The sequence below is a fragment of the Desulfobotulus pelophilus genome (assembly GCF_026155325.1).
Lineage (GTDB): Bacteria > Desulfobacterota > Desulfobacteria > Desulfobacterales > ASO4-4 > Desulfobotulus > Desulfobotulus pelophilus.
In genome coordinates this window covers 1-56618 of sequence record NZ_JAPFPW010000002.1, presented here as the reverse complement: position 1 = coordinate 56618, position 56618 = coordinate 1, and the positions used below count along the sequence as shown (strand labels likewise).

Sequence of the window (56618 nt, the reverse complement as noted above, 5' to 3'; positions counted from 1 at the left end):
AACACCCTGCTCCGGCTTCAGCAGATCCACAGGCCATGACGGTTTCAGACATATGGGATCCACACCGCAAAGGGCCGGAAACAATACCCTTTCCCTGTTACGGACATCTTTGTAACGATAACTTTTTTTTCTTCCCACAGCACCACTCTTTTCTCACATAAAAAATCCGTTATCCAATACACACAACACACCGCCTCCTTACCAAAATATCCTTTCAAAGGAAAGGTACCCCAACGATAAAAAGACCTTGAACCCGGCCTGTCTTTGTTGACAAGTACCCACCAAGATGATAGCCCCCTTTTTCCCAGGGAATAAGACAGGTACTGGTCAATTTTTAAAAAGGAAAGTTTTATATGAAAGGTGTTCCGGTTATCCGCATCCGTGGATACCACGCAGACATGTATGGACATGTCAATAATGCACGGTATCTTGAATTTCTTGAAGAAGGGCGATGGCGTCTGTTTGAAGATTATATGGATCTGAAAGGATGGTTTGAAAGAGGGCTGTCTTTTTTTGTGGTTAATATTAATATCAGCTACAAGCGCTCCATAGAAGTAAACGAAGTTATCGAAGTCCGCTCGGGTATTCTGAAATACGGAGCCAAATCCGCCGTGCTCCGCCAGCAAATTTTCCTTACAGACACGGATACACTCTGCGCGGAAGCGGATGTAACCTTTGTGGCCGTTTCCAGAGAACGGGGGCACAAAGCCCTTCCCATGGAAGGAGAAATCAGTGAACGCCTGCGGCTTCTCCCGGTCATCCATGAAAACCGATAACATGCGCTGCAAAATGGCGTATCATTGATACCATGGAGCAGCCAAAGAACACTGTTCCATGATTTATCATGATGCATCGGCAATCTCTGCGGTTCAACAGAAAAACCTAACGCACAACCCGAGCCCGGGCATCCAGTGTCATCACGCTTCCGTCTTTGAATATCCGCACAGGGTTCAGGTCCAGCTCAACAACTTCAGCATGGGCAGCCACAAGGAGGGACACCTTTGCAACCAACTGACAGAAAGCCCGGGTATCCACTTTCATCCCCCCCCTTGCGCCCTCAAGCAGGGCATAGGATTTCAGGGCGAAAAGACGGTCCTCCACCTTCTCCGGCGTCGTGGGACAGATCAGGCTGTCCACATCCTTGAAAATTTCCACAAATACCCCGCCATAACCAAAAAAAACAACCGGACCAAAGGAAGGATCCTGACTGGCACCCACAAACATATCATGCCCTTCCTGAGCCATGGCGACCACACGAACCCCTTCAAAACGGGCAAGAGGCAGATGCTTTTTAAGTGCATCCCGGATTTCTCCATGGGCCCTCGCAACGGCAGCACCATCCCGTAGCCCGACCTTCACCCCTCCCACATCGGATTTATGCAGGGCATCGGGGCTCACGACCTTCAGCACCACGGGATACCCCATGGCTTCAGCAACAGCCACGGCTTCATCCTCAGAAACGGCCATTCGACTCTCCGGCACGCGGATACCATGGGACGACAGCACATCCAGAAAATCTTCTCCCACATCGCCTGTGTGCTGCCCAATCAGTTTTTTCACCTCATTCGTACAGAAAGCAGAAGGTCGATTGCCTTCTCCTGCAAGGGCAAGTCTTTTTGCATAAAAATCTCGCTGCATGGCAAGCCCGTAAATCATACCTTCCGGAGTATTGAAAAGGGGATAGCCAAGGTTCTGTTTGATTGTATCCAAAGTAGAAGACCGTCCCCAGAGCACCGCCCCCAATGGCTTTCCCGATGATCGTACGGCGCCGATGGCCTCCCTTGAAACATCTGTCTGAAAGAGTTTTGTGAACACATCCTTTTCACCGGTTTTCGGCATATCCGGCCACTGGCTCAGGTACACCGCACCATCCACCCCATCACTGTGCATCACCCCATGAAAAATCGATGCATAATGATTCATATCGTATACGTCACCAAGATCCAGCGGATTAGAGAATTGAATAATTCCGGCATTGCCTTTTTTCTGCATGTCCTCATAAAAGGCAGTACCTGGATCGGCCATAACAAAACCGTTGTTTTCACAATTATCCGCCATCATCACGCATCCACCGCCAATGGGACTCATCACCATCAGCCTGTTTCCCCTCAGGGGCGGGAGCTCAAAAGCCTTACTTACATCAATAAAATCTTCAAACCTGTGCAAACGGATAATGCCAGCTTCCTTACAAGCCGAATCCATAACCCCTTCATCCGATGCCAGTGCTGCCGTGTGGCTCATGGCTGCCTGCTGACCTGCCTGAGTGACGCTGGCCTTATAGATCAGGATGGGCTTATCAATTTTTTTGGCAGCTTCCACCAACGCCCGACCTTCGGTTACGGATTCCAGATACATGCCTATGATACGGGTGTCCGGATCCTTTCCAAGGTATTCCAGAACCTCTACTTCAGATACATCAAGCTTGTTACCGATACTGGCAAACTTCGCCAGTCCTACATTCTCATTTTTCAAATGATTCCAATGAAAAATACCGAGTCCGCCACTCTGTGAAATCATGGAGAAGCCACCTGTCGGCGGCTTATGGATGGGAACAAAGGGTAAACAAAGCCCACTTCGCGTATTGGCAAGAGCCAGGCAGTTGGGACCAATGAAACGAACATCATATTCCTTTGCATGGGCCACCGCTCTGGATGCAAGAAGCTCCCCTTCTTCTCCCAGCTCATTAAATCCTCCGGAAAGCAAAGCCATACGGCGGATGCCAAAACGCCCACAGTTTTTTACCATATCCGGCACAAACCGTGCCGGAATCAGCAGCACAGCCAGATCCGGTACTATGGGCAACTCTTCAACATCCTGATACATCGTTATCCCGGCAACCTGAGTTTCCTTCCCCCCCGGATGCACACCCAAAATACGCCCACGGTATCCCCAGCGTAACAGGTTTTCCAGAATCAATCGCGGCACATTATCCTGTTTGGCAGAAAGACCGAAAATAACCAAAGATTGTGGGTTGAACATAGTTTCCATGCCAAAAACTCCCTTCCAGCTCTCTTAAGAAAAGCGTATGTTTTCAAAAGTAAGCAACACCCACCCTCATTCTCCGGCAAAGGAACCGGACCCATGCCCATGGTTTTTACAAAGCTGCACCCTATGCAGCAGCGCAACATAGCCCCCAAAAGGATCTCTTTTTACAAAAACAGGGATCAGGACCATACCTCCTTGCGGAGTGCCCCCGTTACTCGTCCCGCCCCCCTAAACAGAAGGAACAATGCCTTCCGAAACAAGCTGCATCAATTGTGCAGCCACATCCTGAACATCCATCTCCCTATGAAACAGAACTCCCCAGAGGCAGGTATGCTCAATGGCACCCAGAAGAGTGTCCCTTAGAAATCGCACGTCAAGATCTTTACGGATACAGCCATTTTTTACACCCTGTTCCAGAATATCCTGAAGCATGCCGCTGTAAACCCGCACACACTCATATGCCCGACTGTTGAAAAAATCCGGAAGACTTCGAACTTCAATCAGTATGATACGGGCAAACACACGCTGGCTGGCATAGACGAGAACCGTTTCATCCATAAAGGCATATAAGCGCTGAAATACCTTATCCTGCCGGTCTAAACGCGCACGGATCCGCAGAATCACTCCTTCAAACATTTCTTCAAGAACCTGATAAAGAAGATCTCTCTTATCTTTGAAGTACTTATAAATAAGACCTTCCGTAACACCCGCCACCCGGGCTATTTCGGCCGTTGTAATGGCATCAAAACCATGTTCTTCTAAAAGAAGACGAAGTGCGTGCATGATTTTAATTCTACCGGGTGGTAATTTTTTAACGGTCAGGGTCATGGAGCCTCGCAGTCAGAAGCCTTTATCAGATTCTTCCCGAACCTCTTTCTTCCGAACCAGCCACATTGTATAAAGTGAGTATTACCTACCCTTGACCGGAAATTTTTTCAAGCTATTTTTTTTTAAATCAAATCAATATATTATGCGAACACATCTTCTTTTTAATGAAGACTTATTCACAGAATATACCTACCCTGCACTCTCATACGGATACGCATATCAGAACGTCTCTAAATCCAATAAGACGCAAGCCTTATTTGTCAGAGTAGCGGAATCCTGATAGACTTTCAGGAGAAATCGGTATGGCTTTTACCAACCAAACATGGATTCGAGGATTGAATGCAGACCTTTTTACTAACCAATGATGATGGCATGGATGCTCCGGGGCTTCTGGCACTGGAAAAAGCTGTCCGTCCCCTGGGCCGCCTTGTTATCCTTGCTCCAGCAACGCCCCAGTCCGGCATCAGCCACAGGGTTTCCATATGGGATACGGTGGAAGTAAGGGAAGAAAAAAATAATCGCTTCCGTGTATACGGAACTCCTGCGGATTGTGTCCGCATCGGCCTGAACCAGATTGTTCCTGAAGCAGACTTCGTGCTTTCCGGAATCAATATCGGTGCCAATCTGGGGTATGACATTTACCTGTCCGGAACCGTTGCAGCGGCAAGGGAGGCTGCCTTTCAGGGAAAACCGGCCATGGCCTTTTCCCAGTATATTGCCGCCGGTCAGAAGCCGGACTGGGACGCGGCCTGTAAAATTCTGGCTGTTCTGCTGCCGGAATTTATGGATATTCCCTTCGGACCTCTGGACTTTTTTAATATCAACCTGCCCCAGGCACAGGCAGGTTCGGGAAAAATTCCGGAATGGGAACCAGCCTTTCCGGAGACCACGCCCTATGATACCTGCGTCCTCAGCGATCCAGGTCGCTACGCCTATACAGCAGACATGCACACAAGACCACGCCCAGCAGGCTCCGATGTGGATATCTGCTTCAGCGGTAAAGTCTCCTTCAGCCGTCTGAAACCTTAACAGCATCGTTATTTTGCAGATACCAATCCAAATTACCCAGACAACCCATTCTACCTGAGCCTGCAACCACTCTCAGCAAAAAGAGGTCTTCCGCCCTTCGGACGCAAGACCTCTTCCCAACCTGAAACCGGACTACCACTGTCAGGGAGTCCTCACGGGCGACACCATAATGCGATCCCGTATCGGCTCAATGGTTTTCGCCCCAATACCCTTCACCTGAATCAGATCATCCACTGCGGTGAAAGGCCCCACATTCTCACGGTGGGAAACAATACGTTCGGCATAGGTTTTCCCTATGCCCTTAAGCCCCATCAGCTCTTCTACGCTGGCCGTGTTAATGTCGATCCGGTCTGTCGTCTGTGCCAAAGCAGGCCCCGCCATCAGGACCACAAACAAACAGGCTCCCATCGCCAACAGCACTCTCATGTTCAAACCATTCATGAACAAACCTTTCCATTCAGAATATACAAAAAAGGACATCAGAATCATCTAACTGATGCCAAGCGTCCACCTGAATACATACTGGATACAATACACCATATTGATGGTCCAGGATCATGCGAAATGAATATAAACAGTACCGGCAAGTCAAATCATCAAATATCGCCATTTTTTATCCTTTAAAAAAATCAACAAATCAAGCTTTTTCATGCAAAGCAACAAAAAAACCTGCTGCAAAACAAGGAAAACCCTTGTTCAACAACAGGCAAAAAACAGGACCCATAAACCAAAAATAATCCGTGCCATACCACAGGAATGACACCCAACCAGTCACAGCCTTCCGGATTCCCAGCTCAGCAGCTCAGATCCTGAAAATCCCTAGTCCATATTGTATTTACGGAGTCTATAACGTACAGACCGAAAGGTTATACCCAAAAGATCCGCAGCTTTCTGTTTGCTCCCCCGGCTCAGCTCCATGGCCTTTTCAAGATAACGTTTCTCAAGTTTTTCTAAAATAGCATCCAGCTGAACCCCCGTGGCAACCTCATCCAGAGCATCCATTTCCGCCAGAAACGAATCTTCCTTCTGAATATTTCTCCTTTTATGAAAAGAAAGAGAAAGACTTTCCGGAAGGATAATATTGGTAGAGGAAAGGGCCACAGATCGTTCGATGAGATTTTCCAACTCTCTGACATTACCGGGAAAATCATAGCGCTGCAACAGATCAATGGCATAGGAAGAAAGTTTTGTAACGCTTTTACCCATCTCTTTGGCATATTTGTCCAGAAAATGCTGAGCCAGCATTCTCAGATCTTCTTTACGCTCCCTCAATGGAGGCAGGCGGATTTCCACCACATTAAGGCGATAAAAAAGGTCTTCCCGGAATTTCCCCATGATCACAGCTTCTTCAAGACTGCGGTTCGTTGCTGAAATAATGCGAAAATCCACGGGGATCTCCTGAGTACCACCCACAGGAAGAATTTTACGTTCCTGAAGTGCCCGCAGAAGCTTTACCTGAAGGGAAAGGGGCAGTTCTGAAATCTCATCCAAAAAAACAGTTCCGCCATCGGCCGCCTCAAAAAATCCTTTCTGATCTGCACTGGCACCGGTAAAAGCGCCTCGTTTATGACCAAAAAAAGCACTTTCCATCAAATTTTCAGGAATACTTCCACAGTTCACAACCACAAAAGCCTTGGCAGCCCTGGGAGATGAATCATGGATAGCCCTCGCTATCAGCTCCTTGCCCGTACCGGATTCACCGGAAATCAACACACTGGTTCGGGTTGCGGCAACCTGGGTTATACGTTCAAAAATTCGTTGCATTTCCGGACTATCTCCAATAATTCGTCCGAAACGCAGTGTTTTTTTCATCGTATCCGCCATAGCCCTGCGCTCTTCTTCAAGTGTCCGCATGGTCATGGCGTTACCGATGGTCAGAAGAAGTTCCTTATTGGCAAAGGGTTTGGGTAAGTAATCATAGGCACCGGCGTTCATGGCCTGCACAGCGGTTTCCGTTGTTGCATAGGCGGAAATCAGGATGACCGGAGCCTCCGATTTTTTCTCCTTGGCTGCCCGCAGCACATCCAAACCTGTCATATCGCCAAGCCGGATGTCACACAGGAGCAAATCATAGTCCGTTTTATCCAGGTATTTCAGTGCCGCTGCGCCATTCTCGGCGGTTGTTACCTCATACCCTTCGCGACTCAGCATCACTTCCAGAAACTCCCGCATGCTGAACTCATCGTCAACCACAAGAATATGCTTGCCACCGGCATTTCCAACACCCATAAACATCATCTCCCTTGCCAGCCTTTGAGGCAGCGACAGACTGCAAACCCGTTTTCCGGCAACAGCGAAAAAAAACAATCCGTTCCGATTTTTTCAACGTAAAGTGGATATCAGACAGCTATCATTTCCGAAAAACCACACGGCCTTCCACAATCGTTGCAACCGCCTGACCATGAAGCTGCCAACCTCCAAAGGGCGTATTTCGGCTTAAGGAGGCAAAAGCGGATGGATCCACTTCCCAGAATGCTGCCGTATCCATCAGGGTCAGATCCGCCAGTGCACCGGGAGTCAAATCATTAGTAAACCCCAAAATACGCGCTGGATTTTTACTCATCACCCGGATCAGGTCTTTCAGACTCAAAAAACCATCATGAACAAGCTTCAGAGAGAGCCCAAGGGAAGTTTCCAGCCCGATGATACCATTGGGGGCCTCATCAAAGGGGACATTTTTTTCCATGGATGCATGGGGTGCATGATCCGTAGCAATACAGTCAAGCGTTCCGTCCGCAAGTCCGTCAATGATGGCCCTTCGGTCCGCCTCGCTGCGTAGTGGGGGGTTCATTTTAGCAGCCGTATTATAGCGACCTACCGCTTCATCCGTCAGGGAAAAATAATGAGGTGCCGTCTCAGCCGTCACCTGAACCCCCCTTGCCTTGGCCTCCCGTATGGCCTGCACCGACTCACGGGTGCTGACGTGGGCAATATGAATGCGGCTACCGGTCCATTCCGCCAGCCCTATTTCCCGTTGTACCATAAGATACTCTGAAATATTGGGAATTCCCCCAAGCCCCAGCCTTGTGGCCGTTTCCCCCTCATTCATCACACCACCGGCCACCAGGCTCAGATCCTCGCAATGGGATATAAGGAAGAGATCAAAGGCCTTTGCATACTCCATGGCCCTTCGCATCATCTGCCCGCTGTTCACCGGCATGCCGTCATCACTCAAGGCTATGGCACCAGCCGATTTCAGATCGGCATACTCATTCAGCTGGCTGCCTTCCAGACCTCGGGAAATGGCCGCCACCGGATAAACGCGTGCAAGCCCTGCTTTTTTTGCCTGGGCAATGATCCATGCCGTAACACCGGCATGATCATTCACCGGCCTGGTATTGGGCATACAGCAAACAGCCGTAAACCCGCCCCGCACCGCAGCGCGACACCCCGTTTCGATGGTTTCCTTATATTCCTGACCCGGCTCCCGCAAATGAACATGCATATCAATCAGCCCCGGTGTTACCACAAGACCGGTGGCATCGAAAATCTCATCCGCCCTGTCCCGGCACTCACCAGGTTCCGTTACAGCAGCAATACGTCCGTCATGAATCCAGATATCACGAATGCCATCCATATTTCCCGGATCCAGCACATGACCATTTTCAATCTTCATCTGCATGCCGCATCCCTCCAGCCAAAAGATAAAATAAAGCCATACGCAGGGCTACACCATTCTCAACCTGATCCAAAATCACAGAATGATGACCATCGGCCACCTCGTCTGTAATTTCAACACCCCGGTTCATGGGACCAGGATGGAGTACCAGTGCGTCCGGATGGGCCAGGGCAAGGCGGCCTGTACTCAGGCCAAAAGTTCTTGCGTACTCCCTTTCCGATGCAAAAAGAATATTTTCCATACGCTCTTTCTGAATACGCAGCATCATCACCACATCCGCACCTTCCAAAGCCCCTTCCACAGCCGAAAAAACCTTTACCCCATACACCTCCTCAACACCCTTGGGGATCATGGTCGGCGGACCGGCAACACGAACTTCTGCGCCCATTCTGATCAGACCTTCCATATTGGAACGAGCCACACGGCTGTGGGCAATATCACCTATGATAGCAACCTTCAGACCGGCAAGACGGCCCTTCCTTTCACGGATGGTCATCATATCCAAAAGAGCCTGGGTAGGGTGGGCATGCTTTCCGTCACCTGCATTAATTACGGGTGATTTCAAATGACCCGCAATATACTGAGCTGCTCCGGAGGTTCCGTGTCGCATCACCACCACATCGGGATGCATGGCTTCAAGGGTTTTTACCGTATCCAGCAGACTCTCTCCCTTGGCCATACTCGAACCGCTTTTTGCCAGAGCAATGACATCTGCACTTAAGCGCTTACCCGCTATGTCAAAGGATGTTTTTGTGCGAGTGCTGGCTTCATGAAAAAACAGTATCAGGGTTTTTCCCCTCAGTGTTGGAACCTTCTTCACCGGACGCAGAGAAATTTCTTTCATGCCCTGCGCTGTGTCCAGAATATGGGTAATTTCCTCCGCAGAAAGGGAGGCCATATCCAGAATATCTTTTTGAGTAAAGTGCATACTCCTCCACACGGCCCTGAAAACGGCCCCTTTCACGAAATAAGACGGCCCATACGCCCCCAGCGGGGCCGCATCCGATCTCCATCCCATGACCAGTAAATAATAAAGGCCCTTCCCTTAACGGCACGGACATCCACATATCCCCAGAACCGGCTGTCACTGCTGCCATCCCGGTTATCCCCCATGGTGAAAAGCTTACCTTCCGGAACGCGGACCGGCCCCATGTTGTCTCTGGGGCTCATTTCCCTGCGATAGATCATACTGTCTTCAAAAACAGCATAGGTCTCATGGGGAACGGGGCTGTTATTTCTGTACAGCTGCTTGTCCCGAATCTCAATAAGATCACCCTCCACTCCCACAACCCGTTTAATAAAATCCTTACGTGGATCTTCAGGGTATGCAAAAACAATAATATCACCGTGGCCCGGCAACTTTTCGCCCAGAACGGGGCCGGTAAAAAAGGGAACATTCAACCCGTAAGACAGCTTATTCACAAGAATGTGATCACCGATCTGCAGGGTCTCCAGCATGGAACCCGAAGGGATTTTAAAAGCTTGAACACCGAAGGTACGGATTAGAAGGGCCAGTACAATGGCAATGATAATGGCTTCCACATTTTCACGCAGAACCGAAGGTTTTGGAGCTGAATGCATGGCCTCCGAAGTTGTCTTAGTTTTCACACGCATGCCTTATCGTAAATTTCCAGTGCTCCCGCTTTCAATCAAAAGGGCATAAAGCGCCATTTCTCAGCGGACCTTATACAGGGAACTCCAGCAGCCTTGGTCTGCAGCCAAAAAAATCCCCTCCCTGCAAAATCAGGAGGGGAGCTTGTTTCAGGCGGGACCGGGAAGAAGAAACTGAGGTTCTCCCAGAAAAAACTTCCCCCGTTCTATCCACTCCTTAAGAGTCAAGGCCACCTCTCTTCCTTTAACCATGCTGGATAAAGGGACGGTGGGGATGATTTTACCCTCAACGGTAATACTTCCACTCTTCAGGTCCGCGTAACTCACCTGCCCGTAGCTTCGGGAAACACCGTTGGGATAATCCATGGCATAATCCACCACCTGGGTGAATATCTCCGAATCTTTCACCCCTGTATACCTGGCCATTTCTTCATTCAGAACAGGAATAGGAATACCCAGACCAAGGGAAAGAGAGCATCCGTATCCCCGGATACTCGCCCCCCTGAGCCATTCAGATTTCATCTGTTTCATGTCTCCCATCACAAAAATAGTGCCGGAAGGCGTGGTCGGTATTCCGTTTTCCGTTCGCGGAGCTTGGGGCTTATGCTGGGTTCCCCACCAGGTGACATAGCCGACCCCACCTCCTAGAAAAATACGGGTTCCCAGCCCTATGGTGCGGTAACAGGGATCATTCATCAGCGGACTCAGGGCACCGGCACTGCAGTAATTGGCATTGGCCATCCTGGGCTTAAGCGTTCCCATATAGGTATAAATGGTTTTTTTAGTGGTATTGATGGCACAATTATAGTTCTGATAAGCATTTCTCGGATTGCATAAAAGTGCCTGGGGCAGATCCGCAAGCGTCAGGTCCTTTTCAAAAAAACGATTGGGGTAACAAGTTGTACCATACCCCTCTGAACGCATGTGTACCTTTTTCCCTGCCACAAGGTCCTCAATCACATGGCCGCCGCCGTAGTTAAAACTTCCGGGATAAACCTTATTCAGAGGATCTTCTTCCGTAGGTTCCGTTGCCCCGATATAGCAGTCCACGGCAGCCAGTCCTCCATAGGCAGGCACACCATTAAACCAGGTTTTTGACGCCTTAATGGTTGGCTGGGCGTGACCAAAGTTGAGAAAAGCCCCGGAAGAACACATGGGAGCAAAGGTACCCGTGGTCACAACATCCACTCTTCTGGCAGCCTTGACTGCACCTTCATTTTCTACAATATCAATCATTTCCTCTGCAGTTACCACCACAGCCTTGCCCGCAGCAATTTTCTCATTAATTTCCCGATAGGTTTTATTGACTTCAAATGCTCCCATAACTTCTCCCTGCTTCCACCCAACGGTGATGGAAGAAAAAACAGCCTGCTTTTCAGATTGTCATCCGGCCTGTTACAGCGGGATGGTACGAGGTAACGTTCTGTCACAGATCCTTTTTGCATCTCCTGCTCCGGAGAATTCCATCCTGCCAGTAGCAGAACCCGAAAAAAGAACTTCTTCCCTTCAGGTAAAACAACATCCGGCTGCACCGGAAAACTACATTCCGGTTTCTATATCACGGAGTTTCGATGCAATATTATTTTCAACCCAGTTGGGGTCCAACCACTCAATGGGATTCACAAAAGTGTTGTGCACGATCACCCCGAAGTGAAGATGATCCCCCCCAGCCATCCCGGTAAGACCGGTAAGGCCAAGGCTTTCACCCCTCTTAACCGTATCTCCCACACCAACGCCGATCTGGCTCATATGGGCATAATGGCTAAACAAACCGCACCCATGATCCAGAATAACATTTCCACCATAAATGCCAACGGTTTCTGCCATAACGACCTTGCCCGATGCCGCTGCGGGGATGGGCGACTGGGCTATGGAAGCCAGATCCACTCCCATGTGGAACTGCCGGTCAATCTCCTGCCCATTATAGTAATAAATTCTCCGATCCGCAAAACCGCCCCTGTTGGCGGCAGCAGGCAGGGGCAGAAAATGTCTGTCCCAGAGGATCTCCGGACTGGATTTCGCTGTGGCAGCAAAAATGGTTGCCTCATTTTTATCCCGGAGAACATTATTCACCTTAAGAAATTTCTCCAGAGGAGATTCCGGATCTCCTCCGGGGATCTGAAACTCGGGCATTTTCCAATTCAGAAAACGATCGCTTATGGTTATTTTATCTTCAGGGAAACGCCTGGCGTTAACATGGTGGGGGAAACCAGCCCGGCCGATATTACCGGCAAAATCTTCCGCGAGAATGAAAATTTCCTCGCCGGATCCCGGCTCATGTCCGAGACCGAAAAAAGAAAGATAAACATCCTTTTCCGGACCAAAGCCTCCGCAGCCAGGAAAAAAGTTTCCATCCACCGTTACACCACTGCGCACCACAGGCTCGGAAAGACGGTATCCCACAAGCCCGGCCCCTCCCTGCGCAAGATAGTGCCGACGTGTTACAACACGGATTTCCGGAGGCCTTGTATCCACACGCATTTCCCGTTCAAGATAGGATACATTACCCTTCAACCCCCCTCGCAAAGAGGCATCCCTCACACGTACCCTCAAGGTACCCGCGCCATCGGTGATCCCCAGCTGAGATGGAGTAAAGACAAAGGACAAGCGTACTTCATCAACACCGGTTGCACCGAGCAGGCTGCTTCCGGGAAAAAACTTTTGCTCCAGCACATGTTCCCTGCCATCCTTGAAGAAGGAAACCATCACTTCCTTCACACCCCGACCTTCATCTGTGATGTTCAGGCTAATTTCCTGATTATCCCCCACACTGGCATGCTCCATCAGCAGATGAATTTCCGGCTTTCGTCCTTCAAAACAGGTTATCAGCAACCAGACGAGCATACCAATCAGAACCCCCAGCATGGGCACAATTAACCAGCGCCTGCTGGTTCTTTCCCTTTTTTTCATCTTTACGCTTCCCCTCACGGATGGATTTTCTGCTGCATACATTCTGGTCGCAGACCATACCAGCTCGGCCATGGGGAATCAAGTAGAGAACCGGCCTGTCACAGTTTTTTTCGATGCCCCGGGATACATCGGCTTGACTTTTGCATAACAGAACGGTAGGAATAGAAAGATCCTTTCAAACCGCAGCAACGGACCACCCAACACAAGAGACAGACTATGAAAATTCAGCTACAGAATCAAACCATACCCTTGGGGCCAGCCTATCCTCTTCTCCTCATCGCAGGCCCCTGTGCCATAGAGAATCTTGATCTCTGCCTGTACATTGCCGACTTCATGAAAAAAGAAACCGAAAAAAGAAACATACCCTATATATTTAAAGCCTCCTTTGACAAGGCAAACCGGAGCAGCATCTCCTCTTTCAGGGGACCCGGCATAGAAGAGGGCCTGCGGATACTGGAAACCGTCCGAGACCGCACGGGAGTTCCAGTCATCTCAGATATTCACCTGCCCTCCCAGGCCGATGCGGCAGCAGAGGTTCTGGATATGATTCAGATACCTGCCTTTCTATGCCGACAGACGGACCTGCTCAGTGCCGCAGCCCGCACGGGCAAACCCGTCAATGTCAAAAAAGGACAGTTTCTTGCCCCATGGGATATGCAGAATGTCATCAGCAAGCTCACCCAGTCCGGCGCCCGGGAGATCCTGCTGACAGAACGAGGGGCAAGTTTCGGATACAACAACCTCGTGGTGGACTTCCGCAGCCTTCCCATTCTCAGCGGATTTGGCCATCCGGTTATTTTTGACGCCACCCACAGCGTACAGCTTCCTGGAGGTTCCGGCACCCAATCCTCCGGCCAGAGAGAGTTTGCTCCCGTGCTGGCCAGAAGTGCCGTAGCTGCCGGTGCGGACGGCATCTTTATCGAAACCCATCCGGAACCGGAAAAAGCCCTTTGTGACGGCGCCAACTCCCTGCATCTTGCCGCGCTACCCGCCCTTCTTGATCAGCTCTGCGCTATCAAAGAGATCCTCGGAGGGACCCGACCGTGAAAACCTCCTTCTCAGACATCTCCCTGCTGCTTCTGGATGTGGACGGCATTCTCACAACAGGAACGGTTATTTACAGTGACAGTGGCGAAGAAACCAAAATTTTCAACGTAAAGGACGGACTGGGGATACGGCTGCTCATGAATGCCGGAATCCAGGTCGGTATTGTTACGGGCAGGGCGGCACCTGCCCTGCGCCACCGGCTGGCCAATCTAGGCATAGAGCTGATCTGGGACGCCGTGCGGAACAAGGCTGCCATCCTTCCCGAAATCGTGAAGACCACCGGGCTGCAGCCCGAAGCCATGGCCTTTATGGGAGACGATCTTCCCGATCTTGGCCTGATGAAACGGGTAGGCCTTTCCATCACCGTACCTGACGCAGCTGCCGAGGTCCGAGACCGGGTACACTTCACCACCCGGAACTCCGGGGGCCATGGGGCTGTACGTGAAGTATGCGAAGCCATTCTGAAAGCCAAGGATCTCTGGCCTGCCATTGTGGAAAACGCTCTCCAATGAAGCCAGGGCGCCGTAAACGGATCTTTCTGATTTTGTTTGCCGCAGGGCTTATTACCACCACCCTTCTTCTTTTTCTGGTGGAGCGCCTGACCCTTCCGCTGCCTCCGGAATCCCTTCTTCAGCAATCGGATGTTTCCCTCTCCAATTTCCGTCATACGGCAACAGAAAACGGAAAAATTACCTGGATACTCACGGCAGACAGGGCTGACTATGACCGCAAGGGAGAGGCCGTGGGCCTGATCAATGTGCTCGTGACCTACATCACCGCAGAAGATATTCCCATCAGTGCCCGCGCCCGCTCTGGCCTTCTGCACATGACCTCTAAAGACATACTGCTCAAAGGATCCGTTACGGTGGAGCACCCGGAGTACACCCTTCTGAGCGAAGAACTCCATTACAAATCGGAAAATCAACAGCTCATATCTCCCGTTAAAACGGAAGTCCGGGGACAGGGACTCCAGGTTAAGTCCGATGCCGCCTCCTATGATATCCCCAAAAACCGGATCCGTTTTCAGGGGAATGTGAAAGGAATGGTCCATGATGCGCCGCCTTCTCCCTGACTTCCTGCGCTGCATACTGTCGCTTCTGTTTTTAGCGGCCCTGACCGGCCTCTTTCCAGCAGCTGCCCGCAGCACAGAACATCCAGGAGTTCTTCATTTTGAAAGCAGAGAGCAGGAATGGGAAACCCGGACCCGCCAGATCCATATGCAGGGAGAAGCCCGAATTTTCGGCAACGACGGTGATCTCCGGGCAGAAACCATCCGAATCCGATTCTTTCCCCAGTCCATGGATGCAACACCATCGCCGGACAAGCTGGAAAGCCTTACAGCCCAAGGCTTTGTGCGGGTAAGCTCTGAAGATCTGCAGGCCTTTGCTGACAAGGCCCGGTATGAGGGCCAGCCCCAGCATCTTTTTCTTGACGGAGCTCCTGCTGAAATCCTGCATCCGGATATCCACATTACCGGCAACAGCATCTTCTATGACCGCCTCAAGGAACGCATGGAGGTTCGGGGAACGAAACAAACCCCCACCACCCTGGAAGACCGTTCACCTGAAAGCAGGGAAACTGGACCCACAACGGCTTCGGCCCTCCTCCAGAAATGGGATTTTACGGAAAGAACCCTTACGCTAACCGGCAATGTCCATATTATTCAACCGGGAACGGATCTCAGGGCAGATACCATCACCATCCATTACAAAGAACAGGACAGCAACCCGGATCAGAAACCGGAAGCATCCTCCGCCCCCACCATCGAGAGGGCCATTGCGGAAGGAAAGGTTCAGCTGACCCAGCATGATGGCAATGCCTCCGGAGACAGGGCCATCTACACAGCTGAAGATGACACCGTTGTTCTGACGGGCAGTCCGGCCCGCATGGAACGCAGCGGAGGCAACATGCTGCAAGGTCCCATCATAGTGCTGGACAGAAAAACCGGAGAGGTCCAAATCTCCGGAGGGGCGTCAGGCACCCTGCACCCCGACAGCTCACCTTCTTTCTGATATTCCAAGGAGAGGACTCCATGCCCGTTTTACGACTGCAGGGACTAGAAAAGAAATACGGAAACCGCAAGGTGGTGGATGAGGTGTCCATTGACGTGGAAAGCCGTCAGGTCATTGGCCTTCTTGGCCCCAACGGTGCCGGTAAAACAACCACCTTCTATATGGCGGTAGGCCTCATCAGACCCGATGGCGGCAGGGTTTTCCTTGACGATAAGGATCTGACAGACTATCCCATGTACATGCGGGCGCGGTACGGAATCGGCTACCTGCCTCAGGAGGCATCCATATTCAGGAAGCTTTCTGTAAGGGATAATATTCTCATCATCCTTGAAAATCTTAACATGGGCCGATGGGAACGCAACCAGAAAGCAGATTCTCTGCTGGACGAACTCGGCATACGCCACCTGGCTACCCAGCCAGCAACGGTCCTTTCCGGCGGAGAACGCAGAAGGCTTGAAATTGCCCGGGTCCTCTCCACAGATCCGGCCTTTGTTCTTCTGGATGAGCCCTTTGCAGGCGTGGACCCCATGGCTGTCAGCGACATCCAGGGCATCATTGCCTATCTGACCCAGAGGGGTATTGGTGTACTTATATCTGATCACAATGTACGGGAAACTCTGGGGGTCTGCGATACAGCATTCATCCTGCATTCCGGTAAAGTTGTGGAGTCGGGCTCGCCCGAAGCCATTGCTTCCAGTCCCGTAGCCCGAAAAAACTACTTAGGAGACGGATTCCGGTTATAAAATGGCCATAGAACTCCGACAACAGCTTAAACTGACCCAGCAACTTGTCATGACACCCCAGCTGCAGCAGGCCATCAAACTGCTACAGCTTTCCCGGCTTGAACTTGTGGATGCCATCCAGCAGGAACTGGAACAAAACCCTGCCCTTGAGGAACGCATGGAAGCCCCTGAGCCGGAGACCCCGGAAACCCCGGAATCTCCTGCTACGGAAGAGGGTCTCAAGGAAGTGGAAATCGGGGAAACCGTCAGTCCTGAAACCGACTGGGACAGCTATCTGGATGAGTACAGCAGTGCCGGCAGGGTTCACTTTGAATCCGAGGAAAAAGACGGCCCACGCTACGAGAATTTTGTTTCCGGCAAGGAGAGCCTGCATGAACATCTGCTCTGGCAGCTTTCCATGGCGGAAACCGATATCCGTACCCAGCAGATTGCCAGCCTCATCATCGGAAACATCAACACAGACGGCTATCTCGATGCCACCCTGGAAGAAATCATTGAGGTATGCAACTGTCCCGAAGCAAAGGTCGGCAAAACCCTCTCCCTTGTCCAGTCCTTTGACCCTGCAGGCGTAGGAGCCCGTAACCTTAAGGAATGCCTGCTGCTGCAGACAGAACGACTCGGCATCCACTCAGAAATTGTTGAAAAAATCATCTCCCAACATCTCAAGCATCTTGAGAACAAAAATTTTAAAGCCATTGCCAAAAGCCTGAAGCTTCCCATAGAAACCATTATTGCTGCCGTCGCCGTCATTCGGTCGCTGGAACCCAAACCCGGCCGGGAGTATCATAATGAAGCCCCGGTTTATATTACACCGGATATCTATGTATACAGACAGAATGATGACTTCATTATAACCCTGAATGATGATGGTTTGCCAAGGCTGCATATCAACCCATATTATAAAAAAGCCATGCGCACCGGCGAAAAAATATCCGGGGAAACCAAAGATTATCTTCAGGAAAAAATGCGCTCCGCCTCGTGGCTGATCAAAAGTATCCAGCAGCGCCAGAAAACCATCTATAATGTAATGGAAAGCATTGTACGCTTTCAGAGGGACTTCTTTGAAAAAGGCATTACCCATTTAAAGCCCATGGTACTGAGGGATGTAGCCCAGGACATACAAATGCATGAATCCACCATCAGTCGGGTTACAACCAACAAATATGCCTACACACCACAGGGTCTTTTTGAGCTCAAGTATTTTTTCAACAGCTCCATAAACAGAGTTGAGGGAGAAGCCCTCGCATCGGCCAGCGTCCTTGAAAAAATCAAGCAGCTGGTGGAAAGCGAACATCCGCAAAATCCTTACAGCGATCTGAAACTAGCAGCCATTCTTGAAAAGGATCATAATATCCGCATTGCCAGAAGAACCATTGCCAAATACAGGGAAATTCTAAAAATTCTTCCCTCCAGCAAACGCAGACAGTACTGAGTCATATCAGTCGCAAACAGCATTGATCCTGCCGCAGAAACCATATCCGGCAGCGGCAGGACAGCCATAGAGGACTTCGAACCAAACCCACCAGGGAGGCCCATCATGAAGACAGCAGTGACCTTCAAAAACATCGAACCCTCGGAAGCACTCAAAGACTACGCCGCCAGCAAGCTTGCCCGGCTGGATAAACAATTTGACAGCCCGGCAGAGGCACAGGTAGTTTTATCCGTGGAAAAAATCCGTCACATTGCAGAAGTGCGCATAACCTGTGACCGTCTTAATCTTCAGGCTACGGAAGAAACGGAAAACATGTACGCAGCCCTTGACCTTGTGGTAGACAAACTCAAAAAACAGATCCGGCGAAGCAAAGAAAAGAAAAGAGAAAAACGCCCTGTCTCCAAAGGGGGAATTAAAGGCGCCGAGGCATCCATGGCAGAAGCTGCTGCCATCCGCCAGTCCGAAGAAGAGGAGCCAGCGGCCCCCTCTTCTCCACCGGGACTTGTGGTGGAATCCATGTATTTTAAACCCATGGACGCCGAGGAAGCAGCCATGCAACTTGCCATATCAGACAAAGACTTTATCGTATACACAGATGCACAAACCAACCAGGTAAATGTTCTCTACCTGCGAAAAGACGGGGATATGGGCCTGATTCAACCTACGGCCTGATTCCATCGCCCTGCCCTCTGGGAAGAAATCTTTCCAGAGGGCGCACGAAAAGGATCCTTTTCATGATTTTTCATGACAGCATACAAGGTTACACACGATGAAACTCCTGGATGTCCTGACCGACCAGACCATTCTCACGGATCTGCAGGCCCGGGATAAAATTACGGCATTGTCTGAACTGCTTGCGCCCCTATGCCACGCGAACACACCCCCCAGAGAAGCCCTGATAGAGGTGCTGCTGGAAAGGGAACGACTGGGCAGCACAGGCATTGGAAATGGGATTGCCATTCCCCATGGTAAACTGGAGGGCATCGGGGATCTTATCCTTATTTTTGGAAAAAGCCGCCGGGGAGTCTCCTTTGATGCCATGGACAACAAACCCGTGCATATCTTTTTCGTCATACTGACACCCGCTGCATCCACAGGCCTGCACCTTAAGGTTCTCGCCAGAATTTCCAGGCTTTTGAGGGATCCAGCCATAAGGGACGCGCTCCGTAGGGCATCCAGTGCCGACATGGTCCGTGCTGCCATCGCACCTATGGATGAAGATTTTTAGAAACAAACACCCACTACATGAAAACAAGCAGGCCCCATGGAAGCTAACGGAAAAATAATTGTAATTACAGGACTTTCCGGATCTGGGAAAAGCACGGCTGCAGCGGCTCTCGAAGACGCAGGCTTCTATTGCGTAGACAACCTGCCCGTTTCCCTTCTCCCTAAATTCCTTGAACTGCGTATCCACAGCGGCTCTACGGACTTCAATGGCCTCGGCTTTATCATGGACATCCGGGAAAAAAGCTTCATCGAAAGCCATGCCCGCATCTTTACAGAAATCCGCAACCAGGGCTGGAGTTTTCAGCTCATATTCCTCGACACGAGGGAAGATGTACTTCTGGATCGTTTCAGCCAGACCCGGCGTCAGCACCCCCTTGCCCAGAGCAGTTCCCTGCTGGACGGTATTCGGGAAGAAATTCTACGAATGTCCCCCTTGAAGGAAAATGCCGATCACGTCATTGACACCTCTGAAACAACAGTACACAGCCTCAAAGCACTGATCATGGGCATCGCCCAGCACTGCATCTCCACAGACACCCTCCGGATAGACCTGTTAAGTTTCGGCTTCAAATACGGACTACCCAGAAACATGGATCTTCTTATGGATGTGCGCTTTCTGGCTAACCCCTATTTCAATCCGGATCTCAGGGACCTCACAGGAGAAGATCCGGCTGTACGGGACTTCATCCTGTTCCAGGAGGAAACACAGCTCTTTCTACAAAAATACCTCGACCTTCTTGACTATTTGATCCCTTTGTATAAAAGAGAGGGCAAAGCTTATCTCACCCTGGGGATAGGCTGTACCGGTGGACGACACAGGTCCGTTGCCATAGCCCGTCGTATCTTTGAATACCTGCAGGGACGGGTCGGCCAGATTGGCATCAGTCACAGGGATATCCTGCGCCAGTCCGCCTTCGCCTGACACGAACCCTTAATCGGGAAATAAAAATTGATGATCGGAATTACCGTTGTAACCCACTGCCAGCTGGGTCAGGCACTGATTGATGCTGCAGAGTTCATTCTTGGCGAAAAACCTCAGCTTGTCAGTTCCGTATCCGTCAACATCCGTGAGGATGCAGACACGATCCGCAAAACCATTGCCGAGACCCTGAAAAAAATGGATCAGGGACAAGGCCTGCTGATTCTCACGGACATGTTCGGCGGCAGCCCTTCCAACTTAAGCTATTCTTTTCTGGAAGAAGGAAGGATAGAGGTAATCAGCGGTGTCAACCTGCCCCTCCTCATCCGCGCCATCAGCTTACGAAAGCGTGTTCCTATCCACGAGATAGGAACACAGCTGGAAGCCCATGGGAAACGCAGTATTACGCTAGCCAGTGGAGTACTGAAAGGAATGCCCCGCAGTGCCCAGAAGGGATAACACCCTCATCCGCCCCATGGTTTCCGAAGATCTCGCCTGTATCACAGAACTCGAGGGATCCCTTTTCCCCTTCCCATGGAAAAAACAGGATTTCATGGCAGAGCTTCTTTTTCCGGGAGCCCTGTGCAAGGTGGTCATTATGGGACAACGCCCCATAGCCTACCTGTGCAGCAGGGACGTGGCCGATGGCATTGAGATCTTAAAGATCGCCGTACATCCGGACTGCAGGCACAGGGGGATTGCACGCACCCTCATACAGGAAACTTTTATCAGGGCCGCTGCTTCCGACTGGCCCCTTATCTTTCTTGAAGTGGCTCAAAACAATACCGCAGCCCAGGCTTTCTACCGCAACCTGGGCTTTACCTCTACTGGTATCCGCAAACAATATTATCCCGATGGCACAGATGCCATCAATATGATCAAGACCCTGAAGGAGGAGTCATGACTGTTAAAGTCGCCATCAATGGCCTGGGACGTATCGGCCGCGTGGTATTCCGCTGTGCCATGGACCACCCGGATGTGGAAATTGCTGCCATCAATGATCTCACCACACCGGAAACCATGGCCCACCTGCTGGCCTATGATTCCGTGCATGGCAGACTCAATGCCTCGATAGAAGCACGGGAGGATGCCATTATTGTTAATGGGCGTACCATCCCATTCTTTTCCAAGAAAGATCCGTCCGAGCTGCCATGGAAGGAGCTTGGCATCAACATCGTGGCAGAATGCACAGGCATGTTCCGGGACAGGGAAAAAGCCGCCGCCCATCTAAAAGCAGGCGCTGAAAGAGTTATCATTTCAGCGCCGGGGCAAAATCCTGATGCCACCTTTGTCATGGGAGTCAACGAAGACACCTTCCGCCCCGAAAAACATTTCATTGTCTCCAACGCATCCTGCACCACCAACTGCCTGGCTCCCGTCGCCAAAATTCTCATGGAAAACTTCGGCATACGCCAGGGACTCATGACCACCATTCATTCCTACACAGGGGACCAGCGAATTCTGGATTTCCCCCATAAGGACCTTCGCCGGGCAAGGGCTGCAGGACTCTCTATGGTCCCCACCACCACCGGTGCCGCCAAAGCCGTGGGGCTTGTACTCCCATCCCTTCAGGGCCGACTCAATGGGCTCTCCATTCGCGTACCTACCCCCAATGTGTCCATGATCGATCTTGTAGTCAACACGGAAAGCAGGGGCCTCACAAAAGCCGTAGTGAATGCTGCCCTTAAAACCGCCAGCGAAGGCTCCCTGAAAGGAATTCTAGGGTTTGAGGAAAAACCGCTGGTTTCCATGGACTTCAACGGCTGCCACCTCTCCTCCATTGTGGACGCACCCACCACTGAAACCATTGGGGAAGACATGGTCAAGGTACTGGCATGGTACGACAATGAAACCGGCTATTCCCAGCGAATGGTGGACCTTGCCGCACATATCGGAAAGGCATCATAATCGGGAGAAAGGTAGATACCATGGATCGTAGAACATTCATTGTCGCCAACTGGAAAATGCATAAAACACCTGAAGAAGCGGCACAGACAGCAGAGTCCATCATTACCAGCCTCTCCAGCCTTCCGGCCACGGCGGATATTGCCCTTGCTCCATCTTTCCCTGCCCTCCTGACCGTAGCGGAGAAACTTAAGGATACACCTTTTCTCCTGGCAGCCCAAAACGTTCACACAGAACCGCAAGGGGCCTTTACGGGAGAAATTTCCGCACCCATGCTGAAGGCATGCGGCTGTCAGTTCGTCATAGTGGGCCACTCTGAGCGCCGCCAGTATTCTTCAGAAACGGATAGTCTTATCCAAAAAAAGATACGGGCATCAATTCTAAATAAAATCGGACCGATTCTCTGTGTCGGCGAAAGTGATGCTCAGAGAAATGAAGGACGTACTTTCAAAGTACTTGACAAACAGGTGCGCGAAGCGGTAAAAGGCCTCTCCGTGACGGACGCGGAATTTCTGATCCTAGCATATGAACCTATATGGGCCATTGGAACAGGAAAAACCGCCAGCGTGGATCAGGTTCAGGAGGTCCATGCTTTTTTGCGGGAAACCTTGGCAGACTGCTTTGAAAAAGACCTTGCCAAGCGCATACGGATTCTGTATGGTGGCAGCGTTAAACCATCCAATATCAAAGAGTTAATAGCTCTTTCCGATGTTGATGGTGCCCTTGTGGGCGGCGCAAGCCTCGATCCCGAAACCTTCGTCTCCCTGATCAGAAACGGACTGTACTAATGACGACCCTGCTCGTTACGCTTCATGTGATTATATGCTTCACCCTGATACTCATCGTTCTGCTTCAGGCCGGTAAAGGTGCTGAAATGGGTGCTGCCTTTGGGAGTGGATCCAGTCAGGCACTGCTTGGTCCTTCCGGTGGACAGACTCTCATGGGTAAAATAACAACAGGCATTGCCATTCTGTTTATGCTGACTTCTTTAAGTCTTGCTTATATTTCCGGCAACAAGCAGGAAACCTCTGTTATGCCGAGCACAGGCATTAGCCAGCCGGCAGCACAGTCGGTCCCAGTGGAATAAGTTTCTATGCCGAAGTGGTGGAATAGGTAGACACGCTGTGTTGAGGGCGCAGTGGGGAGACCCGTGCCGGTTCAAGTCCGGCCTTCGGTACCATAATAAGTTATTATTGTTAGTTGTGCTCTTCGATTGATGATTACTTGCCTGCTATTTGTATGTAAGTAATCCTAAGTTCAGGTGGGGTTCCCGAGCGGTCAAAGGGAGCAGACTGTAAATCTGCCGGCCAAGCCTTCGGAGGTTCAAATCCTCCCCCCACCACCATGCGTCCCCATCGTCTAGCCCGGTCCAGGACACCGGCCTTTCACGCCGGCGACAGGGGTTCGAATCCCCTTGGGGACGCCAAAAATATGCCGAAGTGGTGGAATAGGTAGACACGCTGTGTTGAGGGCGCAGTGGGGAGACCCGTGCCGGTTCAAGTCCGGCCTTCGGTACCATATTTTACAATATCTAGTATATTCTTACATGTAGTGCCTGTGTCATTTTCATTGCTATCACATTGAAAATGACATTTTATTCGGGGTGGGGTTCCCGAGCGGTCAAAGGGAGCAGACTGTAAATCTGCCGGCCAAGCCTTCGGAGGTTCAAATCCTCCCCCCACCACCATGCGTCCCCATCGTCTAGCCCGGTCCAGGACACCGGCCTTTCACGCCGGCGACAGGGGTTCGAATCCCCTTGGGGACGCCACTTATCTTTCCGAATCCTGCCTGCTTTCTGCGAAAAATTTCAGATAATCCATCAAATCACGGGAAGCCTTTTTTGCCATCTCGCAATCTCCCCGGGAAACAGAACAAAGAACACGGTGATACAATAATGCTCCCCTGCGTGAATCGGCAGCCCCTTTGTTCATAAACCAGAACCGTCTTGACCTGCTGAGAAGCGGACTCATGGCCTGAGCAAAAAAAAGATTCTGGGTGGCCGTGACAAGGCAGTCATGAATCTCCCTGAGACAGTTCAATACCTCGGCATCATCATCCAGCATGGCAGCTTCCATAATGCCTTTCCCCAGAACGAGCATCTGTATTTTTTGCTCTTCTGTTGCCCTCATTGCGGCATGCTGTACACAGGCACCCTCGATGGCCCGCCTCACTTCCAGAACCCGCAACTGATCCTTCACTGTCAGAGGAGCAACCTGAATACCACGGCGGGCATGCACCTCCACCATGCGATCATGAGAAAGCCGCTGCAGAGCCTCCCTTACGGGAGTTCGCCCCAGCCCCAGACGCATGGCCAGCTGTTTTTCCGTATACAAACGTTGTGCTTCCAGTTCATTAAACACTATCATTTTCTCAAGCCCCGCACGGGCCTGTTCCGCAAGGGACCGGATCCTCATTGCCTTCCTCCCGTCGTATTTCTGAATTATCCGGAACCGGACCCAAGAAAAAGTGCCGTAAGGCGCTTGGTTCTTTCAATAATTTTTTCATAATACGATGCGTTACGCTGAAGATAGTAGTAAACTTCAAGACCGGGGTTCCCCGTTTTATATTTCCGCATAAAAGCATTCAGAGCAAAGGGAGACTGAAAACGACGCACATACAGCTCACCCCATGCATTGGCAAAAATAACCCCCAGGTCATTGATGTCCTTCTCATAAGGACTTTTTTCAAAGCTGATCACAATCAGAATCTTGGTAAAGCGCTCTGCCTTCAGAAAAACGTCCGCATCCCTTTCCACAACATCGCAGACACCAAAAATATCTTTAATCTTTTCAGAAAGATTAATAATTTCCTGGAGACTTACACTGGTAGCGTTGGGTTCCATACGCATAGCTGTTCGGTCATAGAGACCATTCCATACACCAAAGGCAACGGCCTCCAGTATGTTCACTTCTGCCAGCAGGGGCACCTCGCGCCCTGAACCGGAGTAAAGTTTCCATCCAGACCCGGACCAGACAAACTCCAGGGAGGCTAAATTAAAGGCTTGGCCTGGCCTTGGCAGATGCACCACCTTGAACTTTTTTTTCTGATAAATCGCCGTGATCCTTCGACCCAGCACCGTAAGATCCCGACGGTCCATAATGCTGGCTACCCCGGCTGCTTTTCGGACAATGTCCTCGTAAAAACGGAACAGGCGCAGCATCATCATTTTTCCCAACCGAACCTGCCTGGCCGCATCCCACTCTTCAAAAGCATCCAGTTCAAAACAGTCGTCGTGGGAAAGCCCTGCCGTCTGTACAAACCCCTGAGACTGGGCCTTTCGCATGGAACGCTTGGTTTCAAAGGCTGTTAAGCTGCACCGCAGATAAAAACAACGGACCAGCAGCCTGTGTTCATCGTCAGGAAGCTGTGATCCGTACTCCCGAAGGATAAGTTCCATGGAAAAGCTGACAGGATCCTGAAAGCCCCTTTCCTCGCCCAGCACCTGCTCCCGGAACCGGTGGCAGGGCAGGACCTCATGGGGACGATCAAGATACATGTGAAGAAAAGTCATTTTAATGACAGACTTCAGAGGACTTGTCAGTGCCTTGTGCAGCTGCCAGAGGGCCGCCCCCAAAAACTCCTGATAGCTTACCGTATCCAGACCTCCAAGATTGACAAGATCATCGCAGAGACGCCCTCCCTCACATACACCCGCCCAAGTCTCTTCGTAAGAAAGGACTCCTTCCCTATCCCAGCAGACCCACCAGAACGGAACTTTACCCAGGATGACAATAGATGTACGGTAAAATTCTTCTTTCAGAACATTTTTCTGTGCAGATCCGGAGCCCTCGTCCACCGCACGACCAAAATCACCCCGGCGGATGGCCTCCAGATCCGACAAAAAAAAATATACCGGCATGCGACAATGCGTATCCAGCCAGTCTTTGATAATATTGACCTTCTGTTGCAGTACTTTCCATCCCTCCATGCCAATAACCTTGCTGTCACAGCAGATCCATATATCACAATCGGAATCCTGGGTCTGGGCCAGGGTGCCAGCGCTCCCGATGGAGTAAAGCCCTTCAATGGACCGCACTGCTTTTCGGGCAAAAAGAACGGCATCACCCACACCAAAAAGACGGCGAAAAGAAGAATCTCTTTTTTTGATTTCAGCACTGCGATCCACACCATGAACCCTGAAGGAATGGCGTGCTCCATCAATATATCCCGGCACTTTGGGATGATTAACGCTCAGCATCCAAGGAAGAAGATAGAGAATCTGTACAGCTTCTCTGGGGCTGCATTCCACAAACATTCTATGGCGATCTTTATTGTAAGATTCAAATTTTTTAAGATTTCGAATAATCTTTTGTTCTATCACAGGGCGCATGCTCCGATATCTTGTCATCCATCTGGTAAAGGAGTAAGATGGCGCAAAGTGGTAAAAAAATATCCCAGCACGGGCTCAATCTGCAACCCATCGAAAAACATGAAAACTCAAAAAAAACGAATCAACTGCTATCGCTGCCGCCATTACTATATCACCTGGGAGCCGAAGTTTCCCCATGGCTGTCGCGGACTTAACTTCAAAAGCCGGGAAATGCCTTCCCTTGCCGTTTTCCGTAGTTCAGGCCAACCCTGCCATTTTTATACGCCAAAACCCGGCAACACCCACAGCAAAACCACCAAAAAAGATATTCTTGCCTAAACTCTTTTTTTGCAATCCGGCCGCCCCTTCAGCACGGCTCACTGTCCCATACGCTCCCGCACCTCTGCCATGCGACCACAGGACATGCGGCCTTCCGGACACCTCCCACCGTGACCGCATCCCGGGCCTGCCAGGTGAAAAAGACCTGGGTCCCTCTCCATCAGCAGAGCACGCATTTCCCATGCAATCTCCCTTATTTCCCATTGGGCCCGGAAGCAGGTTCTCAGGCGCAGAAAATGAAAAAGCTGCCTCGCATTCATTGTAGAATAAATGTCTGTCGTATTGCCGGCAACCAGAAGATACACGCTGTCTTCTGGCACAAGACCAGCATCCTGCCCTTTTCTCCATAGGGCATCGCTCCCGGCAACAGCCTCCTGATAAATCATCAGGGCTTCAGGCATGCGGTTGATGGTTTCCGGCAATACCATTCCATGTCTGCCATAATGAGCAAAATCCGGAACTACAAGATTCTGAATCCTGTGACGGGTCATATGGGTAAGGCTTGCAAGACTGATGCCTGGTATATGGAAAGTATAGTTCACCTGCTCCAGCTCTCTGGGTCTTGCATCCGCAAGAACCCTCCTCACCATTGCCTGCTTCAGGGAGGGATCTTTTCTCAACAAATTTTCCGCACCATCCGGTCCCACACCCTGCCGCATCAAGGCTGCAAGAGCCACCATCTTTTCTCCATCCTCCGGCCCAGAAATCAGGCGGGTTTTTCTGAAGAAATCCCTTTCCGGCCCCTTCTCCACCCTTGCAGACAGCAGCACGGTTTCCGGTGCTGTCAGACCATCAAAGACATCGGGTAGTACGGCACGGGCCTGATTCAGAATCAATTCCCCCAAACTGCGGATCTCCGGGTAAACTCTCCCCCGGCCCAAAAGGCTGGTTGTCAGAAAATGAAGCAGTTCCCGTGCATTCATCGTACAATAAATATGGCTCCGGAAGCTGCAGGGTAAAAGGAATCGGGCATCTTCCTTGGGAATTCCCAGGGATGTAAGGTGGGCATAGGCATCAAAAAGCCGCTGCATCTGCTCATCATAGACAGCCTCGAATCTCGACCGGTCTGCCTCCGGCTTTTCAAAGCGAAAATCAGGCCGCAACCACCCCATTCCCGCATAGTCTACATAGCGCCTTGACTTAACTGTATAAGCGGCCAGCCTGAACTCAATAAGATACTGTTCAAAAAAAACGGAAACATCTTCAAAGGCAAGGGTAAAGACGGCATGCTCTGCTATGGACTGATGGCCAAGCCCCATCACATTGCGGATCAGCCCTCCAATATTTTCACGCCTCGTTTCTTCATAGATCGTTGTGGCACTACCCTCTTTCGTCGAGATCCTTGCCGATGCTGCACATATGCGTTCCGGTTCCGGTGTATGGTTAATGATCAGGGCCCGGGCCTTTTTCATAAACACGTCTCCTTTAAATTCTGCAGGTCCGGATATCCAGAACCATAATACCGCGGGCACCTAATGCCGTCAGCGCATCCATGATACCGTTGACTTCTTTTTTCTTCGCCATGGCTTTCACGGCCATCCAGCCTTTTTTACTAAGGGGAGAAACGGTGGGAGACTCTATACCGGGCGTAATACAGCAGGCTTGCTCCAGAAGACTTTCCGGGACATCATACTCCACAATTACATAGTCTCTGGCGACAACAATTCCTTGAAGACGCTCCACAAAGGTTCTGACCAAAGGGTTTTCAAGCACACGATCATCCTGTCCCACCAACACGGCTTCACTCTCCAGGACCACCTCGCCCACCACCTTCAAACCGGCATCTTTAAGGGTTTTGCCCGTCTGCACTACATCGGCAATAAGATCGGCGACACCCAGTCGGATGGAAATCTCTACAGCACCATCCAGAGGAACAATTTCCGCCGCCACTTTCCGTTCTTCAAGATCCCTTGCCACCAGAGTTGCATAGCTGGTAGCAATACGGCAGCCTTCCAGATTATCCGGAGTTATGGGACTGTTATCAGGGACCGCATAGCAAAATTTTGATTTACCAAAATGAAGAGGCAGGATTTCCACCACTCCGGCACCGGAGTCCAGCGCAAGATCCCGGCCTGTAATTCCAAGGGCCAGAATCCCTTTCCGTACATAAACAGCAATATCCTTTGGCCGTAAAAAGAAAAAATCAATCCCGTTCTCCACATCGGAAATGATCAGCTCCTTGCCCAGACGGCGGCAATTATATCCTGCCTCCCGAACAAGACGCACACTGTCTTCGGAAAGGCTTCCCTTATTGGGTAGTGCAATCTGCAGCATGGATTTTCCTTTCTAACATCAAGGGCAGACACAGAAAATCTTCTGGCCCTGCATATACCTCGTAACAGTGCTGACATATTTTCAGGTCTTTTGCACCGGTAACAGGAAGACTGCTTTCTGCACAAAAGCCTTATAAATATTTATACACATCTTCAAGGCTCAGGTCACAGGCAAGCATCATCACCTGCACATGATAGAGGAGCTGGGAAATTTCCTCTGCGGTTTTCTCCCGGCCCTCATACTCTGCGGCCATCCATACTTCTCCGGCCTCTTCAAGTATTTTCTTCCCTATAAAATGCTTTCCCTGATCAAGGGCAGCAACAGTACCGGATCCCGGCAGTCTTTTTCGTGCTTTTTCCTGCAACTCGGCAAACAACTCTTCAAAACGCTTCATAACTATTCCTTATCTGGATTCTTCGCAGAGGGCAAAGGCATCTCCAAGACGCACCATATGGGCTTTTTCCGCCTGAGCCAGCGTCATAAAGGCATCCCGCTCTTCTCCCTGGGCAGATTCTCCGAGGTTCCTGTAAAGGTCATAGGCCATCAATTCGACACGCAAAGCCGTTTCAAGAACCTCGGCACAGGCTGCCCCGGTAAATGCCTCCAGTTGTTCAGCAAGATCGTTCAGCCTCTCCCCGCTTTCGGCAAAATCCGTTGTCAGGTTTCCGTACACCGCCTCAAAACTGCCCTCTTCCCGCATAAACCGCCAGAGAATTCTTGCATGGGCCACTTCATCACGACCCATCTTTGCAAAAACATCCCCAAGTGGGAACTGCCCCCAGCGTTCCGCCAGCAAACCATAGAAAAACTCTGCACCCTTTTCAAGGGCCATGGCCCGTTGCAGGTGAGTCCCTTCCATAAGGTTCCCATAAAAAAGAGAAAGGTCCGGCGGACTTTCCACGATGCCGGATTCCCAGGCAGCCATGCCACCTGTCATGCTGATGATCCGCAGCTCCGGCCCCAGTACTTCCCGCCCCATGATAGCGGCAGCTTCGGACCTCACTCCCCTGGCACAATAGAAGATAAGTTCCCTCTCCGCATCTTTCACAAACGAAGCGATTCGGGAAGGGACTTCACTCAAAGGCAGGTGCAGAGCCCCCGGAATATGCTCTTCGCCATATTCCGAATCTTCACGGACATCCACCAAAAGATAAGCCTTCTCCTTCCGGGCTTTCATGTAAGTGGCAACATCTTCCGGCCACATTCTCTCAAAAGCTTCCGTCTTCATATCCCTGCCTCCTATCCGCCTTGCCATCTGCCCGCTCTCTGACTCTTCTGAAAGCCTTTCCACAGAGTTGCCTGACACCACCTCCTGTTTACTGGCCATGGATCAGCGGAAAAGCCTCCCCTCTCCGGGAAAAAGAATAAAAGGAAAACGGGCAAGGATAGCTCTCTCAAATTCTTCCTGCTCCCTGTACCATATGGCATCCATGCCCAGACCCATGGCCCTTTCCACGTGGGGTTTATGGTCATCCACAAAAAGGGTCCGGTCCGCGGAAGCCTTCATCCGATCCAGTACCTGCAGAAAAAACAGAGGATCTTTTTTGGTTATGCCAGCCTGATAGGAGTTAAAAACCCTATCAAAACAGGAAAAAAAATGATCCCTTTCATCCAGCTCTTCGAGCCAATGGGTCTGATCGCTGAGAACAGCCGTCCGTATACCAGCCTCCCTGAGCTGCATCACCAGAGAAAGCATGAAAGGCCTCACCACAAACCGTTCTTTCACAAAATTCGTGAGAAAGGCATCTTCTCCTTCAATACCCGTCATGTCACGAAATATTTTCCAAAACGAGGTATCTTTGATTTTGCCAGTGGTGAACCCTGTGGCATAGACAAGATCAAAAGCCTGACGCTTCAGGGTTTCTGGATTCTTTCCCTGGCTGTCTGCAAGATCAGCCATGGCGGTCTTAAAACCTTCCTCGGCAATAACCCCTCCAAAATCCAGAAGTACCAGCTCTGGGAAATGAAAATTTTCTTCGTCCATACCCCCACCTTTTTCAAAGCATTACTAAAGAGTTCAAAACGCTCTCGACAAAACCATCTCGTTTTCAATTCCCATAAAAGGAACCGGGGCTTTATCTATGTCGAGTGGGAAAGGAACTCATTAGTAAGTCAGTCCATCATCATACGGCTTGCCAATATGACCGTTGAGTACGCAGCCGGGTTCAAAGATTACGGGGAGCAGACAGCTGTCCTCCTGCAGCACTCGCCCCTCTGTCACACCACAAACCGGCACCCTGCCGGCCTGAATGGGCTGCTTACCAATGCATCCACAGATCCAGAAAAACGGCAAGGCATGAAAGCACAAAGATAAAAAGATAGTTCATGTTTTCCCGTGATTTACGGATGGAATTCACCAGATACAGGAGGGCTCCGCGGTCATCAGCACTCAGGGGCAGATCCTTTTCCAGCTTATCACCAAGACAAAAGTCTGCTATCACCCTGCGCCTCTTCCGCGAAATATAATAGCGGAAACCAAAAAACAGAACATACCCCATTACCCCAGCATACCAGACTGGCCGGAACCACTGTACCTGCCACTGGGTAAAAACAATGAGGATACGAAACATAAGGGCAGAAAAAAGGCCCAGAGCAAAAAAAGAGTCAATGAGTACCATGGGCAGGGTCCGGGGAACTTCGGGATTGTCTGCTGTCAATGAAACCTCCCTGAGAATAGCCAGTCCATGTACCAGAAAGCAGGAAAAGGCGCAATGCCATCCCCTGCTTCACCATTTCGTCCCACTTTCCTGACAGGAAAAAGCATTGTTTCAGAATGCGGCAGGTATCCCCCATGGTCCGGGCAGGCTAGTAGTTTTGATCCGCAAAATCCACCCATCCACCAGCCAGCACAAGGCTTTTATCAAATTCTGAAATATGAAAGGAAAAATCCAACCGATCATTTTCTGACCGAAAAGAAAATTCTTCTTTTTCAAGATTAACGGTAACAAAAGTATCTCTGCCTGCAAAACGGGCAAAAAGTGTTTCGATGGTTTCCGATGGCAGTTCAACAGCCATCATACCGCAGTTAAACATGTTCTGGCGAAAAATACGGGCAAAACTTTCCGCAATGACAAGGTAGATGCCATTGACTTCAAATGCCCACGGAGCATGCTCACGGGAAGAACCGCAGCCGAAATTGGCACGACTCACCACAACAGAAGCCCCGGCAAGGCTTGTGGCAGGATGAAAACCCTCCATGCTGAGATCCTCCATCAGATAGGGCTTCAGAGCCTCTTTGGTAATCTCCGTGAGATAGCGTGCGGGTATAATTTCATCCGTATTAATATCCGAACGGTCCAGAAACGCCACCTTACCGTCAAAGCTTTTCATGCACCTGCCTCCCTGCCGTCAAAAAGTTCCGAGTTCACGATATTACCGGCAATAGCCGTAGCCGCAGCCGTGGCCGGACTCATGAGATGCACCATGCCTCCCTTACCCATGCGACCGTTAAAGTTACGGTTAGTAGTGGCGGCACAGACTTCTCCGTCTGCCAGTACTCCATTGCTCATGCCAAGGCAGGCACCGCAGGTAGGATTGGTAACGCAGAATCCGGCATCCATGAAAATCTGTATAATCCCCTCGGCCAGGGCCATACGGTATACTTCCGGCGTTGCAGGAGAGACTACCCCCCGTACGGAATCAGCAATGCGTTTTCCCTTCAGAACAGCCGCGGCAATACGCAGATCCTCAATACGTCCGTTGGTACAGGATCCGATATAAACCTGATCCACAGGGGTTCCTTCCATTTCAGTAACGGGCTTCACCTGATCCGGCTTATAACCAAATGTAACCATAGGTGAAAGACCGCTGACGTCCAGATTCATCACACCGTCATAAACGGCATCTGCATCGGAAATCCAGCGGGAAAAATCTTCAAGGGCTGCTTCCCTGGAAGGATAGTCATTCCCAATAAAAGGCCAGAGATAGTCCACGGTTACGGAATCAGGATAGCAGACACCACAGGTACCACCTGCTTCAATGGCCATATTGCACAGAGTCATACGGGACTCCATGGACATTTTTTCAACCACTGAGCCGGTAAACTCAATGACTTTATTGGTAGCTCCGTTTACCCCCAGCTCTCCGATCAGTGCCAGAATGACATCTTTGGCATAAACACCTTCCGGCAGACTTCCCGTAACTTCCACTTTCAGTGTTTTAGGAGCTTTAAAAGCACAGACTCCTTTAAGAATTCCCACTTCCAGGTCCGTTGTACCCACCCCTGCGGCAAAGGCACCAAAAGCTCCATGGGTGCAGGTATGGGAATCCCCCATAATAATGGTGTAGCCCGGCCGGACAAAACCTTTTTCAGGGAAAAGAGCATGGCATACACCATTGCGTCCGATATCAAAAAAATCGACAATACCGTGACGTCTGGCCCACTCCCGAACAATCTTACCCTGTTCCGCAGTTTTGGAATCCTTTGCCGGTGTCACATGATCGATAACGGCTTTGATCCGTGAAGCGTCAAACACCCGGTCTTTCCCCCGGGCCACAAGGTCATTGATGGCTACCGGCGTCGTAATCTCATGGCAGAATACCGCATCCAGACGAATCACCTGAATGTCTCCTGCAGGATTATCCACCCGGTGGGCATCAAATATCTTTTCTGTAATGGTCTTGCCCATATCCTCTCCCTGGTCTTCAAAAAAACTTGATTGATGTTCGGGGCATCTTTTCTTGCCACAGGCCCCATCATCCGTCTATAAACGAGGTGCCCTGCTATGGCAAGGCCCTATCCTTTCAACCCCCCGGATATAAGGAAAGATCATGCAACCGGATCTTCGTGTGAATATTGCAGGACTTGAACTGAAAAATCCAGTACTGACTGCTTCCGGCACCTTTGGCTACGGCCTGGAATACGCTGAAGTGACCCGACTTTCCGGGATTGGAGCCATTGTAGTCAAAGGACTTTCCCTTACGCCTTCTGCTGGAAATCCTGAACCAAGGGTGGTGGAGACCGCTTCCGGTCTTCTCAATGCCGTTGGGCTTGAAAATATCGGTATAGAAGCATTTCTTCAATACAAGCTTCCCCTTCTTTCATCCTTCGGCACGCCTGTCATCGCCAATCTTTACGGAAAAAGCGAGGAAGAGTATAGAGCTCTTGCCCTTCGCATTGGGGACAACCCGGATATCGCAGCACTGGAAATCAACATTTCCTGCCCCAACGTAAAGGCAGGGGGTATGGCATTCGGTACGGATCCATCAGCCGCGGCCCGGCTGACGGCAACCATTCGCAGCGCTACAGCCAAACCACTGATTGTAAAGTTATCTCCCAACGTCACGGATATACGGATCATTGCCCGCAGCGTGGAAGAAGCCGGTGCCGATGCCTTGAGCCTTATCAACACCCTTACCGGCATGAGTATTGATGCCAAAACCCGCCGACCAAGACTGGCCAATATTACAGGCGGGCTTTCCGGCCCGGCTATCAAACCCGTAGCCCTGCGTATGGTCTGGGAAGCTGCGTCCTGTGTGCGCATACCCATCATCGGTCTGGGAGGTATTATGAGCGCAACGGATGCCGTGGAATTTTTTCTGGCCGGAGCCAGCGCCGTGGCTGTTGGAACAGCGAATTTCATTAATCCCGATGTTACCGGAAACATTGTCAGAGGCCTTGAAGAGTATCTCATACAAAACAGCATCCCCTCCGTTAACGACTTACGGGGAGCCCTGCTGCTTCCATAAGATCACAGCACCTTCGAGATTTAACCTTGCCATTTGCATGTCCTTGCTGTAAACAATGTTTCTCAACCAATCTACGCAAACAAAGCTCATCATATTTACCGTACAAGGAGCTTGTTCATGGCTAAGCCAACATTGTCACTGATCGCCTTTATCATGTGCATGATTCCGTTACCATTCACGGCCATGGCATCATCTGCTCCCACGGGCCTCTGGCAGACAGAAGGCAAAAAATCCGTTGTGGAAGTCATCGCCCTCCCCGAAAGCAAAAGCTGGGCAGCACACATTGTCTGGCTGGATAAGAAACAGAAAGAGCCCTCCGAAAAACTGCTGGACACATTGAATCCTGACCCCATGAAACGGAAAAACCCCGTAATGGGGCTTACCATAGCATGGGGATTCAAAACCTCTGAAGATGGCACATGGAAAGACGGACAGGTTTACGATCCTGAAACAGGAAAAATGTATAAAGCCCAGGCCAGAATGCGCGGTGACCGGTTGGAGCTCCGCGGATACATAGGGCTTCCAGCCTTTGGCCGCAGTACCTCATGGAAAAGAATCCCCCAGCTACCCGGACCTTACGAATAAAAGAAATTGCACAGGAATGTGACACCTGATCCGATGGCTGCTTTCTACTCCTCGCAGACTGCCGGTTTTTCTCCCGCAGCCTACCTTTTTGCAGACCAAAAGGGCTATATATACGAATTTCAAATCAATGACAAAACGTTCAACAAAGGAGCTCTCCATGAAAAAAATTCTTGTTCTGATCGCCATCTGCTTCCTTGCTGTTCCAGCCATGGCAAGCACAAAAGTTGGCAGCGTGGAACTGCCTCAGACCATTTCCATGGATAATGACACCCTGGTTCTTAATGGAGCAGGCATCCGGAAAAGGGCTTTCATCAATCTTTATGTTGGTGCGCTGTATGTACAGAAAAAAAACAGTAATGCCAACACCATCATCCATGCAGACGAACCCATGCTGATTCAGCTCCATATCACTTCCGGCATGATTACCAGAGAAAGAATGCTGGATGCCATCAATGAAGGCTTTGATGCTGCGACGGGAGGCAATACGGATGCCATCCAGTCCCGCATCGAAGAACTGAACGGTTTTTTCAATGATGAAATTAAGGAAGGTGATCTCATTGAGCTGGCTTACGCACCCGAAAAAGGAATCATCATGAGTAAAAACGGAGAACAGCGCGGCACGATTGCAGGCCTTGACTTCAAAAAAGCTCTTTTCGCCATATGGCTGGGCGACAAGCCTGCGGATAAACGCCTGCAAAGAGATATGCTGAATTAACATTGCTCCCATCACTTTCCATATCTTCACAACCTCACAAAAGACCCCAGTTAATCTGTGGGTCTTTGTGATGCAGGGAAAGTAATGTCTTGGCCTGATTAAAAAACGGCTTACCGTCCGGATTCTTTTTCTGCTTTTCGTCTCCGGTTTCCCGTGCGTGCCACTATGGCCATTTCAAGGGCATCCCGCCATTCACCTGCACTTAGCTGAAAACGCTCACACAGGGTTTTATCCGGATCGCCTTGAAAAAAAGACCGAAGCTCCCGCAAACTGAACCCATCATAATAGTAGGCTGCCAGCCCATCATCCCGCAGGAACAGAGAAGGGGTGGCATCAGAGTATTGTTTCATAAGAATTTCAAGGTCTGTTACAGAATCCGCGTAGGCCACTTTTTCACACCCTTTCAGACAGGCCGAACTCAAGTATATGATCAAACAAAACGATGATCCGAACGCGCTGACACCACGCCCTCCCGCTCCCGGGTCATCCATCCCGTACGAACGTTCTCCCTGTGATCAAACGCGGGTATATAAGGTTTAATGTCCACAAGGGGCGTTCCGTTCAGCACATCCACCCCCAGAATTCGAAGTTCTGCTCCCTTAACCTCCAGCAGTTCTACCACAGACATGCCAAGATGACTTGGTCTCAGGGGCGATCGGGTAGAAAAAACACCCCTTTCCTCCGTATCCATAAAAGGTACGACACGCATTTTTTCCTGCCTGGCTCCATGAAAAAAATAAAACAGATAAAGATGGCTGAACCCGTCGAGATCCTTAAGGCCATCCACAAAGGCTGGCATTATAACAACGGTCCCTTCCACATCGGCGGCCCCCACCGGCTGTATGGGCATATTCTGCAGGTCCGAAAAGGGAGAGTAGATGGTCCCTATGCACGGAATAAGTAATGAGTTCATGGACATTCCTTCCTGTCAGCATACTCGCAGGGAACATGCCTTATATCGTTTCACTCCAGCACAGGACCTTTTTGATAAACCTTCTCAATCCCGTCCCTGTAACGGCTCAGCACCACCTCCCTACGCACTTTCAAGGTGGGCGTCAACTCTCCTGTTTCCACACACAGCCTCTCATGCAAAATCACATAGCCACCGATCTTTTCAAACTTCTGCAACTGTCCGTTGACAGAAGCAATCTCCACTTCCATCATCGCCACAAGCTCAGGAATTTTCACAAAACCTGGCCGGACCCTGCAGACATCATCTTCTTTTGTCTCCAGGATTTCTTCGGAAAAGGGAATACCGGCCTCCCGAAACATACGGACAAAGGTTGTAAAATTTGGCTCTATCAGTACAACAGGAAAGGGCCTGTCATCCCCCACCACCACAGTATTTTCAATATAAGGGCTCAGAGAGAACAGGGCTTCCAGTTTAACCGATGCTACCCTGTGTCCCGTTGTCAGCATAATCATGCCTTTTTTCCGGTCCACCATGCGCAGATAACCGTCTTCCGTGAGCTCCACCACATCTCCGGTACGATAAAATCCATCCGGCGTAAAAGCAGCATTCGTGGCAGCCGGGTTGTTCCAATATCCCCTGAAAAGAAAATCTCCTTTGACAAGAAGCTCCCCATCTTCCGCCAGGCGCCAGCTGACCCCTTTACAAAAAACACCTACAGATCCCGGTTTGATCGCATGAACAGGATTAAGAGCAATGGTATTACAGGTTTCTGTAGTACCGTACCCTTCCAGCAGGCGTATGCCTGCGGCCAGATAAAGACGGCATATGTTTTCCGGAAGGGCTCCTGCTGCGGAAAAAACAAAACGGATCCTCCCGCCAAGCCGCCTGCGGAGTTTGCGGAAAATGAAAAAATCCAGAAGACGATAATAAAGAGAAAATCCGAAGCCCTGAACACAGGGACTTCGTTTTGCCGACATGTCCACAACACCGGCGGCCCGTAGGATTTTTTCCACCACGAAAGAACCAGCATCTGTCGCTTTACGAAACAGAAAACGCTCTACAGCCCCCCTAAGGGTTTCCGATGCCCTCCCATATACCTTCGCATAGGTATGGGGAACTCCCAGCATATAGGTTGGCCTGAAAAGCCTCAGGTCCTCACCCAGCGTAGAGGTTGAACCATAGGCAATGGGAACGGCTGCAAACATAGCTGTGCCATGACCGCACTGACGCTCAAAACTATGGGACAACGGCAAAAAGGACAGAAGGCAGTCTTTTTCTGTGAGGAGGGGAATGGCGCAGAGATCCCGTATACAGGCAAAGGTCATGGAAGCATGGGTATGCAGAACCCCTTTGGGCTGTCCCGTGGTTCCGGAAGTATAGATCAGAGTCATGGCATCATCAGGTTGCACACTCCGCCAGCGGGTTCCGAACAACAAAGGAGACAGCTGGAAAAAACGACGGCCCTCTTCCCGGAAATCATTGAGACATATAAGATTCACGCCATCATCTGGGGAATCGTTCTCAGGCCCCAGCGAGATAATGGTTGTAACGCACTCGGGCTTTACAGCGGCAAACCGCTCCTTTGTGGTTCTGCCATAAATAAAAACCCACCGTGCTCCAGAGTCCTGTACCTGCTCTGCCATTTCCAAAGCTGAAAGAGCCGGATGAACAGCTACGGTGATGGCACCCGAACATAAAATAGCATAATCCGCCCACAACCACTGCGGTACCGTAGGAGCCAGAATGGCGACCCGGTCTCCCTTCTTCACCCCCCGTGACAGCAGCCCACCGCTGATTTCCCTGATCACCTCACCCAGACGCCCATAGGCAAGGCTGCTAACGTTTCCCTTTTCATCCCGCCACTTCTGGGCCGGGCGATCTGGAAAACGGGCAACATTTCGCTGAAAGAGCTCAGGAAATGTCTGCCGGGTCAGGTACCATTTCTGTGCCTGCTGATACATAGGTTTCTTCCTCCATCCCGCCTGGTGCAACAAGAATCGTGGGGAGAGGCTGCCATGACGCAGCCATGGCCCGGATCTTTCAAAGTAATCAGGAACCGAATCCGGAGCATAGCGTGTTTGACCATAGACAGGCAGCCCGAATTTTTGTGACACAACTAAGGCAACTCACCACCGGAACATCCTGGTAGTGAGTTGCCTTAGCTATCCGCCGTATCGCTCATTATGGCAGAAAACATCCAGAGCTTTCCGCTCCGGAGCCTTTGGAGCTTTTTCAGGATATCCCAAGGGAATCATACTCACAACCTGCACAGCATCGGGAACCCCCAGAATATCTGCCGCCTTTGCATGATCAAACAAACCAACCACCACCGTTGCCAGACCCATATCATGGGCTGTCAGGCACAGGCTCTGGGTTGCAATTCCCAGATCATATAACATCCAGTCGCCTAGAACGGTAGGGGCTTTACCGTCATAATAACCGCTGGCCCCCTTCTTCCCACAGAGAACAAGCAGTAAAGGTGCCGCCACAATGGCTTTGGTGGCAGGATTCCGCGGTGCAAGTGTTTCCTGAAGCCCCAGCCGTGTATCCTCATCCCTCACAACAATCACTTCCCAGCACTGCGTATTCGCCCATGACTGCGACCACTGCACGGCTTCCAATATTTTCTGCAGATCCTCCCCGGAAACCATACGATCCTCAAATTTACGGATACTGCGACGGCTTTTCAGGACATTCAACAATTCTGACATGGATCTCCTCCTTTGCTGTTGAGAGTGTAAGGAGTCCCCGCAGGATTCTCTCCCCCGAGAAGCCCTGTTGATAATACTATAGATACGGTTTCTTATTAAACATGGCCCACTGATGATCCGCTTCAGGACGCCATGGCCGACGAATTCGGTTCCTTCCCTGCGCCTTCGCTTCATACATGGCCTTATCGGCAGCCAGAATAAGATCCTGCGGCAACTCTCCATCTTCAGGATAAGAGGCCAGCCCCATGGACAGGGTAACGGAAAGCTCTCCATACCCATCCAGCACTAAAGGCGATTCTTCCACCCTGCGACGCAAAAACTCTCCCCGTTCAAGGCCGGAATCAGAGGAAAGACCCGGCATCAACAGGAGAAATTCTTCTCCGCCAAAACGACAGGCTACATCTTCCGTGCGCACATCCTTTTTCAGGATCACCGCAAGGTGCCGTAAAACCGCATCGCCTATATCATGACCATGGGTATCATTAAAAATCTTGAAGTGATCCACATCCATGAGAATAACAGAAAGGGGAATGTTTTCTCTCCGTACGCGGGCAAACTCCCGAAGAAAGGTTTCTTCCATATATCTGCGGTTATAGAGGCCTGTCAGCGGATCCGTAACCGCTTCTCGGCGGAGTCGATCCACCAGATGGAGAGAGGTAAGACAGGCAGCAAGGTGGCCGGCCACACTCCCGGCTAGGGCACGCCGGGCCGCCTGCCTGCGGCCATAGAGGTCGGCCATCTGACGCAGACGGATCCTCATCATGGCCCCTCCTCCCTCCCTAGGAATTACGGGGATACAGAGTTCATCATAGCCATCCACTCCGGCACTGCACCCATCGATCTTATCCCCGCCCTTCTGTTTTCGGGGGCAGGCATCACCCATGCAAGAATCAATATCCGGACGATCCCGTCCCCATCCGGCGACAACCTGCATCTTGCCATCCGCATCAGCAAAGGCAAAAACACCTGCATCCGAAGGGAAAATCTGCTGACAGGCACGAATCACCAGCGTTGCGGCATCCTCGGCATGTTTGGCATGCTGCAGCGATTCGGCAAGCCGGTTCAGCAATGTGATTTCAAGAGTTCGCCTTTCAAGGGAACGGACACTGCTTCGGAGGGCTGTATTGATGGATTCCAGTACCCGCGTACGGGCAGCAACCTTTTCCTCCAGCAAATTTCCGTGAGAAGCCAACTCTTTCTGACGACGCCGCATTTCCCGAATCCACCGGGTAGTGTTCTGGAGCTGGGTATCAACCAGAGTCCTTCGCCCCCTGTCCGAACGTTCAAGGGTTTCTGCCATCTCGTCAAAAGCAGTAAAAACCGTCTCTGCTTCCTGCAACGGGCCCTTACCGATCCTGATGGTATAGTCACCCCTCTGCACAGCTTTCATACCCTCATTCAGAAGCAGAAAGCCTTCCTGCAACTGCTTTTTTTCCCGAATTCGGTGCCGGTACACCAGCAGCAGGCAACCAAGGCCAGCGATGATAAACGTGCCCGCCCAGAAAACCAGTGATACTGGAGCCGTAACGCTTTCTTCCTTCTCCCCAAGAGCTGGGGAAGGCGATTCTCCCCCATCCTCTCCATCAAGAATAAACCTGTAGACAGAGGCCCCGGAAAGCGGCCCTGCCGGACTTTCCGGAACCTCTTCCCCCACATGGCAGGCAACCATCCCAAACAAAAGAATACAACCAGCCACAAAACACAGCGCACAAACCATGGGGAAAGGAAAAGAAAAGCGATTGTGAAATTTTTCTTTCATCGTTTCTTTCCAGACAGATAAAGATGAGAAGGATATAAAAAAAGAGGCGCAGGAGTACGATCCCTTACAACAGCGCAACAAACGCAGCTGAAGTTCATTTTTCTTAGCACTCTTTTCTTCCGAAATCAAAAATCATTGCAGTGCACCACAGCACACATGTTCTCACTGGCATGGAATAATCTTCGGTATCCATGGTATTGGCCGTAGGGAAAAACCGTATAAAGACAGGCTGCCAGCGCCTTACGCATCTGCCGCAGAGCATGAGCGTGAGCCAATGACTCTTCCTTCAATCAGTATTTTCCTTCATGACGATTCTTGTGGTATATCCGGTATGAATTGTTTATTCTTTAAAAAACCAAGGTTTTTTCCATAAAGGATGCCCTGATGCGATATCCGGTTCTTACTTTTTTCTTTTGCTGCCTGCTGGCACTTCCATGCCAGGCAAAAGATATTTTTCTGACTCCTTTTCACGGTAAAAGTGGCGGCACAGCCGACACCTGGGTTCTCATCAAAGATGCCCGGAATAACCTTGAAGTCTTTTCCTTTGTTCTTGCCTACGATTCCGCCGTCCTTTCCTTTCAGAGTATCCCCGAAGGCCCCGGCTGGGGCTGGACCATAAACCATGAAACCCTTCTGCGTAAGGACGGAAAAGAACGCATTCGCCTTACCTTTCAGACCAACAATACGGACCACATACTCACCAAAGATCAGGACTACCTTCTGGCCCGCGTTCGTTTTGCCGTCCACAGAGACCGGACAACAGACATTGAACTGCAGGATCCGGAAGGTGACATCAGTATCAGCTGGGACAGATCCGGAGCCCGCTTTTTTTACACAGACCAGTCCCATTCCGGTGGGAGCGATGACTCCGACAACTCCGTTAATATCAGTTGTTTTATGGACTCCCTTATTCGCTGACTCCGTGACAGTATGGGAAAATACCATGCTTTTCTGCTTTGACTTTCAGAGATGTCTGTCGTATGAACAGTCATCTCAACAATAAACATATAACAGACAATAACTGGGCAGCACACCGGCCTTTGCCCTGTGGACTTTTTCTCTGATCTCCGGAAACTCCCATGACTCTCCTTTTTTCCTTTCCCATTCTTACAGAACCGGATATCCAGAGACTTTCCGGCTTTATATTGCAAGCATTACGCCAATTGAGCGTACCAACCCTTATTACGGCTGCCAAAATACCCCTGCTGAATCAGCAGCTCCGACACAGTCTCCATCACCCGGAATCAAGCCTTCACCTTTCGGTTGTACTCACAGAAACCAATATGGAAGCCCGGTGGGATCAGCAAAAGTTTGTTCTCGCCAGAGGCATTTCGAGCCCATCCCCTGATCTTATGCAAAATATCAGCCAGTACTTCCGGGACAGAATGCATACCAGCAACCCGGAGCTGCTGCGTAAACAAAACGAAAGCATCCGAAAAAAACTGAAGATGGCTCAGGAAAAGGCACAGAATGAAATTCGCACCATTGAACACCAGCTGGTGCACAGGAAAAAAGAGCTCGATCTTTACATCAAAAAGGCCGAAACCGACAGCCTGACAGGGCTTCTCAACCGGGGTGCCTATGATCGCATGCTCCATGAAGCCCTCAGGGAACTGAACAGTTCACCCCAGGCCTTTACCCTCATTTTCCTGGATCTTGATTACTTTAAGGAGGTGAACGATACCTTTGGGCATGCCTACGGGGATGAAATACTGCGCTCCATGGCGCTTGCCATGCGGGCAGCCATACGAGAAGGGCAGGATCTCGCCTGTCGCATCGGCGGAGATGAATTTGCCATTCTTCTATTTTCAGATGTTCCCCAGGCCCATCGTATCAGCCAGACCATCCTTTCGGATATGAGCCATAAGGTGAGCATCGGCATTGCTCCCTTTATGGAAAAAGATACGCCCGAAAATATGGCTGCCCGTGCGGACAGTGCCCTTTACCATGCCAAACAGACCGGCAGGGGGAAAATTTCTTTACCACCGGCGGCATCGGACATCACCCTCCCGGGCTGTCACATCTGCGGGTAAGGAGAACATGCACCTGATCACCCAACAAACCATGGCAGACAAAAACAACACCCACGTGGTACGTTCCCGGCTCCGGGCTGTCTCCCGACGGATGGGCTTTCCGGATGTACGCATGGAACGCATACAGATTGTCGCCAGTGAACTGATGTCCAACCAGATAAAATTTGCAGGAGGAGCGGGCTTCATTCAGATATGGGAACACAGCCTGCCGGAACCGGCTCTGGATCTTTTTGCCCTTGACTTCGGACCGGGCATAGGCAATCTCTCCCTTGCCATGACCGATGGGTACTCCACAGCCGGTACCCTTGGCAAAGGACTTGGTTCCATCCACAGGGCATCGGACCTCTCCGACATATACACGCGCCCTGCAGCACCTGGCTTACGTCAGTGGTGCGGCACAGCCATATGGGTACGATTCCGTACGCCCCATTCCACACACCGGATTGTTCCACCTGAAATCCGTACGGGCGGTTTTCTAAGGGCACTGAGGGATAACCTCCTCAATGGAGACAGTCTCAGCGGACAGGGAAACCAGCGTTTTTTCAACTGGGTTCATCTCGATGGCCTCGGTCATGGAAGCAGTGCTGCGGTAACCTCAGAAAGCCTTCATGGTTTGCCATCACCCGGCCAGGACCCGGTAGAAATTCTTACGATCCTGAACCGGCGACTGGCAGGCACCCGTGGTGCCATGGGCCTTGCCGTACGTATGGATATGCATAAAAAGACAGCAGATTATGCGGGTATCGGTGATCTTTCACTCTCCTGTCATAAAGGGCAGAAAAAACTGCAGCCCCGTTTCCCCGGAGGTGTTCTGGGCAGAGCTCCCGGATGGCCGGGGACAGGATCCTTCACCCTTGATAACGACACTCTGCTGTTCAGCAGCTCCGATGGTATCCGCCAGAATCCAGGACTGGAAGACTTTCCCGGGCTGCTCTCCTGCCATCCCCAACTGATCGCCTATGTAACCGGTAACCTTATGGGAAGAGATGGGGATGACAAAAGCCTCGCCCTCGTTCTTTGCAGGAAGCCGGAAACCATACAGCCCTGATCAAAGGGCCTCTTTCGATGCAAGGTCTCCTGTCTCTGACCAGGGGACCCACTATCCGAGCCATCGGTCAGGAAGTTTCAACAGAATGAAAGGAGCCGGCAGAAACAAGATTTTTCCCGGCCAAAAAGGAGCACTCCATGGAACTTGATTACAGCCATATCGGCCCTGAGGTACTGGATCGCATCGACATGAGTACCATTGCCGACAGCATCGCAGAATTTGCCGACCAGACCCTTGCCAGCCAGCGTTACCTCAATGAGAATGAAATCCGTGACTATACCTTTGAACTCATTGATCTTTTTTCAGGTATTTTGAAAAAAGGACACATATCCGGCAGTGACCCCGCCTACCAGACACTGGGCCGTCTTATGATGGAAGTCCACGGAAAAATTCAGATGCGCGGGGGATCAGCCGAAGCCTTCTTCCGGCTGATCCAGTTTGTCCAGGCTCAATTTATGGAGTCTCTGCTGGAGCAGGCTGAACCCTCCGATGAAATCCGCCGCATGCTTCTCTATCTGATCCGTTTTTTTAACAAACTGGTCATGGACACCTTCCGGCTTTACCAGATGGAAAAAGAAAGAACTGTAGAAGCCCAGCAGAACGAACTCATGGCCGTGGCAACACCGATTACGGAGATATGGGATGGTGTTCTGTCCCTGCCCATTATCGGTACCCTGGATTCCAGCCGTGCCATGGATCTCATGGAAAAACTCCTTCAGCGCATTGAAGAAGTCAGGGCTCGAGTTATCATTCTGGATCTTACGGGAGTATCCACCATTGATACTCAGGTCATGCACCACCTCATTCAGGTAATCCGGGCGGCAGGTCTCATGGGAGCCCGGGCCATTCTCACGGGCATCCGGCCATGCATTGCCCGTTCCCTGGCCAGCCTTACCATCAATCTGGACGATATCCAGACCAAGGCTACCCTCTCCGAAGGACTGAAAGAAGCATTCCGGTCCCTTGGCTTCCAGGTAACCAGGCCTCAGGCGGAGTAAACAATGATCCCAGGTGTTCACCTGACTCCCATCGGTTCCGCCCGTTTTCTCCTGGAACCAGGACCTGGCATGGATCCATCGGAGCCAGGGAACCTGATTCCGGAAATCATCCAGATTCTTCAGCGGCACAAAGCCCGCTTTCTCTTCTATGATCTGGCTGGTACCCCGGTTATTGACACGCTTTACTACGACTGGCTCTGCCAGCTCTCCAGATCCTGTGCCGCTGCCGCCATTTCCATGACAGTAATCCGCATGCCGCCTTCAGCGGCATGCAGTCTTGCGTCCCACATCCTGGCTCCGCCCCCTTTCGCCTGCGCCCTTGACACAGAGAGCCCCCATGGGGGACGAAAAAGCTTGACATAAAAAGTGCACTGCTTAAGCTGCAGGCGGGGTTTAGGGCCCTCCCCAACCGGATCCGACCTTTCAAACCAGGGGCCTTATCAAGAAAGGGCTTTCGGGATGTCTCTGTTTTCTCCCCAAACAATCAAGGGCCTTTTTCTACCGTTTCTTCTTTTTTTCTTTTGTCTTATACCCAAAACATCTTCTGCCATGGACTTTCGTGAAGCTCTGCTGAGGATGACCGCAGACAACCAGAAACTGGCTGCTGCCCGATCATCCATTGAACAGCAGAAAGCCGAAGAAAGGGCAGCAAAGGGTCTTTACTACCCCCAGATACAGGTTTCAGCAAGCTGGACCCATATGGACGCCCCTCTGGAAGTGGAGCTCGGAGCCATGGGAACTCTTGCTGACACCATCAGCGCTACCTTTCCTCCCCTGGCTCCCGTAGCCGCCCGTATCCCCCGAAGCTATCCCATACAGGAGCAGGATTTTCTCAAAAGCGATCTTACCCTTTCCTGGCCGGTATACACAGGGGGAAAAATAAGCGCTGCCAACCGTGCCGCCAGGGCCAATACCCTCCTGGCCGAACAATCAGAAGAAGGCTTACACCATCAAATGTTCAGTGAACTGGTACGCCTCTACTACGGTGTCCGGCTTGCGGATGCCGTTATTCAGGTCCGTATGGATGTTCAGAAAGGCATGGAAAAACACCTCCAGGAGGCAGAAAAACTGGAAGAAAGCGGCATGATTTCCCTTGCGGAAAGACTGCATGCAAGGGTAGCCCTTGAAGAAGCCAGACGAGAACATCAGAAGGCCCTGAGAGATGCACAGATTGCCAGAACGGCCCTCCGAAGCCTGATCGCTTCCAGGGAAACCATAAACCCCAGCTCGCCTCTTTTTGTGTACAGAGCCATTCCTCCCCTTGAAAAATTCATGGAAAAAGCACGGGAGCAGAACACCATGCTTCGCCAGCTGGATCAGCACAAAAATCTTGCCAGAGCCGGCTTACAAAAAGAAAAAAGCGCCTACAGGCCGGATATTTTTCTATTCGGAACACGGGCCCTTGTCACGGATGATCTCACAGCGCTGGACCCGGAATGGGCTGTAGGAGCAGGCGTACGCTTCACCCTCTTTGATGGTTTTGCCAGACCTGGCCGTGTGGAAGCCGCGCGGGCAACGGAAACAAGGGTTGCCCAGCTGCAACATCAGGCCATAATGGATCTGGAGACCCTTGTGGAAAGCCGTTACCAGCTCCTTATGCAGGCGCTGGAACAACTGGATGCCCTCGGAGCCTCCGAAACCCTTGCCAGAGAACATCTCCGGGTAAGAACCCTTGCCTTTGAGGAAGGCTTTGCCACGTCACTGGATGTTGTGGATGCGGAGCTGGCTCTTTCCGGGGTACAGATAGCCCGCCTTCAAACCCTTTTTACCTTTGATCTCAGCCTTGCCAGGCTGCTGGAAGCCGCAGGCAGCACCCCGGAATTTGACAGCTACCGTATTCGGGGGGAAAAGGAGACCCTGGTGCCATGAGTATTGCCCAACGCATTGCAAGTCTTGTAATTCTGGTTCTTATTCTTGCAGCCCTTTCCATTACAGGCTGGCGCTTTATCACTCCTCCGCCTCTCATGCTCCAGGGAGAAGTGGAAGCAAAGGAGGTGCATGTTTCCTCTAAAATTGCAGGCCGCATATCCCTTCTGCCTGTTGAGGAAGGCGAAAGGGTAATGAAGGGAAGTCTTCTCGTGGAACTGGAAAGCCCCGAAGTGGATGCAAGGCTCCGCCAGGCAGAAGCGGCCCACAGGGCAGCCCAGGCCCAGCAGGAAAAAGCAAGGGCTGGAGCTCGCAGCGAGGAAATCCGATCCGCCTATAATGCATGGAAAGCAGCCGAAGCCAATGCCGACCTTGCGGAGCGAACCTTTGCCCGTATCCACCGGCTCCATACCGATGGAGTGGTTCCCACACAGAAAAAGGATGAGGCCGAAGCAAGGATGATTGCAGCCCGGAAAACGACGGAAGCAGCCAGAGCCGGCTATGACATGGCCATGACAGGTGCCAGAGAAGAAGACAAGGCCGCAGCGGATGCCCTTACGGACCAGGCCGAGGGAGCCGTATCAGAAGTGGAGGCTTATCTCAGGGAAACCCGCCTTACAGCACCTCTCACGGCAGAGGTCAGCACCATTAATGCGGAAGAGGGAGAGCTGATCAGCCCGGGTTTTCCCGTGGTATCCCTTGTGGATCTTACGGACATATGGGTTGTTTTTCAGCTTCGGGAAGATTTTCTGACCCGCATTCGCATGGACACCGAACTACCTGTCCGGTTTCCAGCCCTGGGTGAAACCATTTATCCCCTGAAGGTTACCTATATTTCTGCCATGGCCGACTTCGCCACCTGGCGGGCCACCCGTGCCAGAGGAGACTTTGATCTTAAAACATTTGAGGTAAGAGCCAGACCCGCCGAACCCATTCCCGGCCTGCGTCCCGGAATGAGCGCCCTTGTTCTCTGGAAAGAACTGCACCCCGCCGGACACAGGCCGTGAAAAGCTCCTTACCCCGCACAGGCTTTCTTGCCGTTATGTTCCGAGAAATAGGCCGCATTGCGCGCAATCGCCTTCTTATCATGGTTCTTTTTATCCTGCCGCCCCTGGCCTTTCTCTTCATTGCCTGGTTCTTCTCTGAAGGGGTTCTGCGCAATCTTCCTATGGTGGTCCTGGATCAGGATCATTCCGCCCTCTCCAGAGAAATCACCCGTGCCATGGATGCCTCTCCGGGTATTCGCATCGACCATGTGGTTAATCATGTGGAAGAAGGAAGGGAAGCCCTTCTCTCCGGAGAGGCCTACGGCTTTCTCATCCTCCCCAAAAATATGGAGAAGGATATATGGCAGGGGCTGGCACCCAGAACCATCCTTTATGTGAACAATACCTACATGATTTCTGCCAGCATGATCATGAAAGATGCCACCATGGTCATGCAGTCTCTCTCCGCAGACAGACAGATCCGACAGCAAATGTTCCATGGGGCCATGTCAGAGGCGGCCATGGCCCAGGCCAGTCCTATCCGTGTAGATGTCCATGTGCCGTTCAATCCCTATGCCAACTACTTTTATTTTCTTGCCGCCACCCTCCTCCCCACCCTTTTGCATATGTTTGTCATCACTTCCGCCATTTATGCCTTCGGATCTGAACTGGCACACAGTACGGCGTCCCAGTGGCTCAAAACGGCAGGTGGGCGGCCATGGATTGCCATCACAGCCAAAATGGCCCCTTACACCCTCGTATTCTGCCTGTGGGGTCTTTTGATGAATGCCAGCCTCTTCCGCATAGGGGTACCCATGGAGGGCAACGCCCCTTTCATCCGCATGGGAACCAGCAGCATGATCCTTGCTTATCAATGCATTGCGCTCTTCCTCGTGGCCCTCTGCGCCAATCTTCGCCTGGCCCTCAACCTTGCCGCTTTTTATGCCAGTACGGCCTTTGCCTTTGTGGGTGTCACTTTTCCAGCCATGGGAATGCCCACCATTGCCCGCATATGGGGAGACCTCCTGCCACTCACCCACTACCTCAGGCTTTTTGTGGACCAAACCCTGAGGGGAGCTCCCGTAGAAGCATCCATGGATGCTTTCGGATGCCTGTGGCTTTTCATTCTGCTGGCAGGCGGCACAGGCTTTTTTCTCATGCCCCGGCGCATGATTGATCCTGACTGCTGGGGGCGGACATGAAAAATTTTATGAAAGAGTGGAAGGCCGAGGCTCTCAGGATTATAAAAGATCCCGGCGTACTGCTGCTTTTTTTCGGGGTACAGATCATCTACCCCCTTGTCTATCCCCTGCCCTACCGCAATGATGTACTACGGGATATTCCCATCGCTGTGGTGGATCAGGACAGAACGGCCCTCAGCCGCCAGCTTGTCCGCATGGTAGATGCCACAGAAGCCGTTACCACCGCCCATATCTTTTCCAGTTTTGAAGAAGCCAGAAATGCCTTCATGCAACGGAAAATCAGCGGCATACTTCTCATTCCCAAAGATTTCAACCTCAAAATACATCAGGGCCGCACAAGCCCTCTGGCCCTCTACTGTGATGGCAGTTATTTTCTTGCCTACAGGGAAGTGGCCATGGCAGTTCAGAAGGCAGCAGGAACCCTTTCCGCCGGGATTGAAGTGAGAAGGCTGACAGCGGGAGGCATGACCCAGACGCAGGCCATGGCTGCCAGAGATCCTCAACCTCTTCTGACTTATTTTCTTTTCAACCCGGCTGGCGGGTACAGTGCGTACATCGTACCCGCCGTTCTTGTGCTCATTCTTCACCAGACCCTGCTCATCGGTATCGGCATGGTAGGCGGTACTCAGAAAGAGTTTGGTGACACAACCTCCCAGACACAAAAAAGCTCTGCTATCTCCCGGACTCTGGGCCGTATCTTTGTTTATCTGCCCCTGTACGGACTGCACATCATCTGGTTTTTCGGAATTCTGTTCCGTATTTATCGATACCCTCAGCGGGCCGATCTGGGGGAGCTTTTCTTCTTCCTGCTCCCTTTTCTTATCGCCACCATCTGTCTGGCCCTTTCCCTCCGTCACCTTTTCAAAGAAAGGGTGTCTGCCATGATGGCACTTCTGTTCACATCCATCCCCATCCTTTTTCTCTCCGGCTTTTCATGGCCTGTGGAAGCCATTCCCGAGCCTCTTTACTCCCTTGCCCAGTGTCTGCCTGCTACACCGGGCATTGCAGGCTTCCTCAAGCTCAATCATATGGGGGCTGATTTTTCCACTGTGGCACCGGAATTCTTCCAATTGTGGGGGCAGGCTCTGGCCTACTTTATCCTCGCCTGTCTCATCGCAAAACAGGAAAACCAGCAAGGCTGAGTATCTTCCCAAAACATGCCGTAACCGGAGGATCTGTGCCAGAACAGACCAATATTCCGCCTATCATGGCATCCACCGGCTTCCTGTTCCGTATGGGCTGCCTCCCTTACAGATGATGCCCATACGGAACAGGTCCATACAGATTCGCACCGGGCTCACCACGGCCTGCCATCAAATAAAGCAGAACCAATCCGCCAAGCAGAGGAATCAAAAAAAGAAAAATCCAAAACCCACTTCGGCCCGTATCATGCAACCGACGAATACAGACACCCATAGCAGGCATGAGAACCAGAAGGGAGTAGAGGGCTCCTATGGTTCCACGGATACCGAGAAGCCCCTCAATAATGGTGATAATCAGCAGAAAAACCATATTCACGAGAAAAAAATTCCAGAACTCTTTTCTCCCCGATCTTCCTGTAAATACAGCATATTGTTTCAATACAGAAAGGTACCAGTCCATAGCTTCTCCTTTCATTTTTATCTCCGGATGATATGCTTCAGCCTCTTATTTGTTTTACAGAAACTGTGCCACAACCTCCGTTAAAAAGCATTCCCTCTTTTCACGGGAAAGCTTCAGAAAGGAGAATACAATGCCTGACACCTTCACCACCTTCCGCCCCGCGTGGCGACATTACTGGGCGGGCTTCACCATCGCCGCCATCTTCTTTACCATGTCTCTTATCATGCTCAGCTTTTTTACCGGACTGCTAAAGAATCTGACATTCACCACCTTTTTTGCCGCAGGTATTCTGACACTTGTCACCATCATCTTCAAAAGATTTTCATGGAAATTTACCATTGACAGCAAACGCATTTCCCGTCACAAGGGTATTATAGGTCGCAACCAGCAGAGCTTACGTATCCGGGACCTCCGAAGTCTGGAGCTAAACCAGGATCTTTTCCAGAGAATACTCGGCATCGGGGATCTTGCCTTCTACTCCGCCGGATCCAGCAACGCGGAAGTTCGCTTCCATGGCATTCACCATCCCTCCTTCTGGCGGGACAGGGTGGATGAGGTGATGGATCTTCTTCAGGAACAAAAGGGCTGAAAAATCATTTTCTGGAGCCCGTCTTTTACCATACCCAAACCGGAAGCATTCTTACGCCTTCGCCCATGGACCAGTTCATTATCCTTTGAAATAAATGGGGTTCTGCATCTTTTTCCCTGTCAAGGACCAAATTCATCCTCTGACACGATGGCCCCTTTCTGCAACACGGAAAAAACCATCATTCCTCACTGTTGTGGCATCCGGCACGAAAAAGGAACCTTACTTTCCTTCATGCTAAAACAACCTGATTCACCCCAGATTCTTTTTCTTGACAAAAAACCATGTTTATAGAAAAATAGTTTTTTTGTTTCAATCATTTACGTTTTCAAGACTATCATTTACAGACTACTGGAAAGCTCCGTACAAAAGCACCTCCATCAATAAAAAAAGTGAAATTGCGGACCATATACCGCCCTTTCAATCGTGGATCTTCCCCCTAACATCAATGCCCCCTCTGAAACGGGCCAGTCAGGAGAACGATGATACCAAAATTTCTTTATGCCTTTCTCATTACCGCGGCGTTGATTTTTCCTGTCCATGGGGAAGAATGCAACAGCTTTTCTCCCCTTAATCCGACCTTTGAAAGCTGGACGGAATCCCTGCAAGAACAGAAAAAACCGAACCAGGAGAAACTGCAAGCCGGCGACGGCATGCAGGTCCCCAACAAACAACCCATTTCCGGCAGACGCCCCTCCCCCCTGAACCTGAGGCACCTTCACGACCAGTCTATTCTGCCCGTTCCCGAAAGCAATGGACAGGACGCGTACAATGGCTCAGCCCTTCCTGCCACCTACGACCTCAGGCAGCATGGAAAGGTTCCTCCGGTAAAAGACCAGGATCCATGGGGTACCTGCTGGGCATTTGCCAGTATGGGCGCTTCGGAATCCAACGCCATGGTACAGGGCTGGCCCCAGCCCCAGTTTTCCAGAAAGCACCTGGCATGGTTTGCTTACACGGATATGGACAGTCACAGGGTGGGGTTTGATGCCCAGAACCCCAATGAAATCTATAATGAAGGCGGTGACGCCATCAGGGCCGCTGCCATACTGAGCCGGTGGACAGGATATGTAGCAGATGATGCGGTTCCATATGAAGATTTTGACATCCCTCCTCCAGCGGATATCCCCAATACCGCCCTACTGAAAACAAAGCTCATTGCCCCGGCAGGACAGCATTTTGTGACAAATACCAAACACCTCATCCGGGAGTACGGAGCCGTCAATATCTATATGTACGTTGATGAAGACAATTGGGATAACAGCTTTAACACGCAGACCAGCGCGTTCTATTACCCTCACGATACGGATGAGATCAGCAATCATGCCGTTCTTGCCGTTGGATGGGATGACAACTTTCCTAAAGAAAACTTTTCAACCCAACCACCAGAAAACGGGGCCTGGATTGTCCAGAATTCATGGGGAGAAGGATGGGGAGATCAGGGCTACTTCTACATGTCCTATTATGATAAGGTCACAGGTACACTGGAGGGGGAAGATGCCTTTGCCTATGTTGTTACTCCAACGGCGAGTTACGGCATTCTTCATTTCCATGATCCTCTTGGGGTAACCGGGGCCATGTCCGCAGGAGCAGACAAGGGAAATCAGTGGTTCAGCAATGTTTTTACGGCAGAACAGGATCAGTTTATACTAGCAGCCGGTCTCTATACCCTGAACCCCCATACAAGCCTGCGCATTTCCGTCTATCTCAACCCTGATCCCGCCAACCCTTCTCTCGGAACCACCGCCATGCTACCCCTTACCCTGACGAAAACTACGCCCGGTTACCATGTCATTGATTTTGATCACGGCATCTTTCTCCGGAAGAATCAGACTTTTTCCATTGTCGTACAGGCAGTCGCCGATGGAAACCAGCTGGGGAAACCCATTGCCGTAGAATCAGCCATAGCAAACTACTCCAGCAAAGCCAGAGCCGAACGGGGGCAAAGTTTTATCAGCACCAACGGTACAAACTGGACGGATACTAGCACGCTATCCAATTTACCAGCTGGCTTCATCGCTTCCCAGGAATCCAGCAATATTAACGTCAGCCTCAAAGCTCTCGGCACGGCCCTGCCCATACCGTCGGATTCCAGCGGCTGTTTTATTCTGAACGCCGGAAATTTCATGGCACGCTGAACCGGACCGGGTGTATATCTTCAAAATATAAGCCAGACGAATACCGGAGCAAGCTGATGGAAGGCTTTCAAGCATGAGACATTCATTGTCAGGGACGAAAGATATATTTTCAAGACTTTGTATCCATATTCTTTGTCGAAACAACCCCAAAAAAAGAATATAAGCCGGTTTGCAGGATTCATGCTATTCAGGTAAATCTATACTCAGTGAACCCATGTGCATCAGCCATACAATTATGGCAACAACAGTTCAATTATATTACAGGTCGGCCCCTTCTTTATTTTTCTGATGGAAGAAGGGGCTCGTTTGCATACCATTCGACATCTGTGCCTTCCTCTCGTCTATTCAAGGATGAGCCAACTAACCGAATCCCGAGAATTCAGCAAAATACAATTTGAAGACAGACCCTAACTGAATCACACAAATATAAAACTTGCCTGAAAACTAATTTTTGCAGCCTATAGCACGCGATATATTGCGTATCGAGTTACTCAAACAGAGATTTTCAGACAGCCTCTTTGTAAGAGGCTTAATTTGAAGGCAGGCCCTAGTAAACGGGGAGTATCTTTTCCTGCCGGATCTCAAAAACGGTCCGGGTTTTGTCCCTGTTTTCAGGGAAAACCCTATGCCATCATGCAGGTGCAAGGGCTATTATGACAAAAAAGGTCAAAAAGATAACAAAAAATGTCAAAATCTTTCTTCCCGTACACACTTCGAGTAACTGCCATATTATGGACCATACCCGCATATGTTTAAACAACATCAAGTAACAACGCCGTATATTGAGTTCTTAGGGGACACGAGTTGTACGATCTGCCTCCAATCCATGCGGTATGCTGTCACCTCCAACGAGGGAGGAGACAGCATACCGCCACTGACAAAGGAGAAAATCGAGGCCCTAAACACACTGATTGAGAAGAAGGCATGCAACAGCGCCATCTCCCGCATTCTCGGCACCTCAGAAGGAACGGTTCGGTATCATCGTAAAAAACGGAGTCTCACTTCATTGGGCAATGGGAATACCAAAGAATCCAAAGCAATAATGTATGAAGAACTCATCTCGGACTGGATGGGAAAAGCCGCAGCGGACAAGCGGCCTGCCAACATCCGGGAGCTTCATGAACATCTGGTCTCCATTACGGGTACAGCCACTCTTATAAGTCGATATTGCGGTGAGGTAAGTTGAAAATATCGGACACCAAAGTTATCATCCAACCAGAACGGAGGTGTCTGAATGGCAAAAAACGCAACGAACGGTCGCTATCCGAAAGAGTTCCGGCATGAAACCGTAAAAATGATCATCGAAGGCGGCCTGACCGCATAGGAAGCATCGCGTCAGCTTTCTCTTCCCAAATCGACCCTTGAAAACTGGGTTCGGGCTTACAAGGCCGGAAAACTTTCCGATATTGGCGGTGAGAAACGCCCCCTCACTCCGGTTGAGGAAGAGCTTGAACGTGTCAAACGCAAGCTTGCTCAGGTAAAGCAGGAGCGCGATATCTTACAAAAAGCCACCGCGAACTTTGCCCGGGAGTCGCTGCAAACAGGTTAAAAAATTTAAGCAACCACGAATTCAAACCACAAGCTGTCGGTTGCCGAAAACCTTCTGGAACAAAATTTTGTAACGGAAGCCCCGAATCAGGTCTGGGTAACGGATATCACGTACATGCCCACAGTCGATGGGGGGGGTATACCTTGTCGGCCACAAGGATCTTTTTACCGGAGAGGTCGTAGGTTACGCGATGGGAGAGCGCATGACAAAAAACCTGGTCTTCCAGTCTTTGTTTCGCGCCGTCGCCGCCAAGAGGCCCGCAGCTGGCCTGATCCATCATTCTGACCCTGGCAGCCAGTACTGTGCGACAGATTACCGAAAACTCCTTGATCAGTTCAAAATGCGGGCATCGATGAGCCGCAGGGGGAACGGCTACGACAACGCTCCCATTGAAAGCTTCTGGGGTGTACTAAAAAACGAACTTGTTCATCATCGGCGCTGCGAAACCCGGCAGGAAGCCATACGCCAAATCACAACCTACATAGAAATCTTTTATAATCGGCAACGACGGCAAAAGAGGCTTGGCGATCTCTCTCCTGCAGCCTAAGAGAAACAATTTTTGAAAGAGCAGCAGGCGGCTTACATATTTTGGTGTCCGCTATTGACGACCGGCCCCACCTTGACAACAAAAAAGGTATCATTCTCAAAAACACCCGACTTGACGCATAACGACTATGCTCGTTTCTTCCCGGCCCCGCCTCTTTCAACTCGGATACATATCCATCGGATGGGTACCTCCGATACAGAAGAATCTTCTTGCATACAAACCTCAAAAAGTTTGTGTATCATCTTATCTGAATTTATTTCTAGGCGGATAGTCTCAAGGAAATAAAGAACCAGAAATGCAGATTAAGTAACCATTTTTGGCAAAACTTTCATTAGACAGGATATTTTTGGGGCGACATTCCGCATAACTCCATTTTCAGGATACCAGTCCTCTAATATTTCCAGCCTATCTTCTGTTTTTTTAAAATTATTGATGTCAGTGATAAGCACGCAGCATTCTGTGCCCCTTTGTCAGGGTAGTTGTCACCTCCGTGCGAGCCTAAA

Annotated in this window: 59 protein-coding genes, 6 tRNA genes and 1 pseudogene (1 of these 66 running past the window's edge); 39 read left to right on the top strand and 27 right to left on the bottom strand. The window is 50.8% G+C overall.

The features are described from left to right. On the bottom strand, nucleotides 1-138 hold the beginning of the coding sequence (gene trmB, locus OOT00_RS02460) for a tRNA (guanosine(46)-N7)-methyltransferase TrmB (protein WP_265423702.1). Its footprint begins 528 nt before the window's first position; the window shows 138 of its 666 coding nt (coding positions 1-138); it begins with the start codon at nucleotides 136-138; its stop codon lies beyond the left edge, outside the window. Between the two features lie 215 nt (nucleotides 139-353). On the opposite strand from trmB, the gene OOT00_RS02455 reads away from it, so the two are divergent. Continuing rightward, nucleotides 354-776 (top strand): acyl-CoA thioesterase, encoded by a 423-nt coding sequence (locus tag OOT00_RS02455; RefSeq protein WP_265423701.1) that lies wholly within the window; start codon nucleotides 354-356, stop codon nucleotides 774-776. 106 nt (nucleotides 777-882) lie between these two features. Here OOT00_RS02455 and OOT00_RS02450 read toward each other — a convergent pair whose 3' ends face one another. Further along, nucleotides 883-2988, bottom strand: a complete 2106-nt coding sequence (locus OOT00_RS02450) for an acetate--CoA ligase family protein (RefSeq protein ID WP_265423700.1) — start codon at nucleotides 2986-2988, stop codon at nucleotides 883-885. A gap of 225 nt (nucleotides 2989-3213) precedes the next feature. After that, nucleotides 3214-3768, bottom strand: a complete 555-nt coding sequence (locus OOT00_RS02445) for a TetR/AcrR family transcriptional regulator (RefSeq protein WP_265423699.1) — start codon at nucleotides 3766-3768, stop codon at nucleotides 3214-3216. Between the two features lie 384 nt (nucleotides 3769-4152). Here OOT00_RS02445 and surE point away from each other — a divergent pair, with 384 nt between their 5' ends. Then, nucleotides 4153-4842 (top strand): 5'/3'-nucleotidase SurE, encoded by a 690-nt coding sequence (surE, locus tag OOT00_RS02440; protein WP_265423698.1) that lies wholly within the window; start codon nucleotides 4153-4155, stop codon nucleotides 4840-4842. Between the two features lie 141 nt (nucleotides 4843-4983). Here the strand turns inward: surE and OOT00_RS02435 are convergent, their stop codons facing one another. The 7 genes from OOT00_RS02435 to OOT00_RS02405 form a co-directional block, all read right to left on the bottom strand. Then, a complete protein-coding gene (locus OOT00_RS02435; RefSeq protein WP_265423697.1) occupies nucleotides 4984-5283 on the bottom strand; it encodes a ComEA family DNA-binding protein in 300 nt (99 codons plus the stop codon). Nucleotides 5284-5661: 378 nt separating this feature from the next. Beyond that, the gene (locus OOT00_RS02430) at nucleotides 5662-7071 is read right to left on the bottom strand and encodes a sigma-54-dependent transcriptional regulator (protein WP_265423696.1); all 1410 of its coding nucleotides are present in this window, start codon (nucleotides 7069-7071) and stop codon (nucleotides 5662-5664) included. Nucleotides 7072-7192: 121 nt separating this feature from the next. Next, nucleotides 7193-8464, bottom strand: a complete 1272-nt coding sequence (locus tag OOT00_RS02425) for a dihydroorotase (RefSeq protein ID WP_265423695.1) — start codon at nucleotides 8462-8464, stop codon at nucleotides 7193-7195. Then, nucleotides 8448-9389, bottom strand: a complete 942-nt coding sequence (locus OOT00_RS02420; protein ID WP_265423694.1) for an aspartate carbamoyltransferase catalytic subunit — start codon at nucleotides 9387-9389, stop codon at nucleotides 8448-8450. The genes OOT00_RS02425 and OOT00_RS02420 overlap by 17 nt, the downstream gene beginning before the upstream one ends. 32 nt (nucleotides 9390-9421) lie before the next feature. Further along, nucleotides 9422-10075 (bottom strand): signal peptidase I, encoded by a 654-nt coding sequence (gene lepB / locus OOT00_RS02415; RefSeq protein ID WP_438266391.1) that lies wholly within the window; start codon nucleotides 10073-10075, stop codon nucleotides 9422-9424. A gap of 147 nt (nucleotides 10076-10222) precedes the next feature. Further along, nucleotides 10223-11395: a homocysteine biosynthesis protein gene (locus OOT00_RS02410; RefSeq protein WP_265423693.1), complete on the bottom strand. Its 1173-nt coding sequence runs from the start codon at nucleotides 11393-11395 to the stop codon at nucleotides 10223-10225. A 216-nt stretch (nucleotides 11396-11611) separates the two neighbouring features. Continuing rightward, a complete protein-coding gene (locus OOT00_RS02405) occupies nucleotides 11612-12982 on the bottom strand; it encodes a M23 family metallopeptidase (RefSeq protein ID WP_265423692.1) in 1371 nt (456 codons plus the stop codon). 216 nt (nucleotides 12983-13198) lie between these two features. Here OOT00_RS02405 and kdsA point away from each other — a divergent pair, with 216 nt between their 5' ends. The 20 genes from kdsA (at nucleotide 13199) to OOT00_RS02305 (ending at nucleotide 24035) form a co-directional block, all read left to right on the top strand. Continuing rightward, the gene (gene kdsA, locus OOT00_RS02400) at nucleotides 13199-14029 is read left to right on the top strand and encodes a 3-deoxy-8-phosphooctulonate synthase (protein ID WP_265423691.1); all 831 of its coding nucleotides are present in this window, start codon (nucleotides 13199-13201) and stop codon (nucleotides 14027-14029) included. Beyond that, the gene (locus OOT00_RS02395) at nucleotides 14026-14541 is read left to right on the top strand and encodes a KdsC family phosphatase (RefSeq protein ID WP_265423690.1); all 516 of its coding nucleotides are present in this window, start codon (nucleotides 14026-14028) and stop codon (nucleotides 14539-14541) included. Before kdsA ends, OOT00_RS02395 begins: the two co-directional genes overlap by 4 nt. Further along, nucleotides 14538-15101: an LPS export ABC transporter periplasmic protein LptC gene (lptC, locus tag OOT00_RS02390; protein WP_265423689.1), complete on the top strand. Its 564-nt coding sequence runs from the start codon at nucleotides 14538-14540 to the stop codon at nucleotides 15099-15101. Before OOT00_RS02395 ends, lptC begins: the two co-directional genes overlap by 4 nt. Further along, nucleotides 15079-16041, top strand: coding sequence for an LptA/OstA family protein (locus OOT00_RS02385; RefSeq protein ID WP_265423688.1), 963 nt, complete (start codon nucleotides 15079-15081; stop codon nucleotides 16039-16041). Before lptC ends, OOT00_RS02385 begins: the two co-directional genes overlap by 23 nt. A 20-nt stretch (nucleotides 16042-16061) precedes the next feature. After that, nucleotides 16062-16784 (top strand): LPS export ABC transporter ATP-binding protein, encoded by a 723-nt coding sequence (lptB, locus tag OOT00_RS02380; RefSeq protein WP_265423687.1) that lies wholly within the window; start codon nucleotides 16062-16064, stop codon nucleotides 16782-16784. 1 nt (nucleotide 16785) lies between these two features. Continuing rightward, nucleotides 16786-18216, top strand: coding sequence for an RNA polymerase factor sigma-54 (rpoN, locus tag OOT00_RS02375; RefSeq protein WP_265423686.1), 1431 nt, complete (start codon nucleotides 16786-16788; stop codon nucleotides 18214-18216). A gap of 105 nt (nucleotides 18217-18321) precedes the next feature. Then, nucleotides 18322-18888: a ribosome hibernation-promoting factor, HPF/YfiA family gene (hpf, locus tag OOT00_RS02370; protein ID WP_265423685.1), complete on the top strand. Its 567-nt coding sequence runs from the start codon at nucleotides 18322-18324 to the stop codon at nucleotides 18886-18888. 97 nt (nucleotides 18889-18985) lie between these two features. Beyond that, on the top strand, nucleotides 18986-19444 hold the full coding sequence (locus OOT00_RS02365) for a PTS sugar transporter subunit IIA (RefSeq protein ID WP_265423684.1): 459 nt from the start codon (nucleotides 18986-18988) through the stop codon (nucleotides 19442-19444). A 36-nt stretch (nucleotides 19445-19480) separates the two neighbouring features. Further along, on the top strand, nucleotides 19481-20365 hold the full coding sequence (gene rapZ / locus OOT00_RS02360) for an RNase adapter RapZ (protein ID WP_265423683.1): 885 nt from the start codon (nucleotides 19481-19483) through the stop codon (nucleotides 20363-20365). A 30-nt stretch (nucleotides 20366-20395) separates the two neighbouring features. Further along, nucleotides 20396-20821 (top strand): PTS sugar transporter subunit IIA, encoded by a 426-nt coding sequence (locus tag OOT00_RS02355; RefSeq protein ID WP_265423682.1) that lies wholly within the window; start codon nucleotides 20396-20398, stop codon nucleotides 20819-20821. After that, nucleotides 20805-21266, top strand: coding sequence for a ribosomal protein S18-alanine N-acetyltransferase (gene rimI / locus OOT00_RS02350; RefSeq protein ID WP_265423681.1), 462 nt, complete (start codon nucleotides 20805-20807; stop codon nucleotides 21264-21266). The genes OOT00_RS02355 and rimI overlap by 17 nt, the downstream gene beginning before the upstream one ends. Then, on the top strand, nucleotides 21263-22270 hold the full coding sequence (gap, locus tag OOT00_RS02345) for a type I glyceraldehyde-3-phosphate dehydrogenase (protein WP_265423680.1): 1008 nt from the start codon (nucleotides 21263-21265) through the stop codon (nucleotides 22268-22270). Before rimI ends, gap begins: the two co-directional genes overlap by 4 nt. A 20-nt stretch (nucleotides 22271-22290) precedes the next feature. Next, nucleotides 22291-23055, top strand: a complete 765-nt coding sequence (gene tpiA / locus OOT00_RS02340) for a triose-phosphate isomerase (protein WP_265423679.1) — start codon at nucleotides 22291-22293, stop codon at nucleotides 23053-23055. Beyond that, nucleotides 23055-23354: a preprotein translocase subunit SecG gene (gene secG / locus OOT00_RS02335; RefSeq protein ID WP_265423678.1), complete on the top strand. Its 300-nt coding sequence runs from the start codon at nucleotides 23055-23057 to the stop codon at nucleotides 23352-23354. The genes tpiA and secG overlap by 1 nt, the downstream gene beginning before the upstream one ends. A gap of 8 nt (nucleotides 23355-23362) precedes the next feature. Beyond that, nucleotides 23363-23447: transfer RNA gene (locus tag OOT00_RS02330), tRNA-Leu, on the top strand. An 80-nt stretch (nucleotides 23448-23527) separates the two neighbouring features. After that, a tRNA-Tyr gene (locus OOT00_RS02325) sits at nucleotides 23528-23612 on the top strand. A gap of 3 nt (nucleotides 23613-23615) precedes the next feature. Continuing rightward, nucleotides 23616-23693, top strand: a tRNA-Glu gene (locus OOT00_RS02320). Nucleotides 23694-23700: 7 nt separating this feature from the next. Further along, nucleotides 23701-23785 (top strand) — tRNA-Leu (locus tag OOT00_RS02315). An 84-nt stretch (nucleotides 23786-23869) separates the two neighbouring features. Further along, nucleotides 23870-23954, top strand: a tRNA-Tyr gene (locus tag OOT00_RS02310). Between the two features lie 3 nt (nucleotides 23955-23957). Beyond that, a tRNA-Glu gene (locus tag OOT00_RS02305) sits at nucleotides 23958-24035 on the top strand. Between the two features lies 1 nt (nucleotide 24036). Here the strand turns inward: OOT00_RS02305 and OOT00_RS02300 are convergent. Then, nucleotides 24037-24681: a GntR family transcriptional regulator gene (locus OOT00_RS02300; RefSeq protein WP_265423677.1), complete on the bottom strand. Its 645-nt coding sequence runs from the start codon at nucleotides 24679-24681 to the stop codon at nucleotides 24037-24039. A gap of 26 nt (nucleotides 24682-24707) precedes the next feature. Beyond that, nucleotides 24708-26597: a class I adenylate cyclase domain-containing protein gene (locus OOT00_RS02295; protein WP_265423676.1), complete on the bottom strand. Its 1890-nt coding sequence runs from the start codon at nucleotides 26595-26597 to the stop codon at nucleotides 24708-24710. Between the two features lie 99 nt (nucleotides 26598-26696). Between OOT00_RS02295 and OOT00_RS02290 the strand changes: the two genes are divergently transcribed. After that, nucleotides 26697-26915 (top strand): uracil-DNA glycosylase, encoded by a 219-nt coding sequence (locus OOT00_RS02290; RefSeq protein WP_265423675.1) that lies wholly within the window; start codon nucleotides 26697-26699, stop codon nucleotides 26913-26915. 38 nt (nucleotides 26916-26953) lie between these two features. On the opposite strand, the gene thyX is transcribed toward OOT00_RS02290, so the two are convergent. The 8 genes from thyX to OOT00_RS02250 all read right to left on the bottom strand — a co-directional run bounded on the left by thyX (nucleotide 26954) and on the right by OOT00_RS02250 (nucleotide 33817). Further along, on the bottom strand, nucleotides 26954-28327 hold the full coding sequence (thyX, locus tag OOT00_RS02285) for an FAD-dependent thymidylate synthase (RefSeq protein ID WP_265423674.1): 1374 nt from the start codon (nucleotides 28325-28327) through the stop codon (nucleotides 26954-26956). A 13-nt stretch (nucleotides 28328-28340) separates the two neighbouring features. Continuing rightward, on the bottom strand, nucleotides 28341-29189 hold the full coding sequence (gene hisG, locus OOT00_RS02280) for an ATP phosphoribosyltransferase (protein WP_265423673.1): 849 nt from the start codon (nucleotides 29187-29189) through the stop codon (nucleotides 28341-28343). 130 nt (nucleotides 29190-29319) lie between these two features. Continuing rightward, nucleotides 29320-29583 (bottom strand): phosphoribosyl-ATP diphosphatase, encoded by a 264-nt coding sequence (locus OOT00_RS02275; RefSeq protein ID WP_265423672.1) that lies wholly within the window; start codon nucleotides 29581-29583, stop codon nucleotides 29320-29322. Nucleotides 29584-29592: 9 nt separating this feature from the next. Next, nucleotides 29593-30417 carry a rhodanese-like domain-containing protein gene (locus tag OOT00_RS02270; protein WP_265423671.1) on the bottom strand — a complete coding sequence of 275 codons (825 nt, stop codon included), beginning with the start codon at nucleotides 30415-30417 and terminating at the stop codon, nucleotides 29593-29595. A gap of 102 nt (nucleotides 30418-30519) precedes the next feature. After that, entirely contained in the window at nucleotides 30520-31173 is a 654-nt protein-coding gene (locus tag OOT00_RS02265; protein ID WP_265423670.1) for an HAD family hydrolase, read from the bottom strand. A 274-nt stretch (nucleotides 31174-31447) separates the two neighbouring features. Continuing rightward, entirely contained in the window at nucleotides 31448-31846 is a 399-nt protein-coding gene (locus OOT00_RS02260; RefSeq protein WP_265423669.1) for a hypothetical protein, read from the bottom strand. A gap of 148 nt (nucleotides 31847-31994) precedes the next feature. After that, complete coding sequence (locus OOT00_RS02255; protein WP_265423668.1) at nucleotides 31995-32519, bottom strand: 3-isopropylmalate dehydratase small subunit; 525 nt, start codon at nucleotides 32517-32519, stop codon at nucleotides 31995-31997. After that, entirely contained in the window at nucleotides 32516-33817 is a 1302-nt protein-coding gene (locus tag OOT00_RS02250; protein ID WP_265423667.1) for a 3-isopropylmalate dehydratase large subunit, read from the bottom strand. The genes OOT00_RS02255 and OOT00_RS02250 overlap by 4 nt, the downstream gene beginning before the upstream one ends. A 142-nt stretch (nucleotides 33818-33959) precedes the next feature. Here OOT00_RS02250 and OOT00_RS02245 point away from each other — a divergent pair, with 142 nt between their 5' ends. The 3 genes from OOT00_RS02245 to OOT00_RS02235 all read left to right on the top strand — a co-directional run bounded on the left by OOT00_RS02245 (nucleotide 33960) and on the right by OOT00_RS02235 (nucleotide 36177). Continuing rightward, nucleotides 33960-34877 carry a dihydroorotate dehydrogenase gene (locus OOT00_RS02245; protein WP_303649777.1) on the top strand — a complete coding sequence of 306 codons (918 nt, stop codon included), beginning with the start codon at nucleotides 33960-33962 and terminating at the stop codon, nucleotides 34875-34877. A gap of 117 nt (nucleotides 34878-34994) precedes the next feature. Further along, nucleotides 34995-35462: a DUF2147 domain-containing protein gene (locus OOT00_RS02240; RefSeq protein ID WP_265423666.1), complete on the top strand. Its 468-nt coding sequence runs from the start codon at nucleotides 34995-34997 to the stop codon at nucleotides 35460-35462. Nucleotides 35463-35619: 157 nt separating this feature from the next. Continuing rightward, nucleotides 35620-36177, top strand: a complete 558-nt coding sequence (locus OOT00_RS02235; RefSeq protein WP_265423665.1) for a chalcone isomerase family protein — start codon at nucleotides 35620-35622, stop codon at nucleotides 36175-36177. A gap of 110 nt (nucleotides 36178-36287) precedes the next feature. On the opposite strand, the gene OOT00_RS02230 is transcribed toward OOT00_RS02235, so the two are convergent. From OOT00_RS02230 to OOT00_RS02205, 6 genes are all read right to left on the bottom strand, one after another. Beyond that, the gene (locus OOT00_RS02230) at nucleotides 36288-36566 is read right to left on the bottom strand and encodes a hypothetical protein (protein ID WP_265423664.1); all 279 of its coding nucleotides are present in this window, start codon (nucleotides 36564-36566) and stop codon (nucleotides 36288-36290) included. Nucleotides 36567-36607: 41 nt separating this feature from the next. After that, a complete protein-coding gene (gene tsaA / locus OOT00_RS02225) occupies nucleotides 36608-37090 on the bottom strand; it encodes a tRNA (N6-threonylcarbamoyladenosine(37)-N6)-methyltransferase TrmO (RefSeq protein WP_265423663.1) in 483 nt (160 codons plus the stop codon). 50 nt (nucleotides 37091-37140) lie between these two features. Beyond that, a complete protein-coding gene (locus OOT00_RS02220; RefSeq protein WP_265423662.1) occupies nucleotides 37141-39051 on the bottom strand; it encodes an AMP-dependent synthetase/ligase in 1911 nt (636 codons plus the stop codon). 201 nt (nucleotides 39052-39252) lie between these two features. Then, a complete protein-coding gene (locus tag OOT00_RS02215; protein ID WP_265423661.1) occupies nucleotides 39253-39801 on the bottom strand; it encodes a nitroreductase family protein in 549 nt (182 codons plus the stop codon). 76 nt (nucleotides 39802-39877) lie between these two features. Then, nucleotides 39878-41560, bottom strand: coding sequence for a sensor domain-containing diguanylate cyclase (locus tag OOT00_RS02210; RefSeq protein ID WP_265423660.1), 1683 nt, complete (start codon nucleotides 41558-41560; stop codon nucleotides 39878-39880). Nucleotides 41561-41685: 125 nt separating this feature from the next. Beyond that, nucleotides 41686-41835 carry a hypothetical protein gene (locus OOT00_RS02205; protein WP_265423659.1) on the bottom strand — a complete coding sequence of 50 codons (150 nt, stop codon included), beginning with the start codon at nucleotides 41833-41835 and terminating at the stop codon, nucleotides 41686-41688. Between the two features lie 109 nt (nucleotides 41836-41944). Between OOT00_RS02205 and OOT00_RS02200 the strand changes: the two genes are divergently transcribed. The 9 genes from OOT00_RS02200 to OOT00_RS02160 all read left to right on the top strand — a co-directional run bounded on the left by OOT00_RS02200 (nucleotide 41945) and on the right by OOT00_RS02160 (nucleotide 50835). After that, complete coding sequence (locus tag OOT00_RS02200; RefSeq protein ID WP_265423658.1) at nucleotides 41945-42478, top strand: cohesin domain-containing protein; 534 nt, start codon at nucleotides 41945-41947, stop codon at nucleotides 42476-42478. Nucleotides 42479-42639: 161 nt separating this feature from the next. Next, nucleotides 42640-43593, top strand: coding sequence for a GGDEF domain-containing protein (locus OOT00_RS02195; protein WP_265423657.1), 954 nt, complete (start codon nucleotides 42640-42642; stop codon nucleotides 43591-43593). Nucleotides 43594-43600: 7 nt separating this feature from the next. Further along, entirely contained in the window at nucleotides 43601-44641 is a 1041-nt protein-coding gene (locus OOT00_RS02190) for a SpoIIE family protein phosphatase (RefSeq protein ID WP_265423656.1), read from the top strand. A 137-nt stretch (nucleotides 44642-44778) separates the two neighbouring features. After that, the gene (locus OOT00_RS02185; RefSeq protein WP_265423655.1) at nucleotides 44779-45639 is read left to right on the top strand and encodes an STAS domain-containing protein; all 861 of its coding nucleotides are present in this window, start codon (nucleotides 44779-44781) and stop codon (nucleotides 45637-45639) included. Between the two features lie 3 nt (nucleotides 45640-45642). Then, a complete protein-coding gene (locus OOT00_RS02180; protein WP_265423654.1) occupies nucleotides 45643-46002 on the top strand; it encodes a hypothetical protein in 360 nt (119 codons plus the stop codon). Between the two features lie 186 nt (nucleotides 46003-46188). Beyond that, nucleotides 46189-47508, top strand: coding sequence for a TolC family protein (locus tag OOT00_RS02175; RefSeq protein WP_265423653.1), 1320 nt, complete (start codon nucleotides 46189-46191; stop codon nucleotides 47506-47508). Next, nucleotides 47505-48512 carry an HlyD family secretion protein gene (locus OOT00_RS02170; protein ID WP_265423652.1) on the top strand — a complete coding sequence of 336 codons (1008 nt, stop codon included), beginning with the start codon at nucleotides 47505-47507 and terminating at the stop codon, nucleotides 48510-48512. Before OOT00_RS02175 ends, OOT00_RS02170 begins: the two co-directional genes overlap by 4 nt. Further along, a complete protein-coding gene (locus OOT00_RS02165; RefSeq protein ID WP_265423651.1) occupies nucleotides 48509-49693 on the top strand; it encodes an ABC transporter permease in 1185 nt (394 codons plus the stop codon). The genes OOT00_RS02170 and OOT00_RS02165 overlap by 4 nt, the downstream gene beginning before the upstream one ends. Then, nucleotides 49690-50835, top strand: coding sequence for an ABC transporter permease (locus OOT00_RS02160; protein ID WP_265423650.1), 1146 nt, complete (start codon nucleotides 49690-49692; stop codon nucleotides 50833-50835). Before OOT00_RS02165 ends, OOT00_RS02160 begins: the two co-directional genes overlap by 4 nt. A 106-nt stretch (nucleotides 50836-50941) precedes the next feature. Here the strand turns inward: OOT00_RS02160 and OOT00_RS02155 are convergent, their stop codons facing one another. After that, nucleotides 50942-51310, bottom strand: a complete 369-nt coding sequence (locus OOT00_RS02155; protein ID WP_265423649.1) for a DUF805 domain-containing protein — start codon at nucleotides 51308-51310, stop codon at nucleotides 50942-50944. Between the two features lie 115 nt (nucleotides 51311-51425). Between OOT00_RS02155 and OOT00_RS02150 the strand changes: the two genes are divergently transcribed. The 4 genes and pseudogenes from OOT00_RS02150 to OOT00_RS02135 form a co-directional block, all read left to right on the top strand. Further along, nucleotides 51426-51884, top strand: a complete 459-nt coding sequence (locus tag OOT00_RS02150; protein WP_265423648.1) for a PH domain-containing protein — start codon at nucleotides 51426-51428, stop codon at nucleotides 51882-51884. A gap of 479 nt (nucleotides 51885-52363) precedes the next feature. Beyond that, the gene (locus OOT00_RS02145) at nucleotides 52364-54019 is read left to right on the top strand and encodes a C1 family peptidase (protein WP_265423647.1); all 1656 of its coding nucleotides are present in this window, start codon (nucleotides 52364-52366) and stop codon (nucleotides 54017-54019) included. A gap of 748 nt (nucleotides 54020-54767) precedes the next feature. Then, entirely contained in the window at nucleotides 54768-55205 is a 438-nt protein-coding gene (locus tag OOT00_RS02140; RefSeq protein ID WP_265423646.1) for a hypothetical protein, read from the top strand. 138 nt (nucleotides 55206-55343) lie between these two features. Beyond that, nucleotides 55344-56115 (top strand): annotated as a pseudogene (locus OOT00_RS02135) (IS3 family transposase); the annotation flags it as partial. Between the last annotated feature and the right edge of the window lie 503 nt (nucleotides 56116-56618).

Bases quoted from the DNA above. Each gene is read 5' to 3' on its own strand.
- OOT00_RS02455 (WP_265423701.1), top strand. From the start codon at position 354: ATGAAAGGTGTTCCGGTTATCCGCATCCGTGGATACCACGCAGACATG.
- OOT00_RS02450 (WP_265423700.1), bottom strand. From the start codon at position 2,988: ATGGAAACTATGTTCAACCCACAATCTTTGGTTATTTTCGGTCTTTCT.
- OOT00_RS02445 (WP_265423699.1), bottom strand. From the start codon at position 3,768: ATGCACGCACTTCGTCTTCTTTTAGAAGAACATGGTTTTGATGCCATT.
- surE (WP_265423698.1), top strand. From the start codon at position 4,153: ATGCAGACCTTTTTACTAACCAATGATGATGGCATGGATGCTCCGGGG.
- OOT00_RS02435 (WP_265423697.1), bottom strand. From the start codon at position 5,283: ATGAATGGTTTGAACATGAGAGTGCTGTTGGCGATGGGAGCCTGTTTG.
- OOT00_RS02430 (WP_265423696.1), bottom strand. From the start codon at position 7,071: ATGGGTGTTGGAAATGCCGGTGGCAAGCATATTCTTGTGGTTGACGAT.
- OOT00_RS02425 (WP_265423695.1), bottom strand. From the start codon at position 8,464: ATGCAGATGAAGATTGAAAATGGTCATGTGCTGGATCCGGGAAATATG.
- OOT00_RS02420 (WP_265423694.1), bottom strand. From the start codon at position 9,389: ATGCACTTTACTCAAAAAGATATTCTGGATATGGCCTCCCTTTCTGCG.
- lepB (WP_438266391.1), bottom strand. From the start codon at position 10,075: ATGCGTGTGAAAACTAAGACAACTTCGGAGGCCATGCATTCAGCTCCA.
- OOT00_RS02410 (WP_265423693.1), bottom strand. From the start codon at position 11,395: ATGGGAGCATTTGAAGTCAATAAAACCTATCGGGAAATTAATGAGAAA.
- OOT00_RS02405 (WP_265423692.1), bottom strand. From the start codon at position 12,982: ATGAAAAAAAGGGAAAGAACCAGCAGGCGCTGGTTAATTGTGCCCATG.
- kdsA (WP_265423691.1), top strand. From the start codon at position 13,199: ATGAAAATTCAGCTACAGAATCAAACCATACCCTTGGGGCCAGCCTAT.
- lptC (WP_265423689.1), top strand. From the start codon at position 14,538: ATGAAGCCAGGGCGCCGTAAACGGATCTTTCTGATTTTGTTTGCCGCA.
- OOT00_RS02385 (WP_265423688.1), top strand. From the start codon at position 15,079: ATGATGCGCCGCCTTCTCCCTGACTTCCTGCGCTGCATACTGTCGCTT.
- lptB (WP_265423687.1), top strand. From the start codon at position 16,062: ATGCCCGTTTTACGACTGCAGGGACTAGAAAAGAAATACGGAAACCGC.
- rpoN (WP_265423686.1), top strand. From the start codon at position 16,786: ATGGCCATAGAACTCCGACAACAGCTTAAACTGACCCAGCAACTTGTC.
- hpf (WP_265423685.1), top strand. From the start codon at position 18,322: ATGAAGACAGCAGTGACCTTCAAAAACATCGAACCCTCGGAAGCACTC.
- OOT00_RS02365 (WP_265423684.1), top strand. From the start codon at position 18,986: ATGAAACTCCTGGATGTCCTGACCGACCAGACCATTCTCACGGATCTG.
- rapZ (WP_265423683.1), top strand. From the start codon at position 19,481: ATGGAAGCTAACGGAAAAATAATTGTAATTACAGGACTTTCCGGATCT.
- OOT00_RS02355 (WP_265423682.1), top strand. From the start codon at position 20,396: ATGATCGGAATTACCGTTGTAACCCACTGCCAGCTGGGTCAGGCACTG.
- gap (WP_265423680.1), top strand. From the start codon at position 21,263: ATGACTGTTAAAGTCGCCATCAATGGCCTGGGACGTATCGGCCGCGTG.
- tpiA (WP_265423679.1), top strand. From the start codon at position 22,291: ATGGATCGTAGAACATTCATTGTCGCCAACTGGAAAATGCATAAAACA.
- secG (WP_265423678.1), top strand. From the start codon at position 23,055: ATGACGACCCTGCTCGTTACGCTTCATGTGATTATATGCTTCACCCTG.
- OOT00_RS02300 (WP_265423677.1), bottom strand. From the start codon at position 24,681: ATGAGGATCCGGTCCCTTGCGGAACAGGCCCGTGCGGGGCTTGAGAAA.
- OOT00_RS02295 (WP_265423676.1), bottom strand. From the start codon at position 26,597: ATGCGCCCTGTGATAGAACAAAAGATTATTCGAAATCTTAAAAAATTT.
- OOT00_RS02290 (WP_265423675.1), top strand. From the start codon at position 26,697: ATGAAAACTCAAAAAAAACGAATCAACTGCTATCGCTGCCGCCATTAC.
- thyX (WP_265423674.1), bottom strand. From the start codon at position 28,327: ATGAAAAAGGCCCGGGCCCTGATCATTAACCATACACCGGAACCGGAA.
- hisG (WP_265423673.1), bottom strand. From the start codon at position 29,189: ATGCTGCAGATTGCACTACCCAATAAGGGAAGCCTTTCCGAAGACAGT.
- OOT00_RS02275 (WP_265423672.1), bottom strand. From the start codon at position 29,583: ATGAAGCGTTTTGAAGAGTTGTTTGCCGAGTTGCAGGAAAAAGCACGA.
- OOT00_RS02270 (WP_265423671.1), bottom strand. From the start codon at position 30,417: ATGAAGACGGAAGCTTTTGAGAGAATGTGGCCGGAAGATGTTGCCACT.
- OOT00_RS02265 (WP_265423670.1), bottom strand. From the start codon at position 31,173: ATGGACGAAGAAAATTTTCATTTCCCAGAGCTGGTACTTCTGGATTTT.
- OOT00_RS02255 (WP_265423668.1), bottom strand. From the start codon at position 32,519: ATGAAAAGCTTTGACGGTAAGGTGGCGTTTCTGGACCGTTCGGATATT.
- OOT00_RS02250 (WP_265423667.1), bottom strand. From the start codon at position 33,817: ATGGGCAAGACCATTACAGAAAAGATATTTGATGCCCACCGGGTGGAT.
- OOT00_RS02245 (WP_303649777.1), top strand. From the start codon at position 33,960: ATGCAACCGGATCTTCGTGTGAATATTGCAGGACTTGAACTGAAAAAT.
- OOT00_RS02240 (WP_265423666.1), top strand. From the start codon at position 34,995: ATGGCTAAGCCAACATTGTCACTGATCGCCTTTATCATGTGCATGATT.
- OOT00_RS02235 (WP_265423665.1), top strand. From the start codon at position 35,620: ATGAAAAAAATTCTTGTTCTGATCGCCATCTGCTTCCTTGCTGTTCCA.
- tsaA (WP_265423663.1), bottom strand. From the start codon at position 37,090: ATGAACTCATTACTTATTCCGTGCATAGGGACCATCTACTCTCCCTTT.
- OOT00_RS02220 (WP_265423662.1), bottom strand. From the start codon at position 39,051: ATGTATCAGCAGGCACAGAAATGGTACCTGACCCGGCAGACATTTCCT.
- OOT00_RS02215 (WP_265423661.1), bottom strand. From the start codon at position 39,801: ATGTCAGAATTGTTGAATGTCCTGAAAAGCCGTCGCAGTATCCGTAAA.
- OOT00_RS02210 (WP_265423660.1), bottom strand. From the start codon at position 41,560: ATGAAAGAAAAATTTCACAATCGCTTTTCTTTTCCTTTCCCCATGGTT.
- OOT00_RS02200 (WP_265423658.1), top strand. From the start codon at position 41,945: ATGCGATATCCGGTTCTTACTTTTTTCTTTTGCTGCCTGCTGGCACTT.
- OOT00_RS02195 (WP_265423657.1), top strand. From the start codon at position 42,640: ATGACTCTCCTTTTTTCCTTTCCCATTCTTACAGAACCGGATATCCAG.
- OOT00_RS02190 (WP_265423656.1), top strand. From the start codon at position 43,601: ATGCACCTGATCACCCAACAAACCATGGCAGACAAAAACAACACCCAC.
- OOT00_RS02185 (WP_265423655.1), top strand. From the start codon at position 44,779: ATGGAACTTGATTACAGCCATATCGGCCCTGAGGTACTGGATCGCATC.
- OOT00_RS02180 (WP_265423654.1), top strand. From the start codon at position 45,643: ATGATCCCAGGTGTTCACCTGACTCCCATCGGTTCCGCCCGTTTTCTC.
- OOT00_RS02175 (WP_265423653.1), top strand. From the start codon at position 46,189: ATGGACTTTCGTGAAGCTCTGCTGAGGATGACCGCAGACAACCAGAAA.
- OOT00_RS02170 (WP_265423652.1), top strand. From the start codon at position 47,505: ATGAGTATTGCCCAACGCATTGCAAGTCTTGTAATTCTGGTTCTTATT.
- OOT00_RS02160 (WP_265423650.1), top strand. From the start codon at position 49,690: ATGAAAAATTTTATGAAAGAGTGGAAGGCCGAGGCTCTCAGGATTATA.
- OOT00_RS02155 (WP_265423649.1), bottom strand. From the start codon at position 51,310: ATGAAAGGAGAAGCTATGGACTGGTACCTTTCTGTATTGAAACAATAT.
- OOT00_RS02150 (WP_265423648.1), top strand. From the start codon at position 51,426: ATGCCTGACACCTTCACCACCTTCCGCCCCGCGTGGCGACATTACTGG.
- OOT00_RS02145 (WP_265423647.1), top strand. From the start codon at position 52,364: ATGATACCAAAATTTCTTTATGCCTTTCTCATTACCGCGGCGTTGATT.
- OOT00_RS02140 (WP_265423646.1), top strand. From the start codon at position 54,768: ATGTTTAAACAACATCAAGTAACAACGCCGTATATTGAGTTCTTAGGG.